The organism is Selenomonas sp. oral taxon 149 str. 67H29BP (assembly GCF_000146365.1).
Classification (GTDB): Bacteria; Bacillota; Negativicutes; order Selenomonadales; family Selenomonadaceae; genus Centipeda; species Centipeda felix.
Window position 1 is genome coordinate 851244 of sequence record NZ_GL397087.1, and the last position, 57671, is coordinate 908914.

A 57671-nucleotide genomic window follows, 5' to 3' on the forward strand; every position below is an offset into this window, starting at 1 on the left:
ATAATAGCTTCCCCCGTTTACGGGGGAAGTGGCGAGCACAGCGAGCCGATAGGGGGCTGCGACAGCTCTACTGTAGTTTACATACTCTTAAAGATACCGAATATAAACGTAGATGTTCGAGACGATGATCGTGAACACCATGACCGGGAACGCGACCTTCATGAAGCCAAGGAAGGAGATCGGACGGCCGCGCTGTGCCGACATCGACGCGACGACGACGTTCGCACTTGCACCGATCAGCGTTCCGTTGCCGCCGAGACACGCGCCGAGAGCAAGCGACCACCACATCGGATCGAGGTTGCTGAGTCCCATCTGTCCCATATCCTGAATCAGCGGAATCAGCGTGGCGACAAACGGGATGTTGTCGATAAAGGCAGAGGCAAAGGCACTCATCCACAGAATGAGAATGGCGGTTGCCTCGACATTGCCGCCCGTCGCCTTGATCGCCTCAGCCGCAAGCATACGGATGACGCCCGTCTCTACGAGTGCACCGACAAGGATGAAGAGCCCGCCGAAGAAGAAGATCGCGGGCCACTCAATCTTTGAGAGCACCTTGACAATCGCACCCTCATCGCGCGTCGCCGTGAGAAGGAGGAGGAGACCTGCGCCCGAGAGTGCGACCGTCGCGGACTCAAGGCCGAGACTGCCGTGCAGGACAAAGAGCGTAATCGTGAGGAAGATAACGGCAAGGCACTTGCGCAGAAGAGCATGATCGGTGATCTGTGCGCCCGCAGGGAGACGCATGATCTTATCCTGCAGCTCCGGCTGAGTATGCAGGCCTTTATGGTAGAGGCCAATAAGAATGAATTGTACCAAGATAAAGATAATTATCGAGATCAATGTAAGGTTCTCAACGAACGCCATGAAGTCGAGCCCGACCGCGCTGCCGATCATAATGTTCGGCGGGTCGCCGATGAGCGTTGCCGTTCCGCCGATGTTCGATGCCAAAATCTGCGAAATGAGATACGGCATGACGTCGACCTTGAGCTGTGACGTGATGCTGAACGTGATTGGTACGGTAAGCAGAACCGTCGTAACGTTGTCCAGAAGAGCCGAGCAGACCATCGTAATGGTCGAGAGAACGACGAGGAGCGCAATGGGCTGCGCCTTGACCTTCTGCGCCGCCCAAATGGCGAGGAAGTTGAATAGTCCCGTCTCACTCGTAATATTGACGATGATCATCATGCCCATGAGCAGTCCGAGCGTATTGAAATCGATATGGTGAACTGCGACCTCCTGATCGATGATCCCGAAGAGTATCATGAGCATGGCGCCAAAAAGTCCCACGATGGTGCGGTGCACCTTCTCGGAGATGATGAGCGCGTATGCGACGACAAATATGACAATCGCCACAATCGTTGCTGTTTCCATCATTACACATCCTTACTTCTCGTTATGAGAAATCCATCACGTCGCCGTGATAATCACCTGTCGGCCGCTGCGGCGGATCTTCAGCTTGACATTCGTCTCACCCTCCTGCGCGAGTGCCAGCTTCAGCTCCAGCAGAGCCTTGCCGAGTTCTTCTGCCTGCGCGGCGCTGAGTCCCGCACGCGCGAGATCGGCGGGCGGTTCCTTTGCCGCTGCCGCCTGGGCTCGTTCCTCTGCCTGCCGCTCCTGACGCAGCATGGTCTCGGCGAGAGTTTCCTCTGCCTCGTGCCCCTGCATCATATCCTTGTCGGACAAATCTTTTGGTATCTTTGCCACAGCAAACCTCCTCCTGCCGTCCGTGGCACATAACACATCGAGAAAAAGAATGCGCTACTTGATTTTGCTCCACGTATCCTTCAGCCCGACGATGCGGTTGAACACTATATGATCCGGCGTAGTATCCGGGTCAACAACAAAGTAACCGACGCGCAGGAACTGATAGCGCGTCCCTGCCGCTGTGAGACGGACGCTCGGCTCCACCTTCGCGTCTGTCAGCACCTCAAGTGAGTGCGGGTTGAGCGCCGCAATGAAGTCTGCCGGCTCCTCCTCGCCCTCCTCTGCCGTACGCAGTAGGCTGTCATAGAGGCGCACCTCCGCTGTGAGCGCATGCTCTGCCGCGACCCACTGGATCGTCCCCTTCACCTTGCGGTTCGCCGCCGTACCGCCGCTCCGCGTCTCTGGATCATAGGTACAGCGCAGCTCCGTGATCTCGCCCGCCGCATCCTTTACGACTTCCTCACAGCGGATAATATAGGCGTGCTTGAGGCGCACCTCGCCGCCCGGCTTCAGGCGGAAGAATTTCTTCGGCGCATCCTCCATAAAGTCTTCGCGGTCGATGTAGAGTTCGCGCCCAAAGGGCACATATCGCCGTCCTCCGTGCGTCGGGCTGTTCTCGGCGAGCAGATACTCCGTCTCGCCTTCGGGATAGTTGGTAATGACGAGTTTCAGCGGATGCAGTACCGCCATAATGCGCGGCGCGTTGCGGTTCAGCTCGTCGCGTACACAGTGCTCGAGCATGGCGCTGTCCACCGTGCTGTTGCTCTTGGCGACGCCGATCTCCTCACAGAACGCACGGATGGCTGCGGGCGGATAGCCGCGCCGCCGCATCCCCGAGATCGTCGGCATACGCGGATCGTCCCACCCGCGCACATGCCCCTCCTCAACGAGCTGGCGCAGCTTGCGCTTGCTCGTGATCGCGCCCGAGAGATTCAGACGTGCGAACTCGATCTGACGCGGCCGCTCCCCCGCAGGGAAGCCCAGTGACGTGAGCAGCCAGTCGTAGAACGGGCGATGCTCTTCGAACTCCAGCGTACAGAGCGAGTGCGTAATGCCCTCAATCGCATCCGAGAGCGGATGGGCAAAGTCATACATCGGATAGATACACCACGCATCGCCCGTCCGATGATGAGACACATGGGCAATACGGTAGATCACGGGGTCGCGCATGACGAGATTCGGCGACGCCATGTCGATCTTGGCGCGCAAAACGCGTGCTCCGTCCGGAAACTCACCCGCACGCATACGCGTGAAGAGATCCAGATTCTCCTCGATCGAGCGCCCGCGGCACGAACTTTCCTTGCCCGGCTCGGTCAGCGTACCGCGATAGGCCCGGATCTCCTCCGCCGTGAGATCATCCACATAGGCAAGCCCCTTCTTAATCAGCTCGACTGCATATTCATACAGCCGCTCGAAATAGTCCGAGGCATAGAACCGCCGATCGCCCCACGAGAAGCCAAGCCAGCGGATATCCTCCTGAATGGAGTCCACATACTCGACGTCCTCCTTCGTCGGGTTCGTATCGTCAAAGCGCAGATTGCAGAGACCATTGTAATCCTCAGCAACACCGAAGTTAAGGCAGATGGACTTTGCGTGTCCGATGTGCAGATAGCCGTTCGGCTCGGGCGGAAACCGCGTATGGATCCCCTCCGCATGTCGTCCCGCACGCAGATCTTCGTCGATGATATTTCGGATAAAATTTGATGTCTTTACATCCGCCATGTTCCTATCCCTCTGTCCGTATAATTCGATATCAATCGTTCTGTGCGCAGTACCGATCGATGTAAGCGCGCAGCTTCGCTACGCCCTCGGCAATCCCCGCCTGCGCAGGAAGGCTCGCAATAAAAGTGTCCACATAGCCACGTTCTACAATGCGGCGCAGCGTCCACATAAAGTTGATATCGTAAATCCACATGAGACGTACGATCTTGCGGTCTCCATTCGTACGCAGACGGTAGTAGTCCGCCTGTCGTCCTGCGGCAAAGTCCGCCACGAAATCGGGGCTGACCTCCTGCGCTGCGTCCGACGGGACGAAGTTCGGTGCCTTCTCCGCGCCCTCCGGCGTGAGGAACGGGAGGAGAACGCGATAGATGTCAAGCTTGTCCGCATCACGGATTACCTTGGCAAAAAACAGCTTGCGCTCATCTCTGGTCGGAGCAATTTCCTTTTTGTTGTGATATTTGATCGCAAAACGCACCGCCTCTGCATCCACATCGCTAAGCGGCGCGAGGATATTCTCCTCTGCGAGTACCTTCAGTCCGAGTTCCGCATGATCCTCCGACGCAGCATCGTTGAACGTCCGATAGCGGGCATACTGCCGAAACCGTCCAACATCGTGAAAGAGTCCGATGATCTCAGCAATAGCCATATCGTGCGCATGGCATCCAAGATGCTTGGCAAGTGCGCGGGCATGTGCCGTCACATAGCCGGTATGAATCTCCTTGAGCTGAATGCCGCGCATGACCTCGGGGTCATTGGTACGAAAGGAGCGCATATAGGCATTCATCCATGTGTGCATTTCATGCAGGAGTTTTTCCATCTGCGTTCCTCCTTTCACGTACATCGCCCCGATCATCCCTCCTCGGGCGGAACATAGCTCTCGTCAAAGTCCGTCGCGACCAGCGTCGCCTGTACCTTGTCTGCCATGCTCTCCTGCACGACCAGTCCTGCAATGATATTGACCGCAGGATGTGCATGCCCATGGATATAGCGTACGGCCTCATCCACATCACGCAGACTCATCGCGGGGCCTCCCGTGAGATTGAGGACGACGCCGCGTGCGCCCGCCGTATTGCGGTCGAGCAGCGGACTCTCCATTGCCTTTCGCACCGCCTTCTGCGGCGTCTCATCGGTACCGATGGCGAGCAGGGTTTCGCTCGATGCACTCTGCCGAAAGATCGTCGTCACATCGGCAAAATCAACATTGATGACCCCCGTGGTCAAAATCAGTTCTGCCACGCAGCCAACCGTCTGCCGCAGCACCTCATCGGCAAGGGCAAAAGCATCGACAAACGACATCTTGCGGTCGGGGGCAATCTTCAGGAGGTTGTCGTTGCGCATCGTGATGAAGGCATCTGTCATGCCCTGCATCCGTGCGATCCCCGCCTGCGCCGTCTGCATCTTGCGCGGCATCTCAAAGTGGAACGGGCTCGTCACCACGCCGATGGAGAGGATCCCCATGTCGCGTGCGATCTCCGCCACAACAGGTGCCGCCCCTGTCCCAAGGCCGCCGCCCATCGTCGCCGTGATGATGACGAGATCCGTCCCCTCAAGCATCTGACGAATCGCCTTTTCCTCGCTGCGCGCTGCCTCCTCACCGACCTCGACTCTGCCGCCCGTGCCGCGCCCCTGCGTCAGTTTTTCACCGATGGGCAGCACGGTGATCCCCTGTTTTTCGAGCGCATGCAGCTGACGAAGATCCGAGTTGAGCCCGACAAGTGTCATATCGAGATCGTAGTTCTCACGCACACTGCGCAGGATATTCCCGCCGCCGCCGCCCACGCCGACCACCTTGATGGTAATTTTCGCCTGAATAATTCCCTCAGTCGGCATATCGCGCCTCCTTATTCTCTACACGCTTTCGGTGCTGCCTGTGCCATGACCGCGCCCGCAAGCAGCAGAGCGCAGCCAAGTACCTGCACTGCGCTCATCGTCTCCCCCAGAACCGCCCATCCTGCCACGGCGGCAAATACTGCCTCCATCGACATGAGAATCGCCGCCTGCGTCGGCTCGACATGCGCCTGCCCCAAAATCTGACAGGTGTATGCGACACCGCAGGAGAGGATGCCCGCATAGCCGATCGGGACCGCGGCGGCCGAGAGCGCCGCCCACGTGCAGGTCTCAAAACATACAGCGAGCAACGCGCTGCCGAGCGTGCAGATCAGCATCTCCATAAGGCACAGCTCGATGGCATCCACCATGCGGGCAAAGCGGTCAATGAGCAGAATCTGTACCATCCAGAAAAATGCACAGAGAAAGACAAGTACATCGCCTTGGTTCAGCGTCGTTTCCCCGTAGGCAGAGAGAAAGTAGACGCCCAGAAAGGCAAGGAGCGCACCACCCCACTGCACCGCTCGGATACGGTGACCAAGCAGCACTGCCGCAAGCGGCACGAGTACGATGTAGAGCGTCGTGATAAACGCCGTCTTACCCGCTGTCGTCGAGAGGAGCGCCACCTGCTGCAGCGTCACGCCGACAAACATCGCCAGCCCGACGGGAATCCCGGCGCGAAAGCCCGAATGGAACGTGCCCGCGCGCCGCTGCGCCTTACGCTGTCCGCGATAGAGCAGCCAGAGCGCCGTCATGAACAGGGTCCCGAGGGCAAAGCGCGTTGCTGCATAGGTATAGGGACCAAGCCCCTCCATCCCGAGAATCTGTGCGACGAACGTCGTCCCCCAGAAGAAAGCCGCCGCCAGCAGCATCAAACTCCCACGCAGGCGCATCCTAGAGCACCTTTGACAGGAAGCTGCGCGTACGCTCCTCCTGCGGATGCTCGAACACCTCGCGCGGTGCCCCCGACTCAATGATGCGTCCCTCGTCCACGAAGAGCAGGCGGTCGCCTACCTCACGGGCAAAGCCCATCTCATGTGTCACAATAACCATCGTCATGCCCTCGTTAGCGAGGGCACGCATGACATCGAGCACCTCGCCGACCATCTCGGGATCGAGTGCCGACGTCGGCTCATCGAAGAGCATCACCTTCGGGTGCATCGCGAGAGCACGCGCGATGGCAACACGCTGCTGCTGACCGCCCGAGAGATTGTCGGGATAGGCATCCGCCTTCTCCGCCAGCCCCACGCGTGCCAGCAGCTCACGCGCCGTTTTCTCAGCATCGGCGCGTGCGATATGCTTTACCTTCATCGGGGCGAGCATGATGTTGTCGAGCACCGTCATGTGCGGGAACAGGTTGAACCGCTGGAACACCATGCCGACCTCTTCACGCACTTTATTGATGTTTGCCTCGCCCGAAAGTGTGATGCCGTCGATGGTGACCTCGCCCGCCGTCGGCTCCTCGAGATGATTCATGCAGCGTAAAAGCGTGCTCTTGCCTGAGCCGGACGGACCAATGATGACAACGACCTCCTTCTCCGCAATGGAGAGATCAATGCCCTTCAGCACCTCATCCGTGCCGAACGACTTACGCAGTTCTTTAATCTCAATCATGGACGCGGCACCTCCGTTCCAGATACGCGACAAAGCGCGAGATCGTCAGCGTCATCACGAGGTAGATCACGGCGACGCTCATCCAGATTTCAAACGACCCGTAAGTCTTCGCGATGATGAGCTGACCGCGCCGCGTCAGCTCCTCAAAGCCGATGACGGAGACAAGGGACGAATCCTTCAGCATCGCAATAAACTCGTTGCCGAGCGGCGGAATGACGCGCTTGAACGCCTGCGGCACAATGATGTAGCGCATGGTCTGCAGCCACGTCATACCAAGCGAGCGCCCAGCCTCCATCTGCCCCTCATCGACCGACTGTATCCCCGCACGAAAAATCTCCGCCACGTACGCGCCGGAGTTGATGCCGCAGGCGGAGATCGCTGCGATGAACGGATCGATGCGCTGCCCCGTGATCACAGGAAGGGCAAAGTAAAAGAGGAAAATCTGCACGAGCAGCGGCGTGCCGCGGAAGAACTCCACATAGACCTCCGCCAGCATCCGCAGCGGGCGCAGATGCGAGATGCGCGCCACGCCCACGACCAGACCGATCACAAAACCGATCGCCGTCGAGAGCACCGTGATCTGAATCGTCACGCCCGCACCGACAAGCAGGAGCGGGAACGAATTAACCACGAGATTCATATCGAAATTCATAAACTCATCCATTCCGTCAATAGTACGACGGCATAAACAGCCGTCTTAAGAAAGCACTGATCAATTCAGCGCCATCATCTTGATGCATCTTTTTGCCCGCACTTCGGCGGGAAATTCTCCACAGAACACCATTCTGCCTCCGGTTTTCCACCTCGTTCGAACGAAAAATCTATGCCAATCTGACGAACTTCTTTTTTCAGTGATTCCTTAATATTATATTTCAATCCCCCTGTGCTGTCAATAAATTCACGCTCTTTACAGCTGTTGTATTACGTTAATTCACATTCCCAAATCTCACGGCACATTTCTCTGTTTTTGTCCCATTCATTGTAAGGTTCACTCTTCGTTCGATGAAATCCAAATTTATCATAAAGATGGCGTGCAGGCTTTAAGAGATCGAGTGTCCCCAGAAAGAGCTGGCGGTAACCTTTTCTGCGGCAAAAAGAAATCGCCTCCGCCAGCAGACGATTTCCAAGCCCATGTCCCTGCACATCCATATCTACACCAAGCCAACGCAGCTGTGCCCGATTCGTCCCCTTTTTGATGACTGCGATATCACCGACCATCTTCCCATCCAGTTCGGCAATCCACATCTGACTGCCCTCCACGTCATCGTAGAGCTCCGCCATCCCGCGCAGCATCTCCTGTTCATAAAATCCGTTAAAGCCATACTGACGCTTATAGAGCTCGTATTGAAAATAACAGACCTTGCTTGGATCTCCCGGCTGATAGGTACGAAGTATGATGTCACTTGACATCTTCTCATCCCCTTTTTATTTGAATAGATAAACTAAATTTCCCCCATAAGCACACGAAAGATGCTGCTTATGGGGGACTGCGGTCGTTTACAAGTCAATATTGACCCATGGATATATGGTTACAACTTCTTAGACAATGCCTCGATGTTGTCCGACATTGCCTTTGCCTCCTCAACCGAGGCACTGATCTCCTTCATGTTCGCCGCCTGATTCTCAATCAGTCCGTTGATGGACTTAATGCGCTCGGCGATATGACTTGCCGCCTTCTCCATGGATTCGAGTGCCTCGAAGATCTTGCTTGCGGCATCGCGGCTGCTGTCGGCAAGTTTTCTGACCTCCTCCGCCACAACGGAGAAGCCGCGTCCTGCCTCGCCCGCGCGTGCCGCCTCGATAGAGGCATTCAGTGAGAGAAGGTTCGTCTGCTTTGAGATCGTCATAACGAGCTCGGACATCTTGAGCGTGTTCTCCGTCTGTCCGCGCGTATCCTCTGCAGCCTTCGTGATCTCCTCCTGTACGTTTGAGATCTCCATCGTGCGCTCCATCGTCTGACTCACGCTCTCCGTGATCGCATCAATCGACGCATACAGGCTGCTGAGCATCGTCTCAAGCTCGCCGTAGAACTTTTCCTTCTTCTGTGCGGTCTGATCCAGCACCTCCGATTTCCGCTTTTCCTCGTCGATATCGACAAAGACACCGATGATCTCCTCCGGGTGCCCGCTCTTGTCGCGTACAACATTGCCGGACGCATGGTACCAACGATAGCTGCCGTCATGAACCTTGAGACGATAGTCTGCATTGTACTGCGTATGACCCGTGAGATCCCGAATGCAGGCGTTGAAGGAGGAAAACGTTCCCTCCACATCGTCCGGGTGCAGACGCGAACTCCACGACTCGATTGTGTTTGGGAAGTCCGATGCGTCACGGAAGCCGATCATACGGCGGAACTCATCCGACCAGATTGCATAGGCAATGCTGAAATCCGGATTGATCTTCATGTACCACATACCGGATTTGATTGCCTCGTTGACCGTACGCAGACGAAAGCGCTGATACTCAAGCTCCTCGTTCACACAGTCGATCAGTGCATTCAGCTCTGCGGCGTATGGCTCGCTGTCATGCAGCTTTGAGAACAGCTCATTCTTCTCATGCCCCGCAATAATTCCCTGAATCTTCCCTGCAAAATCCTGTGTATCACCGGCAGCGGCACTGTTCTTGTCCAACATTGCATTCCCTCCAAAAACATTTCTCAACCTTAGATTTATTGTACCATATCATCCTATATATGCAAGCAAAAAGTCTTCGGCCTGATGCACCGCCCTAAGTTAAGGAAACACTGATAAAATGAGGTATGCCAGATTGGCGTAGATTTTTTGTCCGATTGAGGCAGCAAACCGGACGCATAGCGAGGGCTATGTGGAGGATTTGCTAACGAAAAGCGGGCGAAAAAGATGCGTCAAGATGGGCGTGCCGAATTTATCAGTGCTTCCTTAAAATGGCCGCCGATAAAATGACATTCGCCAGATCAGTGTCGTTTTTTCGTCTGAATGTGTGGTACTCCGAATGCAGCGTGGTGCTCTGTGGAGGATTTTCCGTCAAAGTACGAGCAGCAAAAACTACGTCACGGGGGTATCATCGAATGTATCAGAACCTCCTTTACTCCACAGCCGTCAAAAACTCCTGTCGCGACAGTCGGAATTCATCGCCATAAAGAATCCATGCAGTCTCTTGTATGCCAAATACAATATCTTGAGAAACATTGTAGGCATATCGCGCCCACGGATGTCCAATGTGCTTTTCCCGTATGGCCGTCATCTGCGCCAGCGAAGGGTCTTCTAAGTACTGCTTGCCAAACCCTTCTTCCCGCGACCCCGCGTTTTCGTGGCTGGGGAAGAAGAGGTAGTCAGGATTCGCAGCAATAAGCTGCTCTTTTGTCATCTCCTGTCCCATATGATTCCCTGCTGCAGCCTTTGCATTGATGGACTCCGTATAACGACAGAGTTCATCAAAGGTAGACCCCGCGCCGCCATAATTTGGCATAATGGAAATAAGCGCAATACGCTTGTGTTTCTTCTCCTCCGGCACTAAGGCAATTTTCTCTTGGAGCTCAGTAAGTTTGTCTTCCATTTTCTTAATGAGCTTCTCCCCGCGCTCCGATTCTCCAACAGCCGCAGCAAGCAAGCGTATATTTTCATGGATATCGTCTATGGTGGCTGCTGACTTGAATACAACAACAGGTATATTCAGGTCTCGTATTGCATCGACATTCTCTTTCGGCAGCCATTCCGGAACAGCAACGAGATCCGGCCGCAAAGCAGCGATTTCCTCCACTGATGGGTTGCGAGAAATAACATTTGAGATTTTTTCACGTACCCATGGAATATTCGTATCCTCTGTATTGGCAAGAGTCTCATTGATGGCAGCCATGCGCTTCGGCTCCACAAGGCCAAGCATCATCTCATCACTGCTCGCGCCAATCGTCAGGATCCGTTGAGGCTTATGCAAAATAGACACAACCGTCCCATCCGCATCAGTAACATTGTAGGTGTTCTGAGCCTGCCTGTCCGAAATACCACAGCCCGTCAAAGAGAATAACAGCATGAATATGCACGGCAGCATCACTGCACGCAGCCATCTGCTCATCGTTCCACAACTCCTTTTATCCCTCTCATGAAACTTGCCTCATTATTTTGTAAACTCCCCTCTCTACAGCGCAGAAAGGGGAGTTACTGTGTTATAAAGTTATGAGATACCCGAGCGACGCACCACATGGGAACGCTGCCGGAAGGAAACGTTAGAAGCTCTGCTCCACACCGACCATGAAGTTGCGTCCGGGTGCCGTCCACCACTCTCCGGGAGCGCCCCACTTTACATTCGAATGCTCGGCATAGAACTGGTTGAAAATGTTGTTCGCCTTGAGATATACCTTTGTTGCGTCGGCAATCTGATAGTTCATCGCAAGATCGACGACCCAGTAATTATCCGTCGGGAAAGCACCGCGTACCGGTCCCGGGCGTCCAACGATCCCGCGCGCAAGCAGCGACGCATCGAATGCACGGTTGCGGTAGTCGACACCGATGTTCCACTGATCCTCGGGCAGATAACCGTCTGCATTCACGCCTCTCTGCTCCGTCTTGCCGACATGCGTCCGTGTATAACCGAGGCGCGCGCGCAGATGCGAGTCAACGCGCTTCGCGAGCTGCAGCGACCAGCCATGGGCATCCTCATCGCCGACATTGATGTTCACGTATGTCACAGGATGGTAACCGATACGATCCTTCGAGTGGCGCTTGAAGTAGCTCGCCGTGAGGCTGAAACCTCTGCCAAAGTCACGGGCAATACCGATCTCCTTCGTGTTGCCGGACTCGGGCTTGAGGTTTGGATTGCCGTATGTCGGCGCATAAAGTTCATTCGGCGTCGGCGTGATGAAGTACGCACTGTAAGAAGCATAGGCGTGCGTCATCGGATCAATGTCATAGCCGAGGCTGACACTCGGGCTGTTGTGACTGCCAAAGGACGAGTTGCTGTCATGACGAATACCCGCTGTGAGTTTCAGCGTCGGAAGGATGTTCCACTGATCCTGCAAATAGAAGGAGCGATTGATGAGCGTACGATCATCAATGCTCACAACGCCGCGGTTCTTGATCGTCGTATCATCCTTTGTGAATTCAAAGCCCGCTGTCAATAGATGATCGCCGAGCTTCTTGTCGAATTGGTCGCTGAACCTCCATGTCTGAATATCGTACTCATCAAACGACTGCGCCGGCAAAAGTGTCCACCCATCAATGTAGTGACTGGTAAGATCATACGCATACTTACTGCGCGAAGCACTCATCTGATTCTTGGTTGTGTCATCGATTTGCACGTTCCAGATCAAATCACCATCCAAATAATCATAGTTTCCACGATTGACATTGAGCCCCTGCCGCTTTTCATAGAGTGCCTGATAGCGATCCGAGTCCTTATACGAACGCAGATTAAACGCAAGATAGGAGGCCTTGCTCAGCTGCTTGCCAAGATGCAGGCTGACGGAGTTTGCATCGAGCTTCGACGGCGTTGTATCGCCGTGTGCGTCCTTGAAGTCTCCGCTCTTATCCTTCTGGTATTTGATGCGCCAGTCCCATCCGCGCTCACCGCCCGCATTCGCGATGCTGTACTGCTGACGCCCATAGCTGCCGTAGCCGATGCCGAGCGTCGTCTTCATCCCCGATGCCTTCTTCGTGATGATGTTGATGACGCCGCCCTTCGCATCCGATCCATAGAGCGTTGACGCCGAGCCGTGCAGTACCTCGATGCGGTCGATGCCGCTAAGATCCTTCATCGCAGATGCCAAAGAGGCCGAAAAGCCCCCCGCATAGTTCTGGCGGACACCATCGATCAGAAGGACCACATGTTCCGACCCGTTGATGTAGAATTTATTGCTGTTGTTATATCCCGCCGGTGCATACGCATTGACCGTAACACCCGGTACATCGCGCAGTGCTTGCGTGAGGTCGGTGTAGTGGCGGCGCTCGATGTCCTTGCCTGTAATCACCGTGATATTTGCATCCGTCTTGAGTTCCTTATTCGGGGTTCTTGTCGCCGTGACGACCGTCTCCCCCAGAGTATGTTCATCTGCCGTATCACTCACATCGGCTGCGAATGCATGCCCGCCCATGGACAGCACGCTTACACTGAGGGCTGCTGTCAGAGCAGCTCCTAGCTTCTTCCTTGAACCCAATCGCTTCATCTCGTAATCTCCTCCTAAAACATTACACATTACTGCAGGGCAATACACCATCTATTCATCTGCTGCGAAGGGATGCACTTCGTCAGTCAGAGAAAAGCATATTCAGGAAACACTGATAAATTCGGCACAAGCATCTTGACGCATCTTTTTGATGCATGGCATGAATCATGGAAATAAAAATCCCCTTCCTGCGATACAGAAAGGGGATAGACTCACGAAAAAATATGATTTGGGCGCACAATATACGCTCACGATAGAATCCCTTCCCCGTCACTCGCAGGTACAAGCAGTGATTCATAACTAGGCAGTTCTCCTGGCTCCAGGTCATCGTTCACCTGCTCCTTCCCAGAGGACATTCCTCCAGTGGCAAATCGGGGCGGCAGATCATCTCTGCACGCCCTGCAGGCTCGCTCGCTGATACAGTGGCGGGACCGCTTCGGCATCGGTCTGCATGGCATACGGCCATAGAGCCTTCACCGAATTCTCTATTAAGTCTTTGACACCTAACTCGACAATATTCAGTTTTCCAGTAATTCAACCTATTGTACTATAGTACGAATTTATTGTCTTGTCAAGCGCAAACATACCAACAACACTAAATCCCGATATAGGGCACTACGAATACATGACAAAGCAGTGCTCGATAAAAGGGAAAAGACACACCATGCAGTGAACCTGAATCTATCGGTCGTGCGCTGCGGCGCGCTGCTGTATGCGCAGCTTACTCGCCAGATCATCACGGGAACGATGCTGGAACTCGTGAACGAGATACATTGGCTGGACAGTCTCGACGATACGGCGTGCCGCATCGGTATGAAACGGCTGATGCTGATCGACATGCATGACGTAGTCCATCGCCGCCTGCCAGTCGAGCGATGTCTTCCATCCTACATGCCGACGCATCATCTCCCGCGTATATGCCCCTGAGAGGGACTGGTGCAGGTGAATGCCATAGACGCGCTTTCCCAATTCTCCAAGCTCGTGGTAGATCTTTTTCACGTATGCCGCGCCCTCCGCCTCGCTCTGCAGATCCAAGTTCGTGTTCATCAGATGTCCCGTGTCGAACATGAAGCCCGTGTCGGGATAGCTGACGCGCTCCAAGAGCTCAGCGGCGAGCTGCGGTTTTTGAAAGGTCAGTCCCGGCCACCAGAGATTTTCAAAAAGGAGTTTGCAGCCCCTCGGTATCTCGCCGGCAATCGCATTGACAAGCTCGATGGCCGCGCGAACGACGTCCTCATCCGTGACAGAAAACATGCGCGTATACATCTCCGATGTGCAGTTATGTGCAACGTGGAAGACGAGATACTGCGGCTGACACTCTGCCGCCCGCCGCAGATTCTCCCGCCAGCCCTCCACCCAGTCGGCAACATCCAACGAGCCGTAGTAGCCTCGGATATTGTCCTCACTGCCGAACTCCGCCATGAGTGCGGTCCGATCCCCACGCCAAAAGTCAACCCACGTCGGCCAAAACAGGAGATGTACCCCCTTGATGTACGTGGATGGAAACAACGTGCGATCCCACGGCGCACAGAGCATGAACTCGATGCCGTCAAGCCCCGGTTCCTGCAGGATGGCAGGAAGAGCATCCGTATCGCCGTGAAGGATATGCTCCACATCGCAGTCCGCATTGGAGAGATTGGTTAAGGTAAGCATGGTCAGAACTTGTAACTGTAGCTCAGGAGGAAGTTGAACGGTGCAACATAATATTTTGTCCCTGAGTGCCCCACTGTATCATCACGGTTGAGCACGTTGTCAATGCGCAGATTGATCTCGCTGTGCTCATCGGGTGCATAGGCTGTGTTCCATGTCGTGAGCAGATACGGTTTAGAACGAAATGCGGGCTTGCTGTTTGGCGTCTGTACACGATCAGCAAGATAAGAAGCAGTGAGCGCAGATGTCAATTTTCCTTTGTGGTAGTTCACGCCTCCTGTCAGCTGAACTTTTCCAAATGTACGCACCCATCCAAGTTTATTCTCAGTATTCTTTGTCATCGGATTCTGCCACGTTACCCCCCAGTTGTAGGAGAAGCCATTTGCTCCCCGAATCTCATGGGAAAGTTCCACTCCAACGTTCCGCATCTCCTCATTCGTATAGTAGCGCACCGGATTTGTCAGATCGTCAATGTGAGGAGTGATATTATCCTTAACACGTATATGGAATATTGCAGCTTTCCATGTATGTCTATCATGATTCTGCTTCCAACCAATTTCATAATTGATGCCTTTCTGTGGACGCAGATTCGGTGAAGGCAGCTGTGAAGCATTATCGTTATACATTTGTGCAAAGGTTGGCATGACAAAGGATTGGCTGATATTCAGGTATAGGCTGTTCTCACGATCGAGCTTGTGCAGCCACTGCCCAGATGCGCTGAGGTTGCTGTAGTTCTGACTGCGTGGAGCCCCCGTTGTCCACGTCCCGCGCAGTCCGAAAATACCAGTATTTCTCTTATCGAAGCGCTGCTCCCACTGTCCAAAGATCCCCCAGTTATTACGAGAATAACGTTCATTTCGAGTGCTGGCAGAGGTGGGAAGCGCCGCATACATTTCGTGCACAAGGTCAAAGCCCAATATAGCGGTGGATTTTGGACTCATCTTCCAAGTGCGCTGTACATCCATACCGTATGAACTGTTCTTTTCACGCGTATGGTACCAACTATTCCTTCTCTGCCATGAACGGATGATGTATGTAGGTCCCTCATATGCCAAATTTCCCGTATTATAGAACAAGCTTCCCTTCCAATTGGCATCCTGATAATTCAGCTGCGTAATATACTGTTTTGTTTCATATTTACGGGCTTGAATTACATCCCCCACACGCAAGCCTGAAGTGCCTCCCCGTGCCTGAGATACCTCACTCGTATATTTCCCCTCCGTTTCATAGTAACCAAAAAGGAAATTCAGTCTGGGGTTCACTTGATAAGAAAGCCCTACATTCTGTCTAATGATATCTCTGACATCCAGACGCGTCTCTCCTCTAAAACGAGCAGTCGATGCACTTGCATAGCTAAGCCCGTCTCTGCTGCCCCATTTATCATAGTTATAGTAGAAGTTAACGCGCTCATCCCCGACGCTGACACCGTAGCTGCGCTGTCCATAGTTGCCGAGGCCCACATGAACCTCGTTTGTACCCTTTTTCTTTGTGATGATATTAACAACACCGCTGACTGCCTCACTGCCGTAGAGGACAGACCCACTCCCTTTGACAATTTCAATACGTTCGATGCTGCTTGCGGGAATTTGGTCGATGTTATACTTTCCGCGCCATGCTATCGGATTCCCGTTCATAAGAACGAGTGCGCCTCCCTTAATCCCGCGCAGATTTACTTCATTCGTCATGGATCCCATCGCTGCACCATTGGGGCCGAAGGACTTATAGGCGAAGCCATTCACCTTCGCAAGTACATCCGACGCGTTTGCCGCCCCGCTGTCCTTGATTTCCTGCGCCGTGATAATCGTCGTCGCAGCAGGCACATCGAGGTCACGCTTCTTCGTCCGCGTCGCTGTCACTACGGTCTCACCGAGAGCATGCGTCGCAACCTCCTCGCCGGCGGGTACATCGGCATCCGCCGTCTCCGCCGCATAGACCTGTCCCGTCGTTGCAGAAAGTGCAATCGCCGCTGCCAAAAGTTGTTTGTTCCACATTTGCATTACCATTCTCCTTCTTTAAGAAAACACTGATAAGCCACATCCATCAGTGCATCTATGAGATTGTGACTATATTTATGATCACTGCCCAAATACATGGGCGAAGTGATTTCATGATTGTTGTATCTGTCTCCCGCTGTGCTGTTGCGATGCCTGCGCGCCGTTCCTGCCATGGCGCGGTAGGGCATCAGAACTTGTAGCTGTAGCTCAAGAGGTAGTTAATCGGCGCCGTATAGTACTCCGATCCGGCATGGGACGTGCTGTCATGCCGATCGAGGACGTTGTCGATGCGCAGACGGATCTCACTGTTCTCATCGGGCGCATAGACCGTATTCCACGTTGTGAGCAGGTACGGCTTCGTCTCATAGGCAGGCTCTTTGGATGGCAGCTGGACACGCTCCGCCAGATAGGATGCGGAGAGATCGGACGTCCATTTCCCACGCTGATAGGAGATCCCACCCGTGAGCTGAACCCGCCCGAAGCTTCGTTCCCAGCCGAGATTCTTCTTAGTGCTCTTCACCTGAGGATTCTGCAGGGTCACGCCCCAGCGATAGGAAAGCCCATTCTTGGCTTGGATGCGATCTGAGAGTTCAACCCCCGTATTGCGGAAGTCCTCATTGGTATACTGATACTGACCCGATCTAAGTAGGCTCGCAGAGATATTGTCCGTGACGTCCATGTGGAACAGCGCCGCCTTCCACGCATGCCCGCCGTGCGTCTTCTTCCAGCCGATCTCATAGTTGATGCCCTTCTGCGGCCGCAGATCGGGTGCTGCCTTCTGTCGGCCGTTATCCGTATACATCTGGGAGAATGTCGGCATGACAAAGGACTGCGTAATGTTCAGATAGACACTGCTCTTCGCATCGAGCTTATGCAGCCACTGTGCCGAGGCACTGAGGTTGCTGTAGTTCTGGCCGCGTGCCGCCCCTGTCGTCCACGTCTCGCGCAGACCGATGATCCCCGTATTGCGTGCATCAAAACGCTGCTCCCACTGTCCGAACAGTCCCCAGTTGTTGCGTGCGTACCGCTTGTCCTCCGTGCTGGCAGGTGTCGGCAGCTTCGCATAGATCTCATGCGCAAGATCCATGCCGACGACTGCCATGGCTCTCGGATGGACCTTCCACGTACGCTGCACATCGACCCCATACGTCGTATTCTTTTCACGAGTATGATAGAGCTCATTCGACCTACGGGAAAAGGGGTTGTCAGAAAAACGAGCGACGCCAGCATAATCCAGCGTCCCCGTGTTGAAGAACAGATTCGCCTTCCACGCACGGTCGTGGTAGTTCAGCTGCGCGATGTACTGCTTCGTCTCGTACGTGCGGCGATTCATCGGATCACCCACATGGATGTGATAGGTGTTATGCGACGGATCAACGGCGGTAAAGGTACGCGCATACGTCCCCTCTGTCTCGTAATAGCCGAGCTGGAAATCCACGCGCGGATTGATGCGGTAGGTCAGTCCCGTATTGCGCTTGATGACATCGCTGATGTCCGTTTGTGTCGACCCATGAAAGCGCGTGACGGCATAGTCAGTATTGGTGACACCGCCCTGCCGCCCCCACTTATCGTAGTTATAGTAGAAGCCGAATTTCTCATCGCCGACGCTCACGCCATAGCTGCGCTGTCCATAGTTGCCGACCCCGACATGCACTTCGTTGGGCATTGTTTTTTTCGTGATGATGTTGACGACACCGCTCACTGCATCACTGCCGTAGAGAACGGAGCCGCTGCCCTTGACGATCTCGACGCGTTCGATCGTGCTCGCAGGGATCTGATCCAGATTGTACTTGCCGCGCCATGCAATCGGATTGCCGTTCATGAGGACGAGCGCACCGCCCTTCAGACCGCGGATGTTCAGCTCGTTCGTCATGCTGGCCATCGCCGCGCCGTTCGGTCCAAAGGAGGTATACGTAAACCCATCCGCCTTTGCCAGCACATCCGATGCCGTTGCCGCGCCGCTCCGTGCAATCTCCTCTGCCGTAATGGTGGCCGTCGCAGCCGGCACATCGACATCACGCTTCGTCGTCCGCGTCGCCGTGACAATGGTCTCGCCGAGCGTGTGATCGTCTGTCGCCGCCGCGGGCTCCTCCGCATAGGCCTGTCCCGTCAGTGCGGAGAGCAGGACTGCCGTCGTCAGTATTTTCTTTTTCCATCGTCTCATGATAATATTTCCCCCATAAAGATAGCAATACTCATATTCCAGTCCTTATTCCAAACGGAAGTAAAATGTCCACGGAAAAACCCCCTTGCGTCCATTGTCCCCCGGATTGAACTGAAAGCGATAGCCCGCCGCAATCGCCGCGCGGTCCATCGCACTGTAGCCGGAGGAGGTGACGAGCTTGACAGACTCGACCGAGCCGTCTGCGGCAACGAGAATCTTGACCGTCACCGAGCCCTCGACATCATCCTCGATGAGTTCCTGTGGGTACTCAGGTGTCGCCTCTGCCCGCAGGCTCGCCGCGACGCGCTCTGCCGGCGGGGCGGGCGGAGCGGCGGGAGCTGCATCTCCGCCGCCCGATGTGCCGGATGTTCCGCCCTTCGTCCCTGTCCCCGCTGTGTCACCGCCGCCGCTGCCCGCCGTCCCCGTCTGCGTCCCGTCTGACGGTTTTGACGGCGCGGCGGCAGACGTTTGGGGATTGCTCGTCTGCTTCAGTGTCTCCTGCGGCGTTTCGGGCGGAAGTGTCTTATCGACGATCACAACGTCGCTCACCGCACTCACTGCCGGAGCGGCTGCCGAATCACCTGCGGCAGCCGCGGCGGGAGGTCCCGCATCGTAGAGCGTGACCTCCACAGGGGTATCCCCCGTCTGCGGCACGGCAATCGAGAACAGTCCCAATGCCCCCGCCGCCAAGAGGAGAATCACATGCAACGCCAGTGACAGGCTGAGTGCGGTGTATGTCCCCCGTTTTTCCTCCATTACCGTATCCATTTCACCCCTCCAGTTTCACACGACGCCGCAGCAGATACAAGAAGTACGGCGTACCGATAAATGCCGTCATGATGCCGACGCGAATCTCCATCCCGGGGAGAAGAATCCGCCCGATGGAGTCGCAAAGCACGAGAAATGTCGCCCCCGCGAGAAGGCTCGCAGGAAGCAGCCGCCGATGATCGGGGCCGACGAGCAGGCGCATCATGTGCGGGACAACCAGTCCAACGAATCCGATGTTGCCGCTGATGCAGACCCCCGTCGCCGTGGTGAGTGCCGCAAGCACGAGGAACAGCAGGCGGAACGGCGTCACAGACATCCCCGCCGTGCGCGCCTCCACCTCGCCGAAGGCGAGGAGATTCAGATGCCGCGCGAGGAGCAGCATCACCGACGCGCCGACCCCGATCGGCCCAATCCCCAAGAGGACATGATCCCAGCGGCGATAGTCTAAGCCGCCAATCGTCCAGAAGAGATACTGCTGCATCTTCTGCTCGTTGAGAACCGTGAGGATCGCCGCCGTACACGCGGCGAGGAACATCCCCACCACAACGCCTGAGAGGAGCAGTGTCATGACTGGGATTCGTCCGTGGCGCATGGAGAGCGATACGGTCAGCCCCACTGCGAGCATCGCCCCGACAAAGGCAAAGGCAGGGAGCAGGAGCACGCTCGATGCACCGACACCGAGACCGATGGCAAGCACGGCACCGACCGATGCCCCACTCGACACGCCGATGATGCCGGGATCGGCAAGCGGATTGCTGAAGATTCCCTGGAGCACCGCCCCCGATATGCCCAGCCCGGCACCGACCATCAAGCCGACGAGCGTGCGCGGCAGACGGATGTGCAGAAGTACCGCCTCCTGCTCCGGTGTGAGGATGACGTGCGGGAGAATGGGCAGCCCCACGGCATGAGCGAAGTACGCGACGACGTACTCCGTGCTGATGTCATACTGCCCCGAGCACAGAGACAGAATGACAACCGCAGCGAGCGCCCCAACGAGCCCTGCGAAAAAAACACGCTGTTTCATTGTGCCGTCCTCCCCTCTGCCGAAGTCCCAAGGATCACGCGGAGGAGTGCCTCTTTCTCCGAGCGGCTTTCATCTGCCTCCGTATAGACCTCCAGGTGATGCGTCAGCGGATTCTCGGCGACCCGCACAGGCGCACCGTACGCATGGGTTAAGAGCGCGTCCGTCAGTACGTCCTGTGGCCGCCCGTCCGCGAGCAGCCCGCCGCCCCCGATGAGAAGGAGGCGCGAGCAGAACCGCGCCGCGAGGCTCAGCTCATGTGCGACGAGAAGCACGGTCTTGCCCGCTGCGCAAAGCTCACGGCAAAAGCGGAAGATTTCCTCCTGATAGATCACATCCAGCCCCGTTGCCGGCTCGTCGAGAAAGAGCACGGGTGTCTGCTGTGCGAGCACCTTTGCGAGCAGGACGCGCTGGCGCTGTCCGCCCGACATGGCGTGGAGGGGCTTGTCCGCCAGTTCCGAGACCCCCGTATAGGCCATACACGCTGCCGCAATGGCGCGATCCGATTCCGTTTCCTGCTGCCACCACGAAAGGTAGGGATAGCGCCCCGCCAACACGACATCCAGCGCCGTGTAGTCAAAGGCAATATCTCCGCCCTGGCGGAGGTATGCCGCACGCTGCGCAAAGTCACGCGGCGAGAGCAGCTGTATCGGCAATCCCATCAGCGTCACCTGCCCCGCGAGTGGCGGCAGGATGCCGCGCAGTGTCTTGAGCAGCGTGCTCTTCCCTGCGCCGTTCGGTCCGATCAGCCCGATGATCTCCCCCACCCCCACGGAGAAGGATACATCCTCGAGGATCACCTTGCCATGATGGCCGGCATAGAGTTTCTCAACGCGAATGATTTCCTCCAACATCGTCCCCCCCTCGTACTCAGTCCACGGCCGAAAGATGCTCGTCCGCAGGCTGCCGAAAGGCGTCGCCATAGACGCGGTAGGCAATCTCCTGCACGCCGAAGACGAAGTCCTGTGAGCAGTTATAGATATACCCCTCGAACGGTTCGGCAAACGCCTGGTTCCGAATCGCCTTCATCGTCCGCAGAGAGGGGTCTCCAAGATACTCCCTGCGGAACTTGTCCACATCATAGTTCCCGTGATCGTTGTACGTTGGCAGGAAGAGAATGTCGGGATTAATCGCGACAAGCTGCTCTTTCGTCATCACTTGTCCATCACGTATGCCGAATGCGGCGCGCCCATTCGTAACCCCTGCGAGAGAACAGGCCTCGTCAAAACTGCTGCCGATGCCGCCGTAGGCACTCATGAGTGAGATGAGGACGACGCTCTTGCGCTGCTCCGGAGGAATCTGCTGCACCTTTGCCTCAATCTCCGCCAGTTTTTCATCCATCATGGACTGCAGCCGTGCACCGCGCTCCTCTTCATCCGTCGCTGCCGCGAGCAGCGCGATCGTCTCACGGATTTCTGTGAGATTCTTTGCCCCTTTGCAGACAACCACCTTCACCCCCGCCTCGCGCAGAGACGGCACGATGGAGAGATCCCCCCAGTCCGGTACAACGACGAGATCGGGCTGCAGCGCCATGATCTCCTCCACGGTCGGATTTCCGATGCGGTGTGGAATCGCTTTTACGAGCGCTGTCACATTGGAGCTCACAGGATCGTCAAGGAGTCCATTCACCGCCGCCATGCGCTCCGGCTCGACCAGCCCCAGCATCACCTCATCCGTGCTCATCGACAATGTGACGATGCGTTTGGGCGGCGCAGGAAACGCGGTGACTGTCCCCTCAACATCTGTCACCTGATATGCGACAGGCTCTGACGAACGGGATCCCGACGGACTGCACGCCGCAAGCAGAAGACTCAGCACGCAGAGGAGGAATGCCATGTATTTTCTCGACAAGATAGTCTCCTTCCCTTCAGACGCAAATATGAATTATAGCATAATTTTCTATCGTTTTGGTTGTTCTTTGTTTTATTTTTATCGAATCATTTGCTTGCGCCGCAAAATATTTCCATTCCACAGCAGTTCCTCGATATGACGTGCGCCGCGCAGTCCCATGAACGGGCTTTCCGACAAGCACAGCGCATCCTGCATGGGATAGGCAACGGGAAGATACTGCGTCCCCAGCGGATCAATATGGGCAGATTCGTTGCTGCTCCCGAGCAGCAGCCCGCCCTCCATCTCCGCAAGGAGTTCTCGTATCCGTACGGCATCCGTCTCGCCCAATATTTCATCCGCGAGAGGCAGGGCCTCCCGTGCCCCTGCCGCATCTGCCGCAACCGCGAGATGGCAGACATCTGCCCACTCCGTCCGAAGTGCCTGAGCAAGCCCCCAAGCAACGGAACGCGGAGCACGGATCAGCGCTGTGTCATAGCAGAGCTCCCCCCAGAGGCTCTTGCATTCGTTGATGCGCAGAAAGTCCTCACGCATCACGCGCGCAATCTCAGCCTCTGCCGCGTCTCCATGCAGGGGCGGCAGCACACGGGCGATCTCCTGCAGCCAGTGCCGCGTCCCTGCACGCCCATACGGCGGCAGCATTGCGAGATAGGGGGTGCCGCAGAGTTCATTGAGCAGGCGGGCGCTCCCCAGTCCGAGCTCATCGTGCACGACGATATTCAGTGCCGCACGCGACAGTGTGCCCATTCCCGCAGCGGACAGATCGCTGCCGAGGACGGCATTCACATGATAGCCCGCCATCTCAAGCAGGCGCACGAGTTCGCACACATCGTTGCCGCCATTGCAGTAGGTACTCGTCATACCGATCAAATTGACCGTATGCGCCTGTGTCTCCTGCCGCCCTGCCAGAAGCAGCGGCAGCGCGGTGCACGCTGCCTTGTCCCAACCGTCGGCAAAGCTGCCGGTAAGGCCGCTCGTATCGAGGGCGACGATCGGGCAGGTGATCCCCGCGCCGCGCGCAATCGCCTCAACATCGTCGCCGATGAGCCCTGCCGCACAGCTGCTGACAATCGCAAGCAGTGCGGGCGGCTGCTCCACATAGGGAGCAAGAGCCTCGTTCAGATACTCCTCCGCACCGAAGACAATCGCATCATTGTCAAGCTGCGTACAGAGCATACGATGGGAGATCGTCGCCTGACTGTGCTCAATGTGACGCATGGCAAAGAAATGGCACCAGAGGGGACCGTTGACGACGATCACCGCATCCTTGATCCCAGCAAAAAATGCCGCTGCCCCTGCCAGCGCACAGGTATCCGTACACATACAGACATCGTCGAAGGATTTTTCACGATCATCCATAGATCAGCCCTCCCCTGCTCTCGTGCCGATGCAGAATCCGCCGCATATCATCCAGCAGGCGGCGCTCTATCGACCAGCCGACCGACGGCAGCAGCGCAAGGAAGAGCTGGCGCAGCTTCGTATCGACGAGTTCATGTGTCGTGAGGACAAAGTCCACACGGTGCAGTAGTTCCTCGGCCACAGCATCTCCCTCATGATGAATGGGGACATCGGTGCGGCGCTGCAGCTCCTCTTCCATCACCGCACGCCGCTCGGGCATGAAGCAGTCCAGCAGGACGATGCCGATCAGTTCAATCCCTGCCTTGTCCAAGAGCCGCAAAACGATCTCCGGCTGGAACCATGTGAGGTCACGGCCGATGGCAAGTGCACATCTGTGCCCCGCAAGATCATTGCGTGCCTTTTCCACAGCAGCGGCAAAGGAAGCCTCCTCCGCCGCAATGGCCCGTTCCGCTGCCTCCTCGCGATGACAGATCTGACCGACACGCCGCAGCCACCGTGCTGTTTCCTCCGCCCCCACGGCGTAGACATCGGCAAGGTAGGGCGTGCCAAGACGATCTCTGATATGCGCGGCGAGTGCCGACAGCTGCGCCTGCTTCTCATTGTCCATGCGGCGGCCGAGCAGGATGACGAGCTCCGCCTCCGGCACCGCCTGCAGTTCATCGAGCGCAAGATAGGACGGGAACTGTCCCGTCACGCGCAGATCGAGCAGGGAGAGCAGCCGCTGCAGTTCCTTTACATATTCTCCGTGCATCCCCCCGCAGTCACCGAGGAGCACCACGGTTCCGTCCCGGCGTTTGGCGGGCTGCATAAAGCGATCCACGAGTGCCCGTGCAGCATCGAGGTAGCCCGCATAGTACTCCCCGTCGAGAAAGCCGTGTGCCGAGACCGCCATGACCGGAAGCTCCAGTTCCTCCTCCATCTCTGCCGCGATCGCCTGCGTATCGTCGCCGATCACACCGCTCACGCATGAGTTGGCGATAAACACTGCCTGCGGATGATATTTCTGCGCGGCAAAGCGAATGCACTCCCGCAGACGCTCCTCGCCGCCAAAGACCGCCTCGTTCTCGCTAAGCCCACTCGTCAGTAGCGGCACAGGAGAGAGGCGCACCGATGTGCCCGCCGCCGTCAGCCGATGGAAGCTGCTCACGTCCATCCCGTGCGCGATGTGGGCGCATGGACGCGGACTGTGAAAGATGACGAGCGCACCGCGCACGAAGGAGAGCGCACGCCAGACACCGGGCATGCTGCAGCTGCAGTTCGTACGGCGCACTCCGACGCGTTTGACCTCAATCCCCATAGCTTTCCACCAGTTCCTCGAGCTCCTCGAACGCCATCGGCGTCGGCACGGTCAGCATTTCATTCGTATCAATCGCGTGCGCGAGTGCCTTGTAGTGCTGCGCCTGCTCTGACTCCGGTGCGTAGGCGATGAGTGTCTGTCGATGGATCTCCGCCTCGTGCACGGCGCGCGAACGCGGGATATAGGTGATGAGCTGCGTCCCGATACGCGCGGCAAACGCCGCAAGGAGTTCGCGCTCGTTGTGCACGTCGCGCCCGTTGCCGATGATGCCGCCGAGCTTTACCGCACCGCGCGCAGCAAAGCGGCACACGCCCTTTGCAATATTGTTCGCCGCATACAGCGACATGAGCTCGCCCGAGGAGACGATGTAGATCTCCTCAGCGTACCCCTCGCGGATGGGAACGGCAAATCCGCCGCAGACCACATCGCCGAGGACATCGTAGAGTACGACATCCAGATCGTCAAAGGCATGAAGTGCCTTCAGGCGCTCAAGTGCTACAATGATCCCGCGTCCGGCGCAGCCAACCCCCGGATCGGGGCCGCCCGCCTCGATGCAGCGCACACCACCGGTGCCCTCATGGACGAGGTCGCCAAGCGTGAGTGCTGCGCCCTTCTTCTCACGCTCGAGATCGAGGATCGTGGACGGGGCAATACGACCGAGCAGCAGGCGCGTCGAGTCGTTTTTCGGATCGCAGCCGATCTGGCAGACACGCCGCCCCATCTGGGCAAATGCCGCAGATACATTCGCGGCTGTCGTGGATTTACCGATGCCGCCCTTGCCATAGAACGCAATTTTTTTCATAAGCTCACCTATTCTTACTCATATACTGCCCTCCGCCCGTTCCTCCAAATCCCCCTCAATGGAGAGATAGAGGCTGCGCAGCTCGTCCAGCGTTTCCTGTGAGGCGTTCCACAGGCCGCGCTGCTGTGCCTCAAGCAAGGTCTCTGCCATGCGGTGGAGCGCCCACGGATTGACCTCCTGCATCCACTCCTGCATCCCCGCATCGAGGACATATTTGCGTGCGTAACCCTCGTACATCCAGTCCTTCATCACGGCACTCGTCGCGTCCCACTGATAGCTGTGCGCCAGATAGTTGGCGAGATCGGAGGCTCCCTTGTAGCCGTGCTGTTTCATCCCCTCGATGAACTTCGGATTCATCGCCTCTCCACGGAACAGACGCGCCGCCTCCTCCGCAACGCTGCGCAGGACAATACGCTGCCGGTCGCTCGAATCGCCCGTATAGGAGCGCGGTGCCTTGCCCGTCAGCGCCCGCACAGTCGCAATCATACCGCCGTGGTAGGCGTTGTAGTCATCCGAGCTGAACATGTGCGTCTCACGCGTATCCTCATTTTTTACCGTGACATCCAGCCCCGCCATGCGCCGCTGAAAGACCTCCGGATCATACGCACGCGCCAACCCGTCACCGCCGTATGCCGTTCCCGAGAACCGCGTATAGACCGCGGCAAGATCGTCGAGGGTCTCCCATGCCTTTGACTCGAGCAGGTCAGCGACACCTGCGCCATACACCCCCGGCGGATCGCCAAAGATGCGTACAGAGGCACGTTCCCACGCGCTCTCCTGCGTCTCGCCCTGCTCCTTAAGCCATGCCGTATCGGAGAGGACGTGCTTGCGCACATAGTTCTCCTCATCGCTTTCCTCGAGATCGCGCACCATGCGCACCGCCTGATCCACCCAGCGTATGGCGTTCGGCACTGCATCACGGAACAGCCCGCTGATGCGTGCCGTCACGTCGATGCGCGGCCGCTGGAGCTCTGCGAGGGGGATGATCTCAAGCCCGCAGACACGCTGCGACGGACGCCGCCAGACAGGGCGCACGCCCATGAGGTAGAAGAGCTCCGCGATACACTGTCCATGACTGCGCATGTTCGAGCCCGCCCAGAAGACGATGCCGACCGCCTCGGGATAGCGCCCCTCATCGCTGATATACTGCTCGATGAGCGCATCCCCCAGCTGTTTGCCATACTCCCATGCAGCGGGCGTCGGCATACAGCGCGGATCGAGCCCGCAGAAATTGCGCCCCGTCGGCAGTACATCGACGCCGTTTGTCGTCGGTGCGCCCGCAGGGCTCGGCTCGATGTAACGCCCCGTGAGAGCACGCAGCGTCTCCGTGATCTCCCCCTCCGTGCGGCGCAGGCGCGGCACCATATCCTCCACGACCTCATGCAGCGCATGGGCAAAGGCGGCGTACATCTCCTCCGAGGAGCCGGCTATCACGGGCAGCTCCATCGCCCGCGCGACGGCCTCCGGTGCATAGTCATGCGCCGCAAGGAATGAGATGAGCGCACGCATCTCTGCCTCGACAGCGTCCAGCTTTCGCCCATAGGTCATGCCGTCCGCCGTCATGCGCTCGCTGTGTGTGAGCAGCTCCTCATAGTCGTACCCCGACTGCTCGGCAATGAGACGGACGAGGGATTTCTCCCCACCATGCTCCATGCGCACGAGCGCGCACAGAAAATCGATCAGCGCCTCGCCCGCAGGCGCACGTCCGAGGATGTGCAGCCCCGTGCGAATCTGCATATTCTTGAGGTCGGTCACATAGTTGTGGAGGGCATCGGCATAGTCGTCAAAGGAATCGCCTTCGTCGATTTCCCCCTCGAAATGACAGGCGGCAGCTTTCTCACGGACAAGCTCCTGCGCCGCCTCGATGTTGTCCGGCTGTGCTGCACGAAAATGGACGTACTCATCAAGAGCCTGCTCCAGTTCCTCGATCTCCTCAAACTCTCCCGCGAGTTCCATCGGCGGCGAGAGGTGACTGATGAGGCACGCCGCACCGCGCCGCTTTGCCTGAATCCCCTCCCCGACAATCGTGATCCAGTAGGGATAGATATCCGGCAGGTCGCCCAGCGACACATCCGGCCAGCAGCGGTTCGAGAGCGCCGTGCTCTTGCCCGGCAGCCACTCGAGAGAGCCGTGCGTCCCGACGTGAATGACCGCATCCGCCTGCCAGATGTCGCGCAGCCAGTGATAGTACCCGATGTAGTGGTGTGTGGGAGCGGCGTCCGGCGAGTGGAGCAGCTTGCCGGGATCCTCGCCAAAACCGCGAGGGGGCTGCACCGTGATAAAGAGATTCCCGTTCAGCGTGCCCGGGATGAGCAGTGTTCCATCGTAATTGAACACATCACCGGGCGCATCGCCCCAGTCCTTTATGAGCTGCATTCGCACCTGCTCGGGCAGTTCCGTAAAAAACGCACCATACTGCTCTGCCGTCAGCTGGCCATCGGCAGACGCTGCCTGCGCCGCACTCATAAAGCGGCGGTCATTCGTCGCGTGATCCGTCAGCAGATTCATGAACGCCTTGCCGCTCTCCGGGATCTCATCCATGACATAGCCTGCCGCCTGCATTGCTCGCAGCAAAGAGAGCACGCTCTCGGGCGAGTCCAGCCCCGCCGCGCTGCCGATGTTCGCATTCGTCGCCGGATAGTTGTGGAATACAATCGCGACTTTCTTCTCCGCGTTCGGCTTATGACGCAGAGCCGCCCACTTTCGCGCCTTTCGGGCAATCCGCTCCATGCGCTCATCCAGTGCCGCGTAGCTGATCTCACCGCTCTCGTCACGCACCTTCGCCGCGATCGGAACGGCGTGGATCACACCGTCAAACTCCGGCATAGCGACGCTCATCGAGACCTCCATCGGATCGAGCCCCGCCGGTGACTGCTCCCACTCCTCCTTTGGTGCGAGAACGGTATACGCCTCAAGAATGGGCACACCGAGCGCATAGAGAGCCTCGGGGCGCGTACCGCCTGCCTTGAGAGAGAACTTCATCGTGCTGATGATGACATCGACAAGGGGCTGTCCGTCCCTGCAAAAGTATTTCTCGATCGCCGCCATCAGCGTCGGAGACTCCACGCGTGCGTCGCGATAGGCGTTTGAGAACACGGCGACCGCGTTCATCCCCTCCGCCTCGATCGCACGGATAAGCGCCGTATGATAAGTAAAGTCCCCCGTAATCCACTCCGAGCGATAGAAGAGCACACCGACCGTCGGTCGTCCCTCCACGTAATACGCGCCAAGATAGCCCGCGATATCCTCAGGATCTCCCGCCCATGCCGGATGATAGACACCGTTCCATGCGAGCGGGGCGGGCTGCTCCGGCGTGCAGGGAATCCCCCCGAACGCTCCGCCGAGCCAGCGGAAGAGATTGCGCATATTCTCCTCGCCGTCATAGCGAAAATACGCCCACGTCCGCTGAATCTGCTCCTCCGAGAAGCCATACGTCACCTTGTCATGCTCCGCATGATCCACGACGATCAGATGCAAAATCCGATGCTTCTGCAAATCGCGCGACGCCTGCTTCAGGAAATCATTGTCCAGTCCCGTACCCATCCAGAGAAAGAGATGGAGATCCGCCGCCGCACGCCTTTCCTCCCAGCGATCCATACCGTTGACAGCACACACGCGTACCTCTGGTGCTTCCAGATACGCAGCACAACGACGCGCGAGTACAGTAACGCGCAAGATATTGGTGTAAACTGCAATCTTCATCTTCTTCACTGCTCCAGGATCTTCATTCAACGGGATGCGCGGACAATCTCAAGCACGCCCTCCGTCGAGAGCTGCTCCAAGGTGTAATATCGTGCGTCCATGCGGCGGGCGAGCTCCGGCGCAATACCGACGCGCGGGACGGCGCGCTCCGTATCAAGGACAAGACTGAGCGCCTGTGTCCCGGCAACCTCCTCCGCCGCCTGCAGGGCGCGCTGCACCCCCGCGTCCCCCTCTTTGGTGTTCGCCCGACCATCCGTGACCAGTACGAGAACATTTTTTCCGCCGCCCCTGCGCTCCAGCTCATGCAGCATCTGCATTGCGTGGGCAAGCCCCTCGGCAAGCGGGGTTCTTCCGCCCGTGGGGAGCTCACGCAGCTGCTTTTCCGCCAGTTCCACGCTGCGCGTCATCGGCAGGAGGGTCTCTGCACGATCGCGTCGAAAGGCAATGAGCCCCACGCAGTCACGCTTTTGATACGCCTCCTGCAAGAGGGAAAGAATCGCGCCCTTCACCATGCGCATACGCTCACGTGCGCCCATCGAGCCGCTGGCATCAACGAGGAAGAGAATGTTCGCTGCCGTGCGTTTTGCCCGTACCCAGACGCGCACATCCTCGGGATGGATGACAACTGCCTGACTACCCTGACGCACACGCTGATGGGGCGCGGCAGCACGCAGCGTCGCAGCGAGCGCGAGATCGGGGCGGCGGCCGGCACGCGGCATCTCCGTTCGCAGGCCGCGCCCGTCTGCTGTATGCGTTTGGAGGATGTCACGCTTGCCGCTCTTTCCGCCCTGTGCACGCATCGTCATGGAAAGAAGCGAGAGGCGCGCCATGATCCCTTCGAGTGGGGCGGCAATGCAATCCTCCGCGTCGCCGCTGGAAGTATCCTCCTCCGAGGGCGGTGCATCATCCGTCTCATCCTGCGGTGGAAGCGGATCCTGCGCGTCATCCGGTACATCGCTATTGCCCTGCTCCGGCACATTCGCGTTGTCAGGCGGTGGCTGCTGTTCCTCCTGCGAGCGGTTCATCCGATGCACGAGTACGAACTCCGCCGCCTCCTCCACATCCACGGGCATAATGAATGCCCTGCCCGCGAGTGCTGCAAGCGCACGCGCTGCCTCGATGAGATAGATCTCCGCATGGTTTCCGACACAGTGCGCACGCAGGACGCAGGCGGCCGCAAAGTGCAGAATAGCAGACGGCACTGCCACGCGCGGCAGGAGGCCACGTGCACGGCAAATCGAGGCTGCAAAATCCTCCTCCTGTGCGGCATAGGACGCACGAAACGCCGCCGGGTCACGCTCAAAGGTGAGTACCCGTGCGGCGATCTCCCTGCGTTGTGCAGGGTCAGTCACATCCTCCATCGACACAAAAAGCCCGAAGGCATCCAGCAGGGTGGGGCGGAGCGTCCCCTCGGCGGGATCCATCGTGCCGACAGGCGTATAGGAAACTTCTTCGGTAAATGAAAGCCCATCCCGCTCAAGGCGAAAGAATCGATCCTCGGCACATTTCAGAACCGTGGACAGAATGTCCTCGCGCAGGAGATTCACCTCGTCCATATAGAGGAAGGTATTACGCGCACGATGAAGAAGCCCATGCCGCAGACGCCGTTCTCCCTGCTGCAGGGCAGCCTCTATGTCGATCGTGCCGAAGATCATATCCTCCGACGCACCGAGCGGCAGTTCCGCCATGCGTCCCGTCACCGTAAAGGGGGCTGCCGCACGGACAAGAACGGATTTTGCCGTTCCACTCGTACCGGAGATCAGGAGGGCGCCGGCAAGCGGGTTCACCAGTACAGCCGCAAGTGCGCGTTTCGCGTGCTCCTGCCCGACCACAGCAGTCAGTGGATAATGCGGGGTGTTCAAGCTCTTTCCTCCGAAATGCAGTTTACGCAGATGCTCCCAAGATCGCATCCACCGCGCTCCAGTCGACCGCCCCTTCCTCGAAGGGACGGCGGCGCATACGGTGTGCGAGGACAAGTCGGCTGACGCGCAGCAAGTCCTCTGCGTTGACAGCAGTTCGTCCGGCAAGTGCCGCGTGTGCAATCCCTGCCTTGATGAGGGTAATATCGGCACGATGCCCGTCAACGCCGAGCGTCAACGAGACCTGCGCCGCCAGCCCAAGGATGTCGTCGGGCACTGCCACATTGGCAACGCGCTGACGTGCTGCGACAATCTGCGTGCGCAGCTGCTCCTGCTCTGCCGCGTATGTCGCGGCAAAGGCATCTGCATCCCGCTCGTAGGCAATCCGACGACGGATCACCTCAACGCGGCTTTCGGCATCCTGCTCCCCCGCAACGGTCACTGAGAGCGCAAAACGGTCGAGAAGCTGCGGACGGATATCCCCCTCCTCCGGATTCATCGTACCGATGAGAACGAAGCGTGCCGGATGCGCATAGGAAATCCCCTCGCGCTCAACGGTGTTGACGCCCATTGCAGCCGAGTCGAGCAGGATATCGACGATATGATCCTCAAGCAGGTTGATCTCATCCACATAGAGGATATTGCGGTTCGCGGCCGCCAGAATGCCGGGCTCGAACGCCTTGCGTCCATGCTGGATCGCGGTCTCCATGTCGAGCGTCCCGACCACGCGGTCCTCCGTCGCACTGACGGGCAGCTCCACCACGCACATCGGAATTTCTTCCTGCGGCAGTTTCCCCTCTGCGCTTCTCTCTTGACAGGCATCACAGTAGAGCTCGGGGCGTGCGGGATCACAGTGACAGGCACAGCCGCGCACGGCGTGCAGATCCGGCAGGAGCGCAGCGGCAGCGCGTACGGCAGTGGATTTTGCCGTTCCCTTCTCTCCCTTGATGAGCACACCGCCGAGAGAGGGCATGACTATACTGAGGAGAAGAGCCGTCTTCATCTCTTTCTGCCCAACGATTGCAGTAAACGGGTAAACTGTTCTATGTTTCATTGACCTGTCCTCTTATTGCATTGTACAGCTACGTTCAGCGACTCCTTCATCGCCGCACGCTTCAGTGCACATTCGGCATCGGAGGCGGCGGGATGTCCCTGCTCAGCCCTGCGTGCATAGCACGCGCCGCCGCAGGCGGAAAAATCCACACACGTCCTGCAGAACGCCATAGCATTCTGCATCTCCTGCGCCACCTCTTTCTGGCGCTGCACATCAATGCCACGTTCCACATCGCCGAGCAGAAAGTGCGCATCGCCGACAAAGGAGGAACAGGCGTAGATATTTCCAAGCGCGTCAACGTGTACCCCCGCCCCGTTCATCGCATGACAGTGGGAAAATCCACTGCCTGTGCGCTGGGCAAGACACGCCGCCTGCTCCATCTGGCTAATCGCCATAGAGTGGCCGATCATTCGCCCGAGTTTGCGGTTCAGCGCAAAAACCGCTTCCATCGCCTGCGCCATGTCCTCGGCCCGTGCGCTGCGAACGGCAGAGCCACGCCCCTGTGGCCGCAGGAGATCAAAGCCCACACGGCGCACATTGCCGAGATAGTATGCCATCTCGACAACACCGGAAAGCTCTGTAACATTGTCCGCTGTGACGACTGTGGTCAGGCCGATCTCCATGCCGCACTGCGCAAGCTGACGAATCCCTGCGATAACATCCGCTGCCGTACCTCTGCCGTCAGGATAACAGCGAAGTGCATCGTGCACAGCAGGTCTACCGTCAAGGCTGACGCCGATCCCAATGCGCGCACGACGCAGAAAAGTCGCCGTCTCCTCGGTCAGCAATGTTCCGTTGGTCTGCAAATCCATGCGTGCCGGGATACGCTTGCTGCGCACGTAGTCTGCCATCTGACGCAGCAGCGGCAGTGCAAGGAGGGGTTCTCCCCCCGAGAACTGCAGGATAAAGGGCATTTTGCCCGTCGCCGCAAGGTCGATGGCACGCCGCGCCGTCTCCCATGTCATCGTGCGTCTGTCCTGCGCTGCGGCATAGCAGTAGCGACACGCAAGGTTACAACTTCCGGTAAGGCTCATGACGAGCATGCGCAGTGGTACTGCCCCGATGCCCTTACTTTTCATCGGCAAAGCGCTCCGGATAGACAGCGCGTGCCAATGCGTAGACAGCATCTGCCGCATTCTGTGAAGTATTGTAACGATACCGATCCGGAACCACATAGAGGTGATTTTCCTGCACGGCCTTCACATGGATAAACAAGGGGTCTCTGCAGAGTTTTTCGCGAAATTCCTCCGTCGTTTTCCCCTCTGTACTCCACGTCGGCAGTAGGAATACGTCGGGGTTGAGTGCCACCACCTGCTCCATCGAGACCGCAGTCGTCGCCGTCAGCCCCGCCATCGCCACACCATTGCGCAGGGAGGCACGGCGGCACATATCGTCAAAGAGCCCATCCTTGCGTCCAAACACACCGCTGAACGCAAATGCAACGACGATGGGGCGCTCCTCCTCCGGGATGTCTCCAACGCGCCGCTCCACATCAGCGAGAAGGGCACGTTTTTCGGCGATGCGTGCGGCGGCATTTTCCTCCTGTCCAATCAGGCGTCCAACCGTCTCAATGCGCGCAAAGATGTCCTCGAGGTTATTCGGCGTACGTGAGACAAAGACGGGAATCCCCAAATCGCGCAGGCTGTCCACCAGCTCCTTCGGTATGCCGTCAATCGCAAGGACAAGATCTGGATCCAGTGCCGCAACGCGCTCCGGACTTCTGTCCTTGAGTTTGACGGATACGGCGCGTGCCTCTTCCGTCATGCAGGATATTCCCGGATCATCCACCGTGGAGGTGAGCCCCGCGATCTGCTCTGGCGGAGCGATCCCAAGGAGAATCTCATCCATCCCTCGTCCCAGTGACACGATCCGATGCGGTCTTTCCGTGACAACGACCTCCGCCCCGGTATCATCCGTTCCGCGATAGAATACCTCTCCATCGCCCCCTCCTCGCGCCCCGTTCCCACATCCTGCAAGGAGAAGAAGGCAGCCCGCGACAAAGAGTGCATAGAGCAGCCACTTAGAAGGCATGGGTATATGCGTATTGCAGTTTCTTTGCATGCTTCATTCTTCGTCACCTTTCTTCATCCTGCATCGATGAACCTGCACGCAAAACGAGAAGATGCACATCAAAAGACCCCTCCTGCATACACAGAAGGGGTTTTTACACAACAAAGGATCACGCTGTATCCGCAGACACACTGGAATCCCCATCCCTATCACTCGCAGGTCAAACGGCGATTGTCAATCAGGCAGTTCTCCTGGCTCCAGTTCCTCGCGCACCTGCGCCTTCCCGAGGGAAATCCCTCAGTGGCGGAGACAATGTCCCCATGCAGGGTTGCTCACTGATACAGTGGCGTGACCGCTCCGGCTTGATGGGAAAATACGTTTCCTTACCGGATTCTCTATTATATCTCTGCAAACTGTCAAACGACCTGGCAGTTCGCGCCGATACCTGATCCACTTCATATAAAGTTTTCATAAAACGCATTTATAGTAACATTGGAAGAATTGCTTGTCAATACGACAAAGGGATATTTTACAAATCATCTCAATACGCTGGGATTTTTCCGAGTCTATTTTTCCAGCAAATAGAGATAGTCCCCATAGCCCTCCTCCTCCATGTCCTCCTTCGGGATGAACCGCAGGGACGCACTGTTGATGCAGTAGCGCAGCCCACCCGTTGCGGCGGGGCCATCGTCAAATACATGCCCGAGATGCGCGCCGCTCGCTGCTGCCGTGACCTCGGTACGCACCATGCCGTGCGAGCGATCTTCCTGCTCTGCAATCAGCGCCGCATCGATCGGACGTGAGAACGCCGGCCAGCCGCAGCCCGAGTCATATTTATCCGTGGAGACAAAAAGCGGCTCGCCCGTCGTGATGTCACAGTAGATACCCGCACGGAACTCGTGATCGTATTCGTTGCGGAAGGGCGGCTCTGTCGCCTTCTCCTGGGTAACGGCGTACTGCAGATCCGTGAGACGTTCTCTGAGTTCAGCCTTTGTCGGCTTTTCATCATGACGCACGTTTTTCTTCTCCCCCATCGGTTCGGCTTCCGCACGTTTCTCACGCATCGCAGCGATGAGCGCAGGGGAGATATGGCAGTAACCGTTGGGATGCTTCTCGAGATACTCCTGATGATCGTCTTCTGCACGATAAAAGTTCACGATCGGTCCCATCTCGACAGCCGTCTTCTGACCGAGACGATTCTGCAGTGCGTCCAACGACGCACGGATGATCGATGCATCCTTGCCGCCGTCTGCCTTCACATAGTAAATGCCCGAACGATACTGCCGCCCGACGTCGTTGCCCTGCCGATCGACTGCCGTCGGGTCGATGGAGTCGTAAAATGCGGTAAGAAGCTGATCGAGCGAAATGATGTGCGGATCATAGATAACGTGAACCGCCTCCGCATGCCCGCTGCCGCTGCATACCTCCGCATAGGAAGGATGGGCACTCATACCGTTTGCATAGCCGCACTCTGCAGAGACAACGCCCGGCACCAGACTGAGGTAGAGTTCCGTCCCCCAGAAGCAGCCGCCGGCGAGATAGATCTCCTTCTGTCCTGCGGCAGCTTGGTTCTCCTGCACGATCTCACGCGGCATCTCACTCGACGACGATGCGGGTGCACCGCAGCCGCCGATGCAGCTGAGCAGGCCGAGGGCACAGATACCGCGCAATAGTAATGCATTCATGATAATCTCCTTTCAGCAAGAATCAAAGATTACGGCTTGATCTCACTTGCCGGAGGGAGCTGCCAGTCGATGGGCGTCTCCCCCACACGCGTGAGGAAGTCGTTGACACGCGAGAATGGATGACTGCCGAAGAAGCCGCGGTGCGCTGAGAGGGGGCTCGGATGCGGCGACTCGACGATGAGATGGCGCGGATTCGTGATCAGGCTGCGTTTCTTCCGTGCAGGACTGCCCCAGAGGATGAAGGCGAGCGGTTTCTCACGTGCCCCGAGGAGGCGAATGATGGTATCAGTGAACCGCTCCCACCCGCGTCCCGCGTGTGATGCCGCCGCATGAGCGCGCACGGTAAGAAGGGTGTTGAGGAGGAGCACGCCCTGCCGCGCCCACGGGATGAGACAGCCGTGATCGGGCGGGACGATTCCGAGATCGTCCTGCATCTCCTTGTAGATATTCAGCAGCGACGGCGGCGGATCAACGCCGACCTGCACGGAAAATGACAGCCCATGCGCCTGTCCGTCTCCATGGTAGGGATCCTGACCAAGAATGACGACCTTCGTATCGGCAAAGCTTGTGTAGTGCAGTGCATTAAAGATCGAATACATATCGGGGTACACACGCCGTGTACGGTACTCCTCAATGAGGAATGCGCGCAGCTCACGATAGTAGGGCTGCGCCATCTCATCCGCAAGGAGTTCCTGCCAATCATTTTGGAAAATTGCCTTTGCCATGCTAAACTCTCTCGTAAACTTCAAATATGCAGTCTTGCCCTGTGCTGCTGCTTGTCATGGAAAATCCATCCAGCGAAGGAAAAAAGACATCTGCATCGTAGCTGCCCGAAAGACGTGTCACATACGCCCGCCATACATACGGCAGAAGCAGGCGGTAGCATGCTGCGCCGCCGATCACAAAGATCGGACGCGCCTCCTCCGCCGTCAGGCGCCCCAGAAGACGCCAGAGTGCCAAGATGTCGGCTGCTGCATAGAATCCGTCTATCTTCTGCATCGTTCGTGAGAGGACGATATTCGCACGCCCCACGAGCGGACGCCTCCCCGGCAGACTCTCCATTGTACGCCGTCCCATGACGACGATGCTGCCCATCGTCATACTGCGAAAATGTGCCATATCCTCGGGGCAGTCGGTGAGCAGATGCCCCGCCCGTCCGATCCCGCCCGCATCATCCACTGCCGCGATGAGTTCGAGCGGGTACGGGGCAGATACTTCGGGGGCACGCACAATCCCCGATGCATCCGCCTCCTCCCGCCATGCGGAAATTGGTCTGCCGTCAACGCAGAGCGTCGATGCGATCTCCGCCAGCGGAACGAGCACAAAGGCACGCTCCGTCAGATAGGGGTGCGGCAGAGTCAGCCGCTTCTGTGCAGACGTGACGCCGTCCACATGGAGCAGATCGAGATCTATCGTACGTGCGCCCCAATGCTCATGCCGCACGCGCCCGAGTTCCCGTTCGATGCACTGCATCGCCGCGAGCAGCTCCTCGGGCGTACGGTCAAACGTGATGCGCGCGGCGGCATTCAAAAAAGGCGGCTGATCTGTCTTGCCCCACGGCGGCGTCTCATAAAATGCAGAGACACGCTCCACACGAATGCCGTCCTGTTCCGACAGCCGCCGCAGTGCCGCGCGCATCGTCTCACCGCGTTCGCCGAGATTTGCCCCAAGCCCGATATACGCTGTCCGTGCCATCACTGTCCCCTGTCCCGCGTGATGGAGATCCCGACATCCGCAAAGATACCCGCGATCGGCGCAGCAGGTTTATGCACGGTGAGCGTAATGGAATGGACCCGAGGGAATGCCGCAAGAATCTGTGCCGCAGCATCCTCCGCAATGGTCTCAAGCAACGCCTTCGGTGCTCCCTCGATCACCCGACGTATCAGCTCATAGACCTCAGCGTAGTTCACGGTGTTCCGAAGATCGTCCGTCTCCCCTGCCGCACGCAGATCAAGCCCCAGCTCCACATCCGCCTCGAACGACTGCGGCACTTCCCGCTCATGAGGAAGGACACCATGACAAGCCATAAAGCGCATACCGTGCAGAAAAATACGATCCATCCTACGCCCCCAATATTGCATCCGTCATGCGGCACATCCGCGCAATCGGCTTCACATCATGCACGCGCACAATGGATGCACCGCGCAGAATACCAAGGACGCACGCCGCCCCCGTAGCCTCCATGCGTTCCGTGACGGGCAGATCAAGCGCCGCCCCGATAAAGCTTTTGCGGCTCGCACCGAGCAGCACGGGATAGTCTGTTCCGTCATAGGAGATAAGCTCGTCCATGCGCCGAAGAACGTGCATATTCTGCTCTGCCGTCTTGCCGAAACCGATGCCGGGGTCGAGGATGAGATTGTCCCGTGCCAGTCCTGCCGCATCCGCCGCTGCAAAGGAACGCGCGAAAAAATCCCGCATTGCGTTGATGATGTCTCCCGCGTATACCGTTCCGTTCTGATTGTGCATCACGACGACGGGCGCATGCATCTCTGCCGCCGCATGCGCCATCGCCCCCGGCTCCTCGGCGTACTGAAGCCCCCATATATCATTCAGGAGATGCGCGCCCGCACGCAGCGCCGCGCGCGCCGTCTCCGCCTTGAACGTATCCACGGAAACGGGCACGGGGCATGCGGGCAAAACGGCTTCGAGGAACGGCAGCAGCCGCTCCGTCTCCTCCGCCGCGCTCATCGGCACAAAGCCGGGACGGCTGGACTCCGCCCCGACGTCGATGATGTCCGCCCCGTCCCGCACCATCTCCTCCATGTGGCGGAGCGCATCGTCGCGCGTGTTCCACTTGCCGCCGTCAGAAAACGAGTCCGGCGTCACGTTCAGAATCCCCATGACAAGCGTCCGCCCGCCAAGGGTCAGTTCCTTCCCGTCAGCAAAGCGATAGTGTCGATTCGCCGTCATCCTGTGCTCCTCTCTCCATCCCAAGCATCGTCCATGCCTGCATCCGTGATGCTGCATCCGTGCGAAATATGCCGCAGGACGCCGACGTCGTTGTCCGTGCACCGTGTGCTCGTGCGCCGCGCATCATCATGCAGAGCTGCTGCGCATCGAGGACGACAAGCACGCCTTCCGCCCCAAGTCCGCACTCGATCTCACGCGCGATGTCCCCCGTCAGCCGTTCCTGCAGCTGAGGACGGCGCGCCATCGACGCGACCAGCCGCGCAAATACGCCAAAGCCCGCCACGCGGCCCGCATGGGGCTGGTAGACGATGTGCGCCGTGCCGAAGAACGGCAGCAAATGATGCTCACACATCGAATAAAATGGAATGGCGCGTACGGCAACGAGGCCGTCCGTCTCCTCCGTCAGGACATCCGCCCAAAGTTCCGCCCTATCTTCATGCAGCCCCGCAAAGAGCTCCGCATAGAGCTGTGCGGCACGCAGCGGCGTCTCCTCCATCCCCTGCGCCGCAGTGTCTACGCCAAGTGCTGCGAGAAATTCACGCATGGCGCGTACGGCGCGCGGAAGATCCGCCGCGTACTCTGTCTCCATCTCCGTCCCCCCGTTTCCTGCCGGCCTTTACCCACGCCGCAATCGACGCCGTATCGTGCGGCGTCGTACGGCAGCAGCCGCCGATGATGCGAGCCCCCGCCGCTGCGTATTCCCGCGACCGTGCGCCAAAATCCTCCGCCGCACCGCGCCACACCCGTGCCGCCGCATCATAGTACTCACCGGAGTTCGGATAGACGACGATGGGCTTATCGGTCTCCTGCCGAATCATTCGGATCAGACCGCTCACATACTGCGGTGCTGTGCAGTTCACACCGATTGCTGCTGCCTCGGGCACGGCATCGAGCACACGAGCACATTCCGCAATCTCCGTCCCGTCGCTGATGTGCGCACCGTCTCGGCAGGAGAACGAGAAATACGCGGGGATGCGGATCCCCTCCGCCCGCAGTGCGCGGACGATGGCGCATGCCTCATGGAGGCACGGCAGGGTCTCACAGGCGAGAAGATCGGGCGCAGCGGAGGCGAGAATCCGCAGCCGCTGTGCGTGAAACGCTGTGAGCGTGTCCTCCTCCACGTCATAGTCGCCGCGATACTCCGAACCGTCGGCAAGATACGCTCCGTATGGTCCGACGGACGCCGCCACGAGCGGCACAGCGGCATCTCCGCCGCACTCTGCACGATAGAGATCGCGCGCCTCCTGCGCCAGCCGCACGGAGCGGCGCAGCAGCTCTGCTGCCTTCTCCGCCGTAAAGCCGCGCCGCATAAAACCGGCGACGGTCGCCTGATAGCTTGCGCTTGTCAGGACATCTGCACCCGCACGCAGATAATCCAGATGAATCTCACGCACGAGGTTGGGGCGTTCAAAGAGCGCCTTTGCCGACCAGAGCGGATCATCGACGGAGAAACCGCGCGCCTCCAGCTCCGTTGCCAGTGCTCCGTCAAGGACGAGCACATCCTGCACAGCAAGCCGCGCCTCTAAGACATTCATCCCATCCCCCCCATGCCAAAAAACGCCCCCCTGCACACGGAACACAGTTCATGCGGCAGAAGAGCGAGAGATGGTGTCACTTCAGCAGGCCATGCTTACGCAGTGCCGCATCGAGCTGTGCCGCATGCGCCGGCTCCATCTCCGCGAGCGGCATGCGCAGTGGTCCCGCATCGTAGCCGAGGCGGCGCATCGCCGTTTTGACGGGGATGGGGTTGACCTCACAGAAGAGTGCATCGATGAGATCTGCATAGTCGATCTGCATCTTTGCCGCCGTGCGCACATCACCATCAAAATAATGCTGACATATATCGTGTGCCGCGCGCGGCGCAACATTCGACAGCACGGAGATCACACCCGAACCGCCGAGCGACAGAATCGGCACAATCTGGTCATCGTTGCCGGAGTAGACCGCAAAATCATCGCCCGTCGCGGCGCGCAGACGCAGGATCGCCGTGAGATCGCCGCTCGCTTCCTTCACGCCGACGATGCGGGGATGCTGCGAAAGCTTTGCATACGTTTCCGTCTTAATACCGACACCCGTACGCGACGGCACATTGTAGAGAATCGCCGGAATGCCGACGCTGTCCGCAATCTTCGTATAGTGGGCAACGAGACCATTCTGCGTGCATTTATTGTAGTACGGCGTGACGAGGAGGAGCGCATCGGCACCGACCTTTTCGGCATACTGCGACAGCTCGATCGCGTAGGACGTCTCATTCGAGCCCGTACCTGCAACAACGGGAATGCGCCCGTCCACCTTCTCCACAGTATAGCGAATTGCCTCGCGATGCTCTGCATCTGTCATCGTCGCGGACTCGCCTGTCGTCCCCGTGATGACGATGGCATCCGTCCCGCCCGCAATCTGATCCTCAATGATGCGTCCAAGCTCGTTGTAGTTGACCCCAGTCTCCGTAAACGGCGTAATAATGGCAACGCCCGCACCGCGAAAAATCTCTTTTCTCATGGCAAGCTCCCCCTTTATTTATTCTGTCATCATTATCCCACGTGCCGCGCGAAAAGTCAAAAGCTTTGTTGATCTGTCACATCCGCAGCGCAGGCCGCACCGCATCAAAGAGAACGGCATTTTCGCGGATCTTCTCCTCTCCGCCGAGCACACAGCGCACATTCGCCTGCATCGCATCCGCAACAAGCGGTGCAAGCGCACGGATGTCCGCCTGCTGTGCTGTGAGGATCTCATCGCGCGCACGCTGGCGATCCTCCTGCGTGATGCCGCGCAGATGGAACGTTGCGGCAATATCCCCCTTCATCTGCGGCGTCATCGGCGCATCCACGCCGCTCATCGTGCCGATGATGAATTTATCCATCTCACGGTCGGACACATCGAACGTGCGCACATAGTCCGCCGTCTCATCGAGCACATCCAGCGTCTCGGCGAGGTTCGGATCACGGTAGGAAGAAAACACCATGAAACCGTTGCGGTTGAACTGCGTCATCGCACCGTAGGCTCCGCCCTGCACACGGATGCGTGTCCAGAAATAGTCGTAGCGGAGCAGTGTTTCGAGCACGCGCATCGTCCCCGTGTAGCGATAGCCCAGCTTGAGGAAATTCGCCCCCTTTGCCACATACTGCACGCGGCTCTGCGTCGTCAGTCCCTCGTTGCGTGCGCAGATGTTCCACGTGTACGGCGCAGGCGGGAACACTGCCGCAGAGAGCGTGTCCCTGAACGCGGCGAGCTGCTCTGCCGTCTCATCATATATGGAGGCGGGTGCCGTCACACTGAGGATCAGATCATTGCGGTTAAAGATCTGCGGCAGGATGCGTGTAAATGCCGCCTGCATCTTCGCATGATCCGCGTCAAAGTTCTCCTTGAATGCAGAGAGAAAATCGTGGAACGGCAGTCCGCCGACCTCCGCATAGGCGCCCGCCGGTGTCAGGTAGGCAGCAATGCGTGAGGCGACAACCTGATTTGCCGCACGCTGGAGCGAGAGCTCCATGCCCGTCTTCTCCTCATCGACCAGCTCGCGGATACGCTTGCTGCCCGAGAAGTCGCTCGTGCCGATGATCTCCGTGAGGAGCTCAAACAGGCGCGGCAGATTCCCGCGCAGCACCTTGGCGCGCAGCTTGAAGCGCGGCATGAGTGAGTCCGCCTCACCCGCACGCGTATAGGCGACAATGTCCGCTCCGATGCCGCCCGTATAGAGACTGCGCAGCATGGCAAGCTCCGCATAGCCGTGCGTCGCCGTATCGACCGCACCAAACATCTCTGCGAGCAGATACGCATACGGCAGATCCTCCTGTGCAACCGCCGCCATCGGGAAGTAGAAATTCAGATAGACAATGCCGTTCGTCTCGAGATCCGAAAAGAGCACCTTCGTCCCCGCGAGATCGCGCACCTCGAGCGGCAGACGCTCCGCATCCTTGCGAATGTCCGACCGTGCAAGGATAGGGATCGAGCGCAGTGCCTCCTCCGTGTCGGGAACCTCCTGCGCCGCCTTCAGCGCCGCACAGGAGCGCATGACCTCCGCGACCTCATCCGCACTCATCGCAGCCTTCTTCTCCGCCAGCTCCGCCGCCTGGGCTGCCGCCCGTTCCGCACCGAGCGTACGGCTCGGCGCGAGTGTCACGAGAGCGGCGTGCGGATTGTCGAGGAACGCCTCGCGAATCAGCTGCTCGAAGTAGCCGTCCTTGAGTCCCTTTTTGAGCGCGGCAAGAGTATCCTCATAGCGCAGATAGTTCTCAGGCGCACCGCCGTAGAGCCACGTCTTCATCAGGCGAATCCCGTAGATCAGCCCCTTGGGCGACGAGCCGAAGTCCGACTCACGCAGGCGGAACTCAAGCGTATTGAGCGATGCCTGTACGAGCTGATGATTGAGTCCCCCATCCGCGAGCTGCGTCAGCGTCTCCCGCACGACCCGTGCGAACTCCTCCGCGCGCGCCGTCTCCGACTTGCTGACCACGATGCTGAAGAACGGCTGAAGGATATCGCTCTCGTAGTTCGAATCCACATCGCGGCCAAGCCCCGCGTCGATGAGCGCCTGCCGCAGCGGCGCGCCCTGCATCCGCAGCAGCGCATGGTCGAGAACCTGCAGTGCCATGACACGCTTCATATCCGACGTATCGCCGATCACCCAGCTGAGCGAAAGAAAGGCATTCTCTGCGAGCGGCTCCTCCGCGCCGATGGGATAGAAATGATCCTTGCGGACGCACGCCGGGAATGCAGACTGACGATCAATGCGCGACGGCACGGGAATGCGGTCAAAATGCGAGAGGTAGGCACGGTCGAGATACGCCAGCTTCTCCTCGATGTCGAGATTTCCATAGAGATAGATATAGCTGTTGGACGGATGATAATAGCGCGCATGAAACGCGAGGAACTGCTCCTGCGTCAGCGCGGGAATCGCCTCGGGATCGCCGCCCGACTCATAGCCGTATGTCGTATCGGGATAGAGTGCCGCCATGATGCGGCTGCCGAGGAGATCATCCGGCGCGGAGAGCGCGCCCTTCATCTCATTGTAGACCACTCCGCTGTACGTCAGCGGCGCATCTGCATTTTCAAGCTCGTAGTGCCACCCCTCCTGCATGAGCACCTGCGGATTCTCACGCATTGCCGGGTAAAACACTGCATCCAGATAGACATCCATCAGATTTTGGAAATCGCGGTCGTTGCGGCTTGCCACAGGGTACATCGTCTTATCAGGGAACGTCATCGCATTGAGGAACGTATTGAGCGAGCCCTTCACGAGCTCCACGAACGGCTCCTTCAGCGGATACTTGCGCGAGCCGCAGAGTACGGAGTGCTCCACGATATGTGCCACCCCTGTATCATCGACCGGCGGCGTACGGAAGCTGATCGAAAACACCTTGTTGTCGTCCGCCGTCTCTAAAAAAAACAGCTGAGCTCCCGTCTTCTCATGCACAAACATGTGTGCCGTCCCCTCTGCCTCTGCAATCTGCTCCGAGCGAAGCAGACGAAACCCGTGAATCACATCATCTATTTTCATCAAGCGTATCCTCCTTATCGTTACGCCTGCCATTATACCATAGAGAGGGAGATTCTCAAAACAAAAGGACTGTCGATACGACAGCCCAACAAGGGAAATATGAATAAATTCCCCTAAATCTCAAACCGGCGGAAACGCCTTCTCCGGGTACATCTCCTGTGCATTGGCATCATAGCGTCCGATACCGAGAAAAACGCCGTCCGCATAGACACGATAAAGCCCTGCAGCGAGAGGGCGCCGTTCCGTGGTTGAGAGGCCGCTGTAGAACGCCTTGACACGCTGCTGTGCCAGCTCGTAGCAGGGGAGCGACAGGGCGCGGTCTGCCGCGCAGACCGCATCCTCCCCCGCCTCCGCGAGTTCCTCGGGCGTATAGGCATCCGCGAGGGTAAACGCGCCGACGCGGCTGCGCAGAAGGAAGCGCATCGTCGCGGGCAGATGCAGTCCCGCACCGATGTCGGCGCAGAGGGACCGGATATAGGTCCCCTTGGAGCAGTCCACGTCGATCCGGATGCGCTGCCGCACGGCATCGATGTGCAGGAGCTCCAATCGGTGAATAGTGACCTTGCGCGTCGGAATCTCCACCACCCGTCCCTGCCGCACAAGATCGGCGGCACGCTTCCCGCCGACCTTGATTGCTGAGTAAGCGGGCGGGCGCTGCGTGATGCACCCGCGAAAGCGTGCGAGCACCGCCTCAATCTCCTCCGCCGCCGGCAGAACGGGGTGCTCTGCACGCTCCGTTACCGTCCCGTAGACATCCCCTGTGTCCGTCGCATAGCCAAAGGCGATCTCGGCACGGTAGGACTTATCCGCCCCCTCAAGATACTCCACAAGCCGTGCAGCGCGCCCAAGGGCGATGGGGAGAATCCCAGCCGCCGCGGGATCGAGCGTCCCCGCATGACCGACACGTTTCTGGTGAAAGATGCGCCGCACGACATCGACGACATCGTGCGAGGACATCCCTGTCGGCTTCAGTACATTGATGAATCCGTCCACGATTTACGCATTCAGCTCCTCCCCGATGGCATCGAGGATCGCCGTACGAGCCTCGGCAAACGGCGCGTGGATCGTGCATCCCGCTGCACGGATATGTCCGCCGCCGTCGAATTTCTGCGCGATGCGCGAGACGTTCGTCCCCTTTGAGCGCATACTGATGCGGTAGGTATCCTTTTCCAGCCACTTCATAAAGAATACAATCTGTGTCCCCTCGATCACGCGCAGCTCGTCGAGCAGTCCCTCCGTCGTCGTGACTCCGCGTGCCCGCTCCTCGTCGATAAAGACAGCGGCAACCCTGCCGTCAAAGAACATCTCGAGGTTTCGGATGGCTCTGACCTGTGCCATCACTTCATCGTACGACTTCATCTCCATCGCTGCGGAAACGATATTCGGCTTCACGCCGATCTCAAGGAGATCCGCCGCCGCGCGCATCGTATGCGGCGTCGTATTGGAGAATCGGAAAAAGCCTGTATCCGTCGCCATCCCCGTATAAAGGCAGACCGCCGCATCGAGCATCGGCATGATGCCGAGGATGCGTACAAGGTCATAAACTATCTCACAGGTAGCGGCGGCTTTCGGGTTCAGGCAGAGATGCTCCGCCTTCTCATCATTCGTCACATGGTGATCAATATTAAGCAGATGAACGGCATCCACAGCGGATACCGACGCCCCCGTCCTGCCGAGTTCAACATCGCAGACGACAAGCAGGTCAGCGGTATAACGCTGACTCTCTATGGGACGCTCAATTTGGTCAACGCCCGGCAGAATGCTGAAAATTCGGGGAATCTCATCGTCAATCAGGACACGAACTTCTTTCCCCTGCGCACGCAGGACGTGCATGAGTCCAAGCGTCGATCCGATGGCATCCCCATCGGGACGGATATGCGAAGTGAGAACGACAGTCTGCGCATCGCGGAGCATCTGCGCCGAATCGTCCATAGTGATCTTCATACGTCCTCCTTCTTCCCATTCGGCTGCTCCTCATGGATCTCGTTGAGCAGACGCTGGATGTGGTCGCTGTAATTCAGTGATGTATCGAGCGAAAAGCTGATCTCGGGCGTAAAGCGCAGACGGATACGCTTCCCGATCTCGCGCCGTACAAAGCCGAGCGAGCTATTTAGTCCGTTCAGCGTATCACGCGCCTTCTTCTCATCCCCCATGACGCTGACGTAGATCTTCGCCTCACGCAGATCCTCTGTACACGCAACGGAGGTGACCGTCACGAAGCCGATGCGGGGGTCTTTTAACTCATTGAAAATAATATCGCTGACTTCCTGTTTCATCAGCTCCTGAACCTTTTCTACGCGAACCTTGCTCAAGGTGCGCCTCCTCTCCGGTGATATGCAGGGACAATCCATACAAAGACAGCCCGCTGTCCGCCATCATCGGCGGGCAGCAGACTGCCGGTTATTATTCTTCTTCGGCGTGCTCTTCTGCCTTTGCCGCAGCCGCAGCAGCCTGTTCCTCACGCTTCTGCTCCGCCGCCTTATTCGCCTCGGCAATGGAGGTCTCGATCTCCTCCATCGTATACGCCTCGATGATATCGCCCTCGGCAAAGTCGCGGAAATCGACAATCGAGATACCGCACTCATAACCGGCGGCGACCTCCTTCACCTCATCCTTGAAGCGGCGCAGGGAGTCGATCTCCCCGTCGAACAGCTCGACATTGTCGCGCAGGATACGGATCTTGGAGTTGCTCTTGATCTTGCCCTCGAGGACGTATGAGCCCGCGACCAGTGCCTTGGAAAAGCGCATGACCTGACGGATCTCGACCCGTCCCTGGATCACTTCCTTATACTTCGGCTTCAGCATGCCGCTCATCGCATCCTTGACATCGTTGAGCGCATCGTAGATGACGCGGTAAGTGCGGATGTCCACGTTCTCCGTATCGGCAAGGCGGCGTGCGTTTGCATCGGGACGCACGTTGAACGCGATGACGATTGCCTGTGATGCGGAGGCGAGCATGATGTCGGACTCGCTGACCGCACCGACGCCCGAATGCACGATGCTCACGCGCACTTCGTCGTTCTTGTTGAGCCCGAGGAGGGCCGAGTTCAGTGCCTCGACCGAGCCCTGCACGTCCGCCTTGACAAGGATGTTGAGATCCTTGATGTCGCCTTCCTGAATCTGCTGGAAGAGCGCATCGAGCGAAACGCTCTTCGATTTGATGAGGTCACGGCGCTGATTTCCAAGGCGTGCCTCGGCGATGGAGCGTGCCTGCTTCTCATCGACGGCAGCAAGGATGTCGCCTGCCGAGGGCACATCGTTGAGACCGAGGATCTCAACCGGCATCGACGGGCCTGCCTTCTTAACGTTGTCGCCGCGGTCGTTGATCATCGCGCGGACATGTCCGTACGCCGTACCGACGACGATAGAGTCTCCGATGCGCAGCGTACCGCTCTGAACGAGCACCGTCGCCACGGAGCCGCGGCCCTTGTCGAGCTTTGCCTCGATGATGACGCCGCGCGCCTCGCGGTTCGGGTTTGCCTTCAGCTCCTCGACTTCAGCGACAAGCAGGATGTTCTCAAGCAGATCGTCAATGCCCGTGTGCTGCTTTGCCGAGACGGGCACCATGATGGTGTCTCCGCCGTACTCCTCGGCGACGAGCCCGTATTCCATCAGCTCCTGCTTGACGCGCTCGGGATTTGCCCCGGGCTTATCGATCTTGTTGATGGCGATGATGATCGGCACATTCGCCGACTTCGCGTGGTCGATTGCCTCGACCGTCTGCGGCATCACGCCGTCATCCGCCGCGACCACGAGGATCGCAACGTCCGTGATCTGCGCACCGCGCGCACGCATTGCTGTAAACGCCTCATGTCCCGGCGTATCGAGGAAGACAATCTTCTTCCCCTTGCAGACGACCTGATAGGCACCAATGTGCTGCGTAATGCCGCCCGCCTCATGCGTGCTGACCGAGGTATTGCGGATGGCGTCGAGCAGCGACGTCTTGCCGTGATCGACGTGACCCATAACCGTAACGACGGGCGGACGCTCCTTCAGCGTCTTCGGATCATCCACGATCTCGGGGATCAGCGTCGGATCGATATCCGGCGGCAGTTCCTCGGTGGTGACACCGAACTCCCCTGCCACAAGCGTTGCCGTATCAAAGTCGATCTCCTGATTGATGCTCGCCATGACGCCCATGAGCATAAGCTTTTTGATGATGTCCGATGCGGTGTAGCTCATCTTGGATGCGAGATCCTTGACGGCAATCGTCTCCGGCAGCTTGATGTGCTTCGGCCGTGCGATCTCCACCTTTGCTGCGGGAGCAGACGCCGCTGTGCCGCGTCCCCCCTTGCGTCCCTTGCGTGCGCCGCCGCGGCTGCGGTCGTTCTGACGCAGATCGCTGCGCTCCTCACGATCGCGTCGCGCGCCGCTACGCCCGCCGCGTCCGCGATCCGAGCCCGCACCGCCTTCATTGCTGCGACCGCCGCCGCGTCTGCGGCTCTCACCGCGTCCCTCCGTCGGCGGCATCGCAGGCATTGCCGGCGCTGCCGGGCGTGCACCGCCGGGGCGCCCTGCCGGACGGGAGCTGCGGCTCGCAGAGCTGCCTGCTGCCCCTGTACTGCTCCGACGCTGCGGCGTCTCGGCCGCAGTCTTGGCAGGTGCCTGCCGAACGATGACGATGCCGGGCGCCTTCGTGCGCGCACGAAGAACAGGGCGCTCCTTCTCCTCAGCGGGCGCACTCGGCGCCTTTACCTCCGGCTGTTCTGCCGACTTTTCCGCGTCGTCAGCCTTCTCCGCAGGCTTCTTGGGCGCAGTCGTCTTCGGTGCCGCAGATTTCGCTGCTGCCTTGCTCGGCAGCGCCTCCTTACGCACGGGCTTCGCCGTACGTCCGAGCTCCGCCTTGACGGCTGCGCGCTCCTCCTCACCGACGGCACTGAACATATTTTTTACTTTGTAGTTCTTGCTCTTCAGGATGTCAATAATGGTACCTTTGTCCATCTTAAATTCCTTCGCCAAATCGGTGATTCTGTATTTCGCTTCTGACATCAATCCACCCCCGTCGGTATATCATGCAAGCAGGCGGCGAGCCTCTTTGCAAATCCTCTATCTATCAGCAGTGCAACAGCACGGTATTCCTTGCCAAGACAGTGTCCCAGCTGCTGCATCGTCAGCAGTTCCGCCGCCGGCACGTCCATCTGTGCCGCCATGCGGGTAAATTTATCCTTCGTCTCCTCCGACGCATCCCGCGCGAGCAGGAGATAGGCGCCGCGCTTCTTCCACAGCATCTCCTCCGCCATGAATGCTCCCGAGACAATACGCCGCGCGCGTGCCGCCATACTGAGGAGATTCTGTACGCGCGTTTCAGTCGCTGCGTCCATGAGCACACTCCTCTCCGGAGACCGCCGCCTCCGCCGCATCGTAGACCGCAGGTGCAACGCGGCCTTTCAGTGACCACGAAAGACCGCCATGACGCCGTGCCTCCTGCACACAGGCGACAGAGCGACAGAGATAGGCCCCCCGTCCCGGGCTCTTTCCGGTCGGATCAATACCGACGGTTCCATCCGCATGACGCACAACACGCAGCAGTTTGTCCTTGGGATGCAGCGTTCGACAGCCGACACACAGCCGCTCGGGCTGTTTCGCCCGCCCCATTTAGGCCTCCTCAGGCGTCGCTTGGTCTTCGGACGGCGCATCTGTAGGCGCACCATCGGCCTGCTCTGTTTCCCGTGCCTGCGTCTCACTCTTGATGTCGATCTTCCATCCCGTGAGTTTTGCGGCAAGGCGGGCATTCTGCCCCTCCTTGCCGATGGCAAGTGAGAGCTGGTAGTCGGGCACCACAACGCGGGAGATTTTTTCCGCCTCGTTCACCGCGACCGAGATCACCTTGGCGGGGTTCAGCGAGTTGGCGATATAGGTCGCGGGATCGTCACTCCATTTGACAATGTCGATCTTCTCCCCCGCCAGTTCATCGACAACCGCCTGTACGCGCATATAGTGCGGGCCCACGCAGGCGCCAATGGGATCGACGCGCTCCTCGGACGACCAGACCGCCACCTTGGAGCGGCTGCCCGCCTCACGCGCGATGGAGCGAATCTCGACGACCCCCTCCTGAATCTCCGGCACCTGCAGTTCAAAGAGCTTTTTGAGCAGTCCCGGATGCGTCCGTGAGAGCATGATCTGCGGGCCGCGGCTCGTACGCTTGACCTCGATGATGTAGGCGCGCACCGTGTCGCCGTAGTTGTACGTCTCATTCGGCAGTTGCTCTGTCGCCATGAGCACTGCCTCGGCGCGCCCGATGTCCACGAACACATTATGCCCCTCGACGCGCTGGACGATCCCCGTGACGATCTCCGAGGAGCGGTTCATGTACTCCTCGTAGACGATGCCGCGCTCTGCCTCACGCAGTCGCTGCATGACGACCTGCTTCGCCGTCTGTGCGGCAATACGTCCGAAGTTCGCCGGCGTCATCTCGATCTCGACCACGTCGCCGACCACATAGTCCGGATTGATGGCTCTGGCCTGTGCAAGTCCAATCTCCGTGACATCGCTCTCCACCTCATCCACCACCGTCTTAATGGCGAAAACATGGAACGCACCCGTCTCACGTGACAGGGAAATGCGGACATTCTGTGCCGCACCGAAGTTACGGCGGTACGCCGAGATCAGTGCCGCCTCGATCGTCTCAAAGAGGAGCTCCTCATCGATGCCCTTCTCGTACGCCAGCTCCTTCAGCGTCTGCAAAAATTCCTTGCCGCTGTCCTTCTCCTTGGTATTTTTTCTTGCCAACCCCAAAGCCTCCTAAAAATCGATATGCAGGCGCACCTGTGAGACCTGCTGCATGGGAATCCGTATCCCATCATCCAGTGTCAACGTCTCACCGTCATACCCCGCGAGCGTCCCGGTCCACTGTTTCTTTCCCTCAAACGGAGCATAGAGCGTCACATCGACGACGCGTCCATGCTCACGTACAAAGTCGCGTTCCTTGCGCAGGACACGGTCAAGCCCTGGTGACGAAACCTCCAGAGTGTATGCGTCGGGAATAACGTCCTCCCGATCGAGAATCTCCTCCAGGCGCTCACTGAGACGCTGGCAGTCGTCGATGTCGATGCCGCCCGCCTTGTCGATGTAGACGCGCAGATAGTAGTCACGCTCCTTCACGTACTCGACATCCACTAGCTCGATGGCGGGCGAATCCGTCAGCAGTCCGCGCACCATCTCCTCGACGCGCTCCTCGATCTTCGCGCTCATGCTCTCCCTCTTCTCATACGTAATGAAAGAGTGGGCTTCCACCCACTCTTTCCGAAACTTAAATGAATTTCTTGCAGTATAGCATAGGGTAGGACTTTTGTAAAGCCCTCACAGTGATTTTCGTCAATGGATCATACGGCTGAGACTCGACTGCGAGAACAGCATGATCAGCAGGATACCGATGACGAGAGAATAAATCCACCCGTTCACCTCAATCGAGGCGACCTTCACCTTTGCGCAAACCAGTTCCTTCCACGCACGGAAAATAATATCACCTGTCAGTGCAGTGCCCTGCGAAAGCAGCTGATCGGTCACATACAGCAGAACACTCCCTGCACACAGATTGATTGCTCCAACAAAGAAAAACATTGCTCCCAAGTCGACCGAGATTGCCGACCCCGCCATTGCACCAAGAAATGTCTTCTTCAGTTCCGAAATCGCACTCTGATATCGAATAAATGCAATGACAGAAAAAATGAGCAGAGAGTGCCCCATTGCCGCTGCCAAAACATAATTTTTCTTTTTCAGAAGTGCATGAGCAGAAGCTGCACCGACAAAGATAAGGGCAAGCATCAGACCTTTGCTGATATCCATGATGGACACGTCAATCATTTTCCCGAGGGAAATCCACGGCATAAACACAGAAACCACAATGGCACCGACGCTGATGTAAGAAGTAACAACCAGGTTTTCACGCAGCTTCCTGATCTTCTTCGTGTTCTCCTCAGCCTCTGCCGTCTGCACAGGCTGCTGCACATCTTCTGCATCCGCCATTTTCACAGGGTTTTCCGCTGCATCCGGCAGCTGCTCTTGGGACGCGCCGCAGTGTGGGCAGAACTTGACATTCTCATCAATGGAAGCTCCGCATTTTTCACATAATTTCATTGGATCCACCTTTCTATCTCCCGTACAGCCGCCGTACGATCCACGACATCACGCGGCTCGGACCGATGAGCCGGAGGATCGTTCCTGCGATCAGGACAGCCACGAGAATCATAGCAATCGCGGGCAGCGCGACAAAAAGAAACGCTGCAAGGAGTGCCGCAAACACAGCCGCCCATACAATGCTCGAAAACAGCGAGCGGCGTGGTATCCCGGTCCCGATGCGGATATAGCGCACAGAACCGCGCCCGCCGCCATAGGCAGAGCCATGCCGTGCCTCATCCTGCGGCTCTGCGCCGCTCTCATCCACCGTCACACCGCGATAAGCGGCATTCTCCTCCGGACTCATCGGCCGGATACGCGGATCCTGTTCCATGGGGTCTCCTCCCTTCACGACTCTTTTTTCTCATCCACCTTGCGCATCGCCGCACCGCACAACATCGTCACGAACCCCTCCTCGCTCAGATAGCGCGGGTCGAACGGAACGCAGCCGAGCGTCTCCCGCATGCGGCGATACGCGGCATTGACACTCCGCTTATTCGAACCGAGCACATGATACAGCTCCGTGAGCGACGTGAGATCAATGCCATTGATCTCGGCAAAGAGGAAAATCGCTGCCGTCAGCATCTCCGGCGTCTGCGCTCGCTTCAGATCAAACTGCGCGTAGTCAAAGAACATCGTCCCGAGCAAATCCCGCGCATGGTGGCTGAATCCGAGTGCCTCCGATACGACAGCGAGTGCACTGAACTCCTCCGCACACGTACGCTGCGAAAGCGTCCATTTCGGACGCCTCGGCGGCAGCGCATGCTGCGGCAGGACATTCAGCCGTGCATGCGACGCGAGCATGTGAATCGTATGACGCACGAGCGCCGCCTCGCGTGCGAGAAAATCATCCATATCCGCCTTGGGCGACTGATAGAGAAAGAGCTCATACTCCTGCTGAATTGTATCCTTGATGCGCCGCTGCAGCGGTCTGCTCGCGGGCACGGCCGTGATATAGTTGAGCATCATCATGCCCTCATCACAGATGTGCCCGAACAGAATGTTCTTCTCGAGCGCTCCCGGGATGTCGGGCCGCGGCAGAACAACCTCCTCCTCACGCAGAAGATCGCTGCAGACGATGTGATCCTCATACGTCTCCTCCACCGTCAGCACAGCGAACCGTGCCGCGAGGAGATCGCGCAGGATCTCGCGTTCATCCTGCCGCAGCGTCTTATCCTCCTTCGCACAAAAATGCTCGATCGGTGTCTCATCCGTACTGATCAGATGATAGTCAAAGAAGAAATAGTCCCAGAACCGCAGCCAGAATGCCTCTTTTTCCTCATCAGAAGACTGCTCGTAGGCACTCGCGTCGTAGAGATTGCCCGTATAGATCATCGCCGCGCGCCCGATCTCCCGCTGGTACATGGGGCGACGGAAATACTCGCCGATCTCGTGGAGGAGCTCGTTAAGCTGCAGATTCAGCTCCTCCATCTCGATGCGCTCATCCTCCTCGATATCTTCAAGGGTCAGCCCTTCGATCTCCTCCCACTCCACACGCTCCGGCAGACGAAAACGCCCCGTAAGGTAGAACATCTCCAAATCGGCATCCAGCTCACCGAAATCGATTTCATACTTCCCCGTCTCATCCAGATACGTGAGGAAGTCATTCATACGTTTAAAATAATCCTCCGCATGGCGTTTCAGCGGACGACGATCGATATGCGCGTCGGCAAAGCGGAAAAAGAGCGCAAGATAGTCGATATGGATCAAAAGCCGTGCGAGCGAATCATCGCGCCGCATGATGACCGTGAGAAAGTCCTCAATGCAGTACCAGTCCGTACACAGCCCCTCAGCACTCTCGCCCCGCCACGCCGCCTCACGCAGATACCGCTCCGTCAGTGTGCGCGGAACAAAAATCTGTGCGCGTCCATGCGCCAAGTAAAAACGCTTGACCAACGCGTAGACATTTTCCATGAACCCTCCCGATGCCATGCGCCCTCAATACAAATTTCAATTCCTTTTATCCTAACAAAAGTAGGAAACGATGTCAATGCGCAGTGAGGCGGCCGCAGCAAACGCTGCAGCCGCCTCGCTGAAATAGATCAGGTAAACAGATCCTTGAACTTCTCCGTAAAGCTCTTTTGCTCCGGATTCACCGCATCGCCACTCAGCTCCGCGAACTCCTTGAGGAGCTCCTTTTGCCTTGCTGAGAGCTTCTGCGGCGTTGTGACCTTGACGCGGACATGCTCGTCACCGCGTCCCGTGCCGCGCAGGCTGGGGATTCCCTTGCCCTTGACGCGCAGCACCGTCCCCGTCTGGATCCCCGCCGGGATCTTGAGATCGACCGCCCCGTCGAGCGTCGGCACCTGCACAACTGCGCCGAGCGATGCCTGCACGAACGTGATCGGGATCTCGATGATGACATCGTTGCCGCGCCGCTGGAACAGCTTGTGCGGCCGGATGAAGATGTAGACGTAGAGGTCGCCGTTCGCCCCGCCGCGTACACCCGCCTCGCCGCTGCCCGTCACACGGACGCGCTGGCCGTCGTCCACGCCGCGCGGAATGTTGACCTTGATCGTCTTCGTCACGCGCTTGCGACCCGTACCATGACAGTCGGGACACGGCGTCTTGATGATCTTGCCCGTGCCGTGGCACTGGCTACACGTACGCGAGGTCATCATGCTGCCGAACATTGTCCGCTGCATCACCTGCTCCTGCCCGGAGCCATGACACGTCGGACAGGTCTCTGCCGCAGAGCCCTTTGCCGCGCCGGAGCCGCCGCAGGTCGGGCAGTTCTCCTCACGCGGGATAGACAACTCGACCTCCTTGCCGAATGCTGCCTCCTCAAACGAAATCTCCAGATCGTAGCGCAGATCAGCCCCGCGCTCGGGGCCCTGTCTGCGTGCACGGCGACCGCCGCCGCCCATGCCGAACATATCGAAGATATCGTTCATATCGAAGCCTTCGAATCCGCCGCCGAAGGGGCTGCCCCCTCCGGCCCCCGCACCGCCGCGGCGCGGGTCAAAGGCATCGTGACCGAACTGGTCATACGTCGCCTTCTTCTTCGGATCCTTCAGCACATCGTACGCCTCGTTGACCTCCTTGAATTTCTCCTCGGCAGTCTTCGGGTCGTCACGGTTGAGGTCGGGGTGATACTTGCGCGCGAGTTTCTTGTATGCTTTTTTGATCTCGTCGTCCGAGGCTCCCTTTTTGAGCCCCAGGACTTCGTAGTAATCGCGTTTCTCGCTCACGATACCACCTTACTTCTTATCATCCTTGACTTCGGTGAACTCCGCATCGACGACGTTGTCGTCCTGCGGCGCTCCCTGCGCACCTGCGCCGGCATTTGCCTCCGCGCCCGGCGCTGCACCGGCGGCACCCGCTGCCTGCTGTGCCTGCTGATAGGCAGCCGCAGAGAGCTCATAGAGCGGCTGGCGAACCTCCTCCGTCGCAGACTTGATCGCTTCGAGATCAGAGCCCTTGAGAGCCTCTTTCAACTTATCAATGCCTGCCTGTACCTTGGAGACGAGCGCCTTGTCCGCATTCTCGCCGAGATCCTTGATCGCCTTCTCCGCCTGATAGACAAGGGAGTCGCCCGTGTTGCGCGCATCGACGGCTTCCTTCTGCGCCTTGTCCTCGGCAGCGTGTGCCTCGGCTTCCTTAACCATGCGGTCGATGTCCTCTTTGCTCATGCCGCTGTCGGACTGAATCGTAATCTTCTGCTCCTTGCCCGTGCCGAGATCCTTTGCCGACACATTGACGATGCCGTTTGCATCGATGTCGAACTTGACTTCGATCTGGGGTACGCCGCGCGGTGCGGGCGGGATGTCCGTCAGCTGGAAACGGCCGAGGGTCTTGTTGCCCGCTGCCATTTCGCGCTCGCCCTGCAGGACATGGATCTCAACGCCCGGCTGATTGTCCGCCGCCGTCGAGAACACCTGGCTCTTCGAGGTCGGGATCGTCGTGTTACGCTCGATGATCTTCGTGCAGACGCCACCGAGGGTCTCGATGCCGAGCGAAAGCGGGGTAACGTCGAGGAGCAGGACATCCTTGACCTCACCGACGAGGACACCGCCCTGGATCGCGGCGCCGATGGAGACGCACTCATCCGGGTTGACGCCCTTCGAGGGCTCTTTGCCAAGGATCTTGCGGATGGCTTCCTGTACCGCAGGGATACGGGACGAGCCGCCGACGAGAATGATCTTGTCGATGTCGCTGCCCGAGAGCCCCGCATCCTCCATAGCCTTGCGCGTCGGCACCATCGTGCGTTCCACGAGGTCAGCTGTCAGCTCATCGAACTTCGCACGCGAGAGCGTCAGATCGAGATGCTTCGGGCCCGTGGCATCTGCCGTGATGAACGGCAGGTTGATGTTCGTCTGGCTCATGCTCGAGAGTTCGATCTTCGCCTTTTCAGCCGCCTCGATGAGACGCTGTGCGCTCATCTTGTCCTGCGAGAGGTCGATGCCGTTCTCCTTCTTGAACTCCTCGACCATCCAGTCCATGATCTTCTTATCGAAATCGTCGCCGCCGAGCACCGTGTCGCCGTTCGTCGCCTTGACTTCGAACACGCCCTCGCTCAGCTCAAGAATGGAGACATCGAATGTGCCGCCGCCAAGGTCGAAGACGAGCACCGTCTCATCCTGATCCTTATCCAAGCCATAGGCGAGTGCCGCCGCCGTCGGCTCGTTGATGATACGCAGCACCTCAAGGCCTGCGATCTTACCCGCATCCTTCGTCGCCTGACGCTGGCTGTCATTGAAGTACGCCGGCACCGTGATGACCGCCTGCGAGACCGTCTCGCCGAGATATGCCTCTGCATCGCTCTTGAGCTTCTGCAGAATCATTGCTGAGATCTCGGGCGGCGTGTAGCTCTTTCCATCAATCGTGACATGATAGTTCGGATCACCCATGTGACGCTTGATCGACGAGATCGTGCGGTCAGGATTCGACACCGCCTGATTCTTCGCGAGGCGGCCGACGAGACGCTGGCCGT

Annotated in this window: 49 protein-coding genes and 2 riboswitches (1 of these 51 only partly in view); all 49 genes read right to left on the bottom strand. The window is 58.3% G+C overall.

Annotated elements, in window-relative coordinates:
* Positions 1-87: 87 nt before the first annotated feature.
* Entirely contained in the window at positions 88-1374 is a 1287-nt protein-coding gene (locus HMPREF9166_RS04085) for an ArsB/NhaD family transporter (RefSeq protein WP_006689822.1), read from the bottom strand.
* 33 nt (positions 1375-1407) lie between these two features.
* On the bottom strand, positions 1408-1704 hold the full coding sequence (locus HMPREF9166_RS04090; RefSeq protein ID WP_039980991.1) for a hypothetical protein: 297 nt from the start codon (positions 1702-1704) through the stop codon (positions 1408-1410).
* Positions 1705-1758: 54 nt separating this feature from the next.
* On the bottom strand, positions 1759-3426 hold the full coding sequence (locus HMPREF9166_RS04095; protein ID WP_009442790.1) for a glutamine--tRNA ligase/YqeY domain fusion protein: 1668 nt from the start codon (positions 3424-3426) through the stop codon (positions 1759-1761).
* Positions 3427-3457: 31 nt separating this feature from the next.
* Positions 3458-4243 (bottom strand): HD domain-containing protein, encoded by a 786-nt coding sequence (locus tag HMPREF9166_RS04100; protein WP_039981596.1) that lies wholly within the window; start codon positions 4241-4243, stop codon positions 3458-3460.
* Between the two features lie 32 nt (positions 4244-4275).
* Positions 4276-5256 carry a cell division protein FtsZ gene (locus HMPREF9166_RS04105; RefSeq protein ID WP_009442792.1) on the bottom strand — a complete coding sequence of 327 codons (981 nt, stop codon included), beginning with the start codon at positions 5254-5256 and terminating at the stop codon, positions 4276-4278.
* 11 nt (positions 5257-5267) lie between these two features.
* Positions 5268-6146 (bottom strand): DMT family transporter, encoded by an 879-nt coding sequence (locus HMPREF9166_RS04110; protein WP_009442793.1) that lies wholly within the window; start codon positions 6144-6146, stop codon positions 5268-5270.
* Between the two features lies 1 nt (position 6147).
* A complete protein-coding gene (locus tag HMPREF9166_RS04115; protein WP_009442794.1) occupies positions 6148-6867 on the bottom strand; it encodes an amino acid ABC transporter ATP-binding protein in 720 nt (239 codons plus the stop codon).
* Positions 6860-7519 (bottom strand): amino acid ABC transporter permease, encoded by a 660-nt coding sequence (locus HMPREF9166_RS04120; RefSeq protein WP_172664524.1) that lies wholly within the window; start codon positions 7517-7519, stop codon positions 6860-6862. The genes HMPREF9166_RS04115 and HMPREF9166_RS04120 overlap by 8 nt, the downstream gene beginning before the upstream one ends.
* Before the next feature lie 269 nt (positions 7520-7788).
* Positions 7789-8277, bottom strand: a complete 489-nt coding sequence (locus HMPREF9166_RS04125; RefSeq protein WP_009442797.1) for a GNAT family N-acetyltransferase — start codon at positions 8275-8277, stop codon at positions 7789-7791.
* Positions 8278-8396: 119 nt separating this feature from the next.
* Complete coding sequence (locus tag HMPREF9166_RS04130; protein WP_009442798.1) at positions 8397-9500, bottom strand: methyl-accepting chemotaxis protein; 1104 nt, start codon at positions 9498-9500, stop codon at positions 8397-8399.
* Positions 9501-9930: 430 nt separating this feature from the next.
* Positions 9931-10917, bottom strand: coding sequence for an ABC transporter substrate-binding protein (locus tag HMPREF9166_RS04135; RefSeq protein WP_371137021.1), 987 nt, complete (start codon positions 10915-10917; stop codon positions 9931-9933).
* Between the two features lie 151 nt (positions 10918-11068).
* Entirely contained in the window at positions 11069-13003 is a 1935-nt protein-coding gene (locus tag HMPREF9166_RS04140) for a TonB-dependent siderophore receptor (RefSeq protein ID WP_009442800.1), read from the bottom strand.
* Between the two features lie 285 nt (positions 13004-13288).
* A riboswitch (cobalamin riboswitch) is annotated at positions 13289-13525 on the bottom strand.
* Positions 13526-13684: 159 nt separating this feature from the next.
* Positions 13685-14656, bottom strand: coding sequence for a TIM barrel protein (locus HMPREF9166_RS04150; RefSeq protein ID WP_009442802.1), 972 nt, complete (start codon positions 14654-14656; stop codon positions 13685-13687).
* A gap of 2 nt (positions 14657-14658) precedes the next feature.
* Complete coding sequence (locus HMPREF9166_RS04155; protein WP_009442803.1) at positions 14659-16656, bottom strand: TonB-dependent siderophore receptor; 1998 nt, start codon at positions 16654-16656, stop codon at positions 14659-14661.
* Positions 16657-16834: 178 nt separating this feature from the next.
* On the bottom strand, positions 16835-18811 hold the full coding sequence (locus HMPREF9166_RS04160; protein WP_009442804.1) for a TonB-dependent siderophore receptor: 1977 nt from the start codon (positions 18809-18811) through the stop codon (positions 16835-16837).
* Between the two features lie 45 nt (positions 18812-18856).
* Positions 18857-19579 carry an energy transducer TonB gene (locus HMPREF9166_RS04165; RefSeq protein WP_009442805.1) on the bottom strand — a complete coding sequence of 241 codons (723 nt, stop codon included), beginning with the start codon at positions 19577-19579 and terminating at the stop codon, positions 18857-18859.
* Between the two features lies 1 nt (position 19580).
* Positions 19581-20603: an iron ABC transporter permease gene (locus tag HMPREF9166_RS04170; protein WP_009442806.1), complete on the bottom strand. Its 1023-nt coding sequence runs from the start codon at positions 20601-20603 to the stop codon at positions 19581-19583.
* Positions 20600-21454: an ABC transporter ATP-binding protein gene (locus HMPREF9166_RS04175; protein WP_039980999.1), complete on the bottom strand. Its 855-nt coding sequence runs from the start codon at positions 21452-21454 to the stop codon at positions 20600-20602. Before HMPREF9166_RS04175 ends, HMPREF9166_RS04170 begins: the two co-directional genes overlap by 4 nt.
* A 16-nt stretch (positions 21455-21470) precedes the next feature.
* Complete coding sequence (locus HMPREF9166_RS04180) at positions 21471-22436, bottom strand: ABC transporter substrate-binding protein (RefSeq protein ID WP_009442808.1); 966 nt, start codon at positions 22434-22436, stop codon at positions 21471-21473.
* A 93-nt stretch (positions 22437-22529) separates the two neighbouring features.
* Entirely contained in the window at positions 22530-23807 is a 1278-nt protein-coding gene (locus HMPREF9166_RS04185; protein ID WP_009442809.1) for a nitrogenase component 1, read from the bottom strand.
* A complete protein-coding gene (locus HMPREF9166_RS04190) occupies positions 23800-25104 on the bottom strand; it encodes a nitrogenase component 1 (RefSeq protein WP_009442810.1) in 1305 nt (434 codons plus the stop codon). Before HMPREF9166_RS04190 ends, HMPREF9166_RS04185 begins: the two co-directional genes overlap by 8 nt.
* Entirely contained in the window at positions 25094-25906 is an 813-nt protein-coding gene (locus HMPREF9166_RS04195; protein ID WP_009442811.1) for an AAA family ATPase, read from the bottom strand. The genes HMPREF9166_RS04190 and HMPREF9166_RS04195 overlap by 11 nt, the downstream gene beginning before the upstream one ends.
* Positions 25907-25924: 18 nt before the next feature.
* Positions 25925-29608, bottom strand: a complete 3684-nt coding sequence (cobN, locus tag HMPREF9166_RS04200) for a cobaltochelatase subunit CobN (protein WP_009442818.1) — start codon at positions 29606-29608, stop codon at positions 25925-25927.
* A gap of 26 nt (positions 29609-29634) precedes the next feature.
* Positions 29635-31470, bottom strand: coding sequence for a VWA domain-containing protein (locus HMPREF9166_RS04205; protein ID WP_039981001.1), 1836 nt, complete (start codon positions 31468-31470; stop codon positions 29635-29637).
* A gap of 22 nt (positions 31471-31492) precedes the next feature.
* Positions 31493-32521, bottom strand: coding sequence for an ATP-binding protein (locus HMPREF9166_RS04210; protein WP_009442821.1), 1029 nt, complete (start codon positions 32519-32521; stop codon positions 31493-31495).
* Positions 32518-33600, bottom strand: coding sequence for a radical SAM/SPASM domain-containing protein (locus HMPREF9166_RS04215; protein ID WP_009442822.1), 1083 nt, complete (start codon positions 33598-33600; stop codon positions 32518-32520). The genes HMPREF9166_RS04210 and HMPREF9166_RS04215 overlap by 4 nt, the downstream gene beginning before the upstream one ends.
* Entirely contained in the window at positions 33590-34552 is a 963-nt protein-coding gene (locus HMPREF9166_RS04220) for an ABC transporter substrate-binding protein (protein WP_009442823.1), read from the bottom strand. The genes HMPREF9166_RS04215 and HMPREF9166_RS04220 overlap by 11 nt, the downstream gene beginning before the upstream one ends.
* Before the next feature lie 202 nt (positions 34553-34754).
* Positions 34755-34995, bottom strand: a riboswitch (cobalamin riboswitch).
* 102 nt (positions 34996-35097) lie between these two features.
* On the bottom strand, positions 35098-36216 hold the full coding sequence (gene msrB, locus HMPREF9166_RS04225) for a peptide-methionine (R)-S-oxide reductase MsrB (RefSeq protein WP_009442824.1): 1119 nt from the start codon (positions 36214-36216) through the stop codon (positions 35098-35100).
* 29 nt (positions 36217-36245) lie between these two features.
* A complete protein-coding gene (locus tag HMPREF9166_RS04230; protein ID WP_039981005.1) occupies positions 36246-36941 on the bottom strand; it encodes a uracil-DNA glycosylase in 696 nt (231 codons plus the stop codon).
* Between the two features lies 1 nt (position 36942).
* Positions 36943-37911, bottom strand: coding sequence for a 2-amino-4-hydroxy-6-hydroxymethyldihydropteridine diphosphokinase (folK, locus tag HMPREF9166_RS04235; protein ID WP_009442826.1), 969 nt, complete (start codon positions 37909-37911; stop codon positions 36943-36945).
* Complete coding sequence (folB, locus tag HMPREF9166_RS04240) at positions 37911-38276, bottom strand: dihydroneopterin aldolase (RefSeq protein ID WP_009442827.1); 366 nt, start codon at positions 38274-38276, stop codon at positions 37911-37913. Before folB ends, folK begins: the two co-directional genes overlap by 1 nt.
* A 1-nt stretch (position 38277) precedes the next feature.
* Positions 38278-39126, bottom strand: coding sequence for a dihydropteroate synthase (gene folP / locus HMPREF9166_RS04245; protein WP_009442828.1), 849 nt, complete (start codon positions 39124-39126; stop codon positions 38278-38280).
* Positions 39095-39715, bottom strand: coding sequence for a GTP cyclohydrolase I (gene folE, locus HMPREF9166_RS04250; RefSeq protein ID WP_009442829.1), 621 nt, complete (start codon positions 39713-39715; stop codon positions 39095-39097). The genes folP and folE overlap by 32 nt, the downstream gene beginning before the upstream one ends.
* The gene (gene mmuM, locus HMPREF9166_RS04255) at positions 39663-40661 is read right to left on the bottom strand and encodes a homocysteine S-methyltransferase (RefSeq protein WP_009442830.1); all 999 of its coding nucleotides are present in this window, start codon (positions 40659-40661) and stop codon (positions 39663-39665) included. The genes folE and mmuM overlap by 53 nt, the downstream gene beginning before the upstream one ends.
* Positions 40662-40737: 76 nt before the next feature.
* The gene (dapA, locus tag HMPREF9166_RS04260; RefSeq protein ID WP_009442831.1) at positions 40738-41625 is read right to left on the bottom strand and encodes a 4-hydroxy-tetrahydrodipicolinate synthase; all 888 of its coding nucleotides are present in this window, start codon (positions 41623-41625) and stop codon (positions 40738-40740) included.
* Positions 41626-41701: 76 nt separating this feature from the next.
* Positions 41702-44623 carry an insulinase family protein gene (locus HMPREF9166_RS04265; RefSeq protein ID WP_039981007.1) on the bottom strand — a complete coding sequence of 974 codons (2922 nt, stop codon included), beginning with the start codon at positions 44621-44623 and terminating at the stop codon, positions 41702-41704.
* 120 nt (positions 44624-44743) lie between these two features.
* Entirely contained in the window at positions 44744-45616 is an 873-nt protein-coding gene (gene truB / locus HMPREF9166_RS04270) for a tRNA pseudouridine(55) synthase TruB (protein ID WP_009442833.1), read from the bottom strand.
* 3 nt (positions 45617-45619) lie between these two features.
* Entirely contained in the window at positions 45620-46567 is a 948-nt protein-coding gene (locus HMPREF9166_RS04275) for a bifunctional oligoribonuclease/PAP phosphatase NrnA (protein ID WP_009442834.1), read from the bottom strand.
* On the bottom strand, positions 46564-46935 hold the full coding sequence (rbfA, locus tag HMPREF9166_RS04280) for a 30S ribosome-binding factor RbfA (protein ID WP_039981009.1): 372 nt from the start codon (positions 46933-46935) through the stop codon (positions 46564-46566). The genes HMPREF9166_RS04275 and rbfA overlap by 4 nt, the downstream gene beginning before the upstream one ends.
* A 91-nt stretch (positions 46936-47026) precedes the next feature.
* On the bottom strand, positions 47027-49612 hold the full coding sequence (gene infB, locus HMPREF9166_RS04285; protein WP_009442836.1) for a translation initiation factor IF-2: 2586 nt from the start codon (positions 49610-49612) through the stop codon (positions 47027-47029).
* On the bottom strand, positions 49612-49944 hold the full coding sequence (locus HMPREF9166_RS04290; protein WP_009442837.1) for a ribosomal L7Ae/L30e/S12e/Gadd45 family protein: 333 nt from the start codon (positions 49942-49944) through the stop codon (positions 49612-49614). Before HMPREF9166_RS04290 ends, infB begins: the two co-directional genes overlap by 1 nt.
* On the bottom strand, positions 49928-50218 hold the full coding sequence (rnpM, locus tag HMPREF9166_RS04295; RefSeq protein WP_009442838.1) for an RNase P modulator RnpM: 291 nt from the start codon (positions 50216-50218) through the stop codon (positions 49928-49930). Before rnpM ends, HMPREF9166_RS04290 begins: the two co-directional genes overlap by 17 nt.
* Positions 50219-51352 carry a transcription termination factor NusA gene (nusA, locus tag HMPREF9166_RS04300; RefSeq protein ID WP_039981013.1) on the bottom strand — a complete coding sequence of 378 codons (1134 nt, stop codon included), beginning with the start codon at positions 51350-51352 and terminating at the stop codon, positions 50219-50221. It abuts the gene before it with no gap.
* Between the two features lie 12 nt (positions 51353-51364).
* Positions 51365-51814: a ribosome maturation factor RimP gene (gene rimP / locus HMPREF9166_RS04305; protein WP_050749694.1), complete on the bottom strand. Its 450-nt coding sequence runs from the start codon at positions 51812-51814 to the stop codon at positions 51365-51367.
* A gap of 123 nt (positions 51815-51937) precedes the next feature.
* Entirely contained in the window at positions 51938-52699 is a 762-nt protein-coding gene (locus tag HMPREF9166_RS04310; RefSeq protein WP_009442841.1) for a zinc-ribbon domain-containing protein, read from the bottom strand.
* A gap of 13 nt (positions 52700-52712) precedes the next feature.
* Positions 52713-53072 carry a hypothetical protein gene (locus HMPREF9166_RS04315; RefSeq protein ID WP_009442842.1) on the bottom strand — a complete coding sequence of 120 codons (360 nt, stop codon included), beginning with the start codon at positions 53070-53072 and terminating at the stop codon, positions 52713-52715.
* Positions 53073-53086: 14 nt separating this feature from the next.
* Positions 53087-54652: a hypothetical protein gene (locus HMPREF9166_RS04320; RefSeq protein WP_050749695.1), complete on the bottom strand. Its 1566-nt coding sequence runs from the start codon at positions 54650-54652 to the stop codon at positions 53087-53089.
* Positions 54653-54780: 128 nt separating this feature from the next.
* The gene (dnaJ, locus tag HMPREF9166_RS04325) at positions 54781-55929 is read right to left on the bottom strand and encodes a molecular chaperone DnaJ (RefSeq protein WP_009442844.1); all 1149 of its coding nucleotides are present in this window, start codon (positions 55927-55929) and stop codon (positions 54781-54783) included.
* Between the two features lie 9 nt (positions 55930-55938).
* Positions 55939-57671 carry the 3' portion of a molecular chaperone DnaK gene (gene dnaK, locus HMPREF9166_RS04330; RefSeq protein ID WP_009442845.1) on the bottom strand. The gene runs 133 nt beyond the window's last position, so 1733 of the gene's 1866 nt are visible here — the last part of the coding sequence; the start codon falls outside the window, past its right edge; the stop codon is at positions 55939-55941.

Excerpts from the sequence above, each read along its gene's own strand:
- mmuM (WP_009442830.1), bottom strand. The coding sequence starts at position 40,661 with ATGAATGTCTTAGAGGCGCGGCTTGCTGTGCAGGATGTGCTCGTCCTT.
- HMPREF9166_RS04170 (WP_009442806.1), bottom strand. The coding sequence starts at position 20,603 with ATGAAACAGCGTGTTTTTTTCGCAGGGCTCGTTGGGGCGCTCGCTGCG.
- folP (WP_009442828.1), bottom strand. The coding sequence starts at position 39,126 with ATGACGGCGAATCGACACTATCGCTTTGCTGACGGGAAGGAACTGACC.
- HMPREF9166_RS04120 (WP_172664524.1), bottom strand. The coding sequence starts at position 7,519 with ATGAATTTCGATATGAATCTCGTGGTTAATTCGTTCCCGCTCCTGCTT.
- HMPREF9166_RS04185 (WP_009442809.1), bottom strand. The coding sequence starts at position 23,807 with ATGGATGATCGTGAAAAATCCTTCGACGATGTCTGTATGTGTACGGAT.
- HMPREF9166_RS04140 (WP_009442800.1), bottom strand. The coding sequence starts at position 13,003 with ATGAAGCGATTGGGTTCAAGGAAGAAGCTAGGAGCTGCTCTGACAGCA.
- HMPREF9166_RS04265 (WP_039981007.1), bottom strand. The coding sequence starts at position 44,623 with ATGAAAATAGATGATGTGATTCACGGGTTTCGTCTGCTTCGCTCGGAG.
- dapA (WP_009442831.1), bottom strand. The coding sequence starts at position 41,625 with ATGAGAAAAGAGATTTTTCGCGGTGCGGGCGTTGCCATTATTACGCCG.
- folK (WP_009442826.1), bottom strand. The coding sequence starts at position 37,911 with ATGGCACGGACAGCGTATATCGGGCTTGGGGCAAATCTCGGCGAACGC.
- HMPREF9166_RS04195 (WP_009442811.1), bottom strand. The coding sequence starts at position 25,906 with ATGAAAAAAATTGCGTTCTATGGCAAGGGCGGCATCGGTAAATCCACG.
- HMPREF9166_RS04175 (WP_039980999.1), bottom strand. The coding sequence starts at position 21,454 with ATGTTGGAGGAAATCATTCGCGTTGAGAAACTCTATGCCGGCCATCAT.
- HMPREF9166_RS04165 (WP_009442805.1), bottom strand. The coding sequence starts at position 19,579 with ATGGATACGGTAATGGAGGAAAAACGGGGGACATACACCGCACTCAGC.
- HMPREF9166_RS04100 (WP_039981596.1), bottom strand. The coding sequence starts at position 4,243 with ATGGAAAAACTCCTGCATGAAATGCACACATGGATGAATGCCTATATG.
- rimP (WP_050749694.1), bottom strand. The coding sequence starts at position 51,814 with ATGAGCGCGAAGATCGAGGAGCGCGTCGAGGAGATGGTGCGCGGACTG.
- HMPREF9166_RS04210 (WP_009442821.1), bottom strand. The coding sequence starts at position 32,521 with ATGAAACATAGAACAGTTTACCCGTTTACTGCAATCGTTGGGCAGAAA.
- HMPREF9166_RS04135 (WP_371137021.1), bottom strand. The coding sequence starts at position 10,917 with ATGAGCAGATGGCTGCGTGCAGTGATGCTGCCGTGCATATTCATGCTG.
- HMPREF9166_RS04180 (WP_009442808.1), bottom strand. The coding sequence starts at position 22,436 with ATGGCATTCCTCCTCTGCGTGCTGAGTCTTCTGCTTGCGGCGTGCAGT.
- HMPREF9166_RS04130 (WP_009442798.1), bottom strand. The coding sequence starts at position 9,500 with ATGTTGGACAAGAACAGTGCCGCTGCCGGTGATACACAGGATTTTGCA.
- msrB (WP_009442824.1), bottom strand. The coding sequence starts at position 36,216 with ATGAATGCATTACTATTGCGCGGTATCTGTGCCCTCGGCCTGCTCAGC.
- HMPREF9166_RS04275 (WP_009442834.1), bottom strand. The coding sequence starts at position 46,567 with ATGAAGATCACTATGGACGATTCGGCGCAGATGCTCCGCGATGCGCAG.
- HMPREF9166_RS04290 (WP_009442837.1), bottom strand. The coding sequence starts at position 49,944 with ATGGACGCAGCGACTGAAACGCGCGTACAGAATCTCCTCAGTATGGCG.
- HMPREF9166_RS04315 (WP_009442842.1), bottom strand. The coding sequence starts at position 53,072 with ATGGAACAGGATCCGCGTATCCGGCCGATGAGTCCGGAGGAGAATGCC.
- HMPREF9166_RS04155 (WP_009442803.1), bottom strand. The coding sequence starts at position 16,656 with ATGGTAATGCAAATGTGGAACAAACAACTTTTGGCAGCGGCGATTGCA.
- HMPREF9166_RS04125 (WP_009442797.1), bottom strand. The coding sequence starts at position 8,277 with ATGTCAAGTGACATCATACTTCGTACCTATCAGCCGGGAGATCCAAGC.
- infB (WP_009442836.1), bottom strand. The coding sequence starts at position 49,612 with ATGTCAGAAGCGAAATACAGAATCACCGATTTGGCGAAGGAATTTAAG.
- HMPREF9166_RS04220 (WP_009442823.1), bottom strand. The coding sequence starts at position 34,552 with ATGCCTTCTAAGTGGCTGCTCTATGCACTCTTTGTCGCGGGCTGCCTT.
- HMPREF9166_RS04150 (WP_009442802.1), bottom strand. The coding sequence starts at position 14,656 with ATGCTTACCTTAACCAATCTCTCCAATGCGGACTGCGATGTGGAGCAT.
- cobN (WP_009442818.1), bottom strand. The coding sequence starts at position 29,608 with ATGAAGATTGCAGTTTACACCAATATCTTGCGCGTTACTGTACTCGCG.
- HMPREF9166_RS04115 (WP_009442794.1), bottom strand. The coding sequence starts at position 6,867 with ATGATTGAGATTAAAGAACTGCGTAAGTCGTTCGGCACGGATGAGGTG.
- HMPREF9166_RS04110 (WP_009442793.1), bottom strand. The coding sequence starts at position 6,146 with ATGCGCCTGCGTGGGAGTTTGATGCTGCTGGCGGCGGCTTTCTTCTGG.
- HMPREF9166_RS04190 (WP_009442810.1), bottom strand. The coding sequence starts at position 25,104 with ATGGGGATTGAGGTCAAACGCGTCGGAGTGCGCCGTACGAACTGCAGC.
- HMPREF9166_RS04230 (WP_039981005.1), bottom strand. The coding sequence starts at position 36,941 with ATGGCAAAGGCAATTTTCCAAAATGATTGGCAGGAACTCCTTGCGGAT.
- HMPREF9166_RS04105 (WP_009442792.1), bottom strand. The coding sequence starts at position 5,256 with ATGCCGACTGAGGGAATTATTCAGGCGAAAATTACCATCAAGGTGGTC.
- HMPREF9166_RS04215 (WP_009442822.1), bottom strand. The coding sequence starts at position 33,600 with ATGAAAAGTAAGGGCATCGGGGCAGTACCACTGCGCATGCTCGTCATG.
- HMPREF9166_RS04095 (WP_009442790.1), bottom strand. The coding sequence starts at position 3,426 with ATGGCGGATGTAAAGACATCAAATTTTATCCGAAATATCATCGACGAA.
- HMPREF9166_RS04085 (WP_006689822.1), bottom strand. The coding sequence starts at position 1,374 with ATGATGGAAACAGCAACGATTGTGGCGATTGTCATATTTGTCGTCGCA.
- HMPREF9166_RS04310 (WP_009442841.1), bottom strand. The coding sequence starts at position 52,699 with ATGAAATTATGTGAAAAATGCGGAGCTTCCATTGATGAGAATGTCAAG.
- folB (WP_009442827.1), bottom strand. The coding sequence starts at position 38,276 with ATGGATCGTATTTTTCTGCACGGTATGCGCTTTATGGCTTGTCATGGT.
- folE (WP_009442829.1), bottom strand. The coding sequence starts at position 39,715 with ATGGAGACAGAGTACGCGGCGGATCTTCCGCGCGCCGTACGCGCCATG.
- HMPREF9166_RS04320 (WP_050749695.1), bottom strand. The coding sequence starts at position 54,652 with ATGGAAAATGTCTACGCGTTGGTCAAGCGTTTTTACTTGGCGCATGGA.
- rnpM (WP_009442838.1), bottom strand. The coding sequence starts at position 50,218 with ATGGGGCGGGCGAAACAGCCCGAGCGGCTGTGTGTCGGCTGTCGAACG.
- HMPREF9166_RS04160 (WP_009442804.1), bottom strand. The coding sequence starts at position 18,811 with ATGAGACGATGGAAAAAGAAAATACTGACGACGGCAGTCCTGCTCTCC.